Genomic DNA, 55815 nt, shown 5'->3' with positions numbered 1-55815 from the left:
GAATTGCAGCATTATGATCTTTGTCATTCATGGATACGTCGGTAATGCCTTTGCTCTCGGCTTTCCGCAACGCATCCTTGTAGGCCTGTTCTGCAATGCCAACGCCGCCATTTCTGGAGATCGTGTCGGCAAACTGTTCCGCCATCATGCTTTTCCAGATCTCGCCGGCGTTGCCCTTGCCGTAGACCTCCTCGCTGTCTTTCGGCAGCATGTTGGCAACGAAGGTCTGAAGCACGGAAGCCTCATACTTGCGATATGTTTCCGGAACTTCGGTACGGGCAGAGCGGATGTTGGTATTGCCGAGACCTGCCTTCGAAGTGGCGCTGTCAAGCATATCAATGGCAGCGCCAAAGCCCTTGCCCGAATCGGCAAGGCTAGTCGCAGCGAAAGCCGCCTTGTTCGCCTTCAATTTTTCCTGGGCGACCTGCACTTCCTGAGGGTCCGCAGCGCGAACCACATCCATCACCAGATCGCTTATAACCGATATCGCCACGTCCAGAACTCCCGAGCTGACGAACGGGCGGCACTAAAACCGGGGCGTTCGCTCAATCAAGAAACACCGCTGAATACGTCTCTCTGGACGCCCAACGATGCAACAACGGGACAGACTATGGATCGCCAACCTTGCTGGAGGCTGGTGTCCGGGATGCGTTCGTGATTTCTAACAGATCATAGATTGCATTGTCGTCGGCCTCACGATCCTCGAGATCGCGGGCGAGATGCATCCTGTCCTCCAGCCGGTCGGCCTTGGTCTTTTCCTTGAGCACCTTGTTTTCCTGCAATCGCTGCACGCCGGAGAGCTGGCGGTCCTTGACGACAAGGCGGCCGTAACGATCCGAATAGTGCCTGGAGAACGTCTGGTGGACCGGCTCCATGGAACTCATCGCTTCAAGCACGTTCTCCATGGATTGCGCCACTTCGGCACGCACGCGGGTGGTGTCGGCCAGTTCCACCTCGGCCATTTTCTCCATGTGGCGCTGGACCGTTACCAGGCGCTTGAGTTTGGCCGAACGCTTGTCCGAAGCCATGGCGTTTTCTCCAGATCAGAAGCCGATGAAGACCGGGCCGAAACCATCCACGAATTGCCGGATGAGGGCCGCGATCGACAGGTAAAGCATGAAAATACCGCCCGCGAGAACGAAAGGCGTCGATATGAAGTAGACCGGGATTTGCGGCGCCAGCTTGTTGATGAGGCCGACCGCAACGTTGAACATCAGACCGTAAATTACAAAGGGGCTGGCAAGCCGCAGCATGATGGAAAAGGAGGCGCGCAGCGTGTCTGTCAGGGTTATCAGCATCTTCTGGCCGCTGATGAGCGCGCCGACCGGTGTCGTGGCGTAGGAATCGACCAGCGCCCGCAGGACAATATGGTGGAAATCCAGGATGAACAGCACCATGAGCCCACCGAAGGTGATGAAGTTCGAAATCTGGTTTTCCTGCACGTCTTCAACGGCATCCGCTCCGCCGGGAGCGCTAAGCCCGATGGATGCGCCGATGAGCGCGCCCGTGAACTGGAAGCCGAGCGTGTAAAACCGCGCGATCAGCCCGTACATTGCGCCAATGACGATCTCGGTGAAGATGAGGCCGACAACGGCGCCCTGGCTTGCGCCGGAGACTTTCGGATAGATCGTATCCCACAGTACCGGCAGAAGCGCCATGGACACCGCAACGCACAGGAGAATGCGTATCTGCGGCGAGATGCGCGAACTGGAAAAGCCCGGCATGGTCATGAAGCAGGCGCCGATACGGCAAATTGCAAGGAACAATGCGATAATTGTCCCTTGCGGGTCGGTTATCATGAAATGGCGCCCAGAATCTTGATCTCCAGCCCCTTGGCCAGTTCCACATGCGAGAGAACCGGCAGGGTCGCAAAGAGTCGTTCGATGATCATGCGCACATAGGACCGTGTTTCCGGCGACGTGACAAGGACAAAGGGTAGTCCGCGATCCATGAATTCACGGATAACTTTCGATGCCTGCTCGGAAAATTCCTCGAGATGGCGGGGATCGATATCGAATTCGACGATTTCGCCCTTTTGATCGCGCTTGAGCGCCTGATGGAAGACCATGTCCCATTTGTTGCCGAGGCGAAGCACACGCAATACGCCATTGTCGGCAAGATCGCCGCAGAGCTGCTGCGACATGCGCACCCGTACATGTTCGACGATCTGCTCGGTCTTGCGCACATGCGGGGCAAGTTCGGCGACCGCTTCCAGAATGAGATGCAGGTTGCGGATCGACACACGTTCGGCGAGCAGCAGTTTCAGCACGGCCTGCAGGCCGGAATAGGACATGTGCGACGAGCAGATTTCGTCGGCAAGCTTCTTGTATTCCGGGTCCAGCCTGTCGATGAGGATCTTGACGTCCTTGTAGGACAGCAATTGCGGGAGATTGTTGCGAATGACCTCGCTCAGATGCGTCAGCACCACAGAGACATTGTCGATCGGGTGGAAACCTTCGCGCTTCAAATCCTCGGTGAATGTCTCGAGAATGGAAACGGCCGGCATGCCGAAGGCGGGTTCGCGGATTTCGTCGCCCGGAATGCTCGGCTTGCGCCCTGCCCCCGTCACGACAAGAACATCGCCAACGCGCAGATTGCTCGACGCGATCGTCGTGCCATGGACACGGATCTGGTAGGCCTTTTCCGGGATCATGATGTCGTCGGAGACCTTGATCTCCGGCACGACGAAGCCGTATTGGGTCGCGAATTTCTTGCGCATCTTGCCGACACGGAAAGCCAGTTCCTGATGCGCACCGAGGAGGCGGGTCGAAACCTGCTTGCCGAGGGCAAGTTCGATTTCGGACGTCTTGAGGACCTGCTTGACGGAGTCCTTTTCCGCTTCGTTGGTCTGGAGAACCTTGTCCTCCTCTTCCTGACGGCGCTGCGCGCTTTCCGCTTCGACCTGGCGCGGAATATACCAGCTGCCGAAGGCCATGATGCCGCCCAAAAGCGTGAAGGGCAGGAAGGGCAATCCCGGCATGACAGCAAGAAGCCCCATCAGCATGGCTGCGACCATCAAGGCACGCGGATATCCGCTCAGCTGATTGATGACGGCCTGATCCGTCGATCCGGAGGTGCCGCCGCGCGACACCAGAAGGCCAGCCGCCAGCGACACGATAAGGGCCGGGATCTGCGAAACGATACCGTCGCCGACCGAAAGCTTTACGAAAACATCGGCAGCCTCGCCGATCGGCATGCCGTGGCGGAAGTAACCGATGATGATGCCGCCGAAAATATTGATCGCGGTGATGATCAGGCCGGCGATCGCATCGCCGCGTACGAACTTCGAGGCACCGTCCATCGAACCGAAGAACGAGCTTTCCTCTTCCAGTTCGCGGCGACGGCGTTGCGCTTCCTTTTCATCGATGATGCCAGCGGACAAATCCGCATCGATCGACATCTGCTTGCCGGGAATGGCATCCAGCGTAAAGCGCGCGCCGACTTCGGCGATACGGGTGGCACCCTTGGTGATAACGATGAAGTTGACGGTGATCAGGATCAGAAAGACGATCAGACCGATCACGAAGTCGCCCGACATGACGAGGCTGGAGAAGCCCGCAATCACGCCGCCCGCCGCCGTGGGCCCCTCGTTGCCGTGCGAAAGGATGACACGCGTCGTCGCAATGTTCAGCGACAGGCGAATCATGGTCGCGATCAGCAGCACGGTTGGAAAAGACGAGAAATCCAGCGGACGCTGTATCCAGAGCGCCACCATGAGGATGAGGACCGAAAGTGCTATGGAAAAGGCCAGACCGACATCCACCAGAACGACCGGAATGGGCAGGAACAGCACGCAGAGGATCGACACGATGCCCAATGCGAAACCGACATCCCGCATGCTCGGGCTTACCTTGGGCAAGGAAATGACTGGTGGTTGCGCCATAAAATCGTCCTGTCTCTTCATGAGAAGGGCGACGGAAAAGCCGCCGCACGGTTCCGCGGCACCGGTTTTCTAAAATCGCTGACGCAATTCAGCCCGATGCTTCAGCCTATCCCTAGTCGCTGAAGCTTGCGCGAGGATGGCATCCAGACGGGACGGGCGTCAGAAGCCCGACTGAACCCGCGAAAAGACGAGATTGGAAAAAAGGGCGATCTGCGCGCCCACAAACGGGGCGGCAACGCCGAGAACGATCATGATCGTTACGATTTTAGGGACAAAGGTCAGCGTCATTTCCTGAACCTGGGTCAGGGCCTGGATGAAGGCGATGGCGACACCAACGATCATGGCCGCGAGAACGGCGGGACCGGCCGCGACGAGAACCGTCCAGACTGCCGCCTGCATGATATCAAGCGCATCGGCCTCGTTCATCGTCGCATCCTTTATTCCGGAAAGGCGGCATCATGCCGCCTCTTCAATGTCAGGAACCTGCCGGCACGTCCGAATCGGTGCCGCTATCAGGTGTAGTCGCGATCGGACCGTTCGAGAAGGTCACACCGGCCTGCAGCAGCACTTTGTCACCAGCTTCTGTGATGGCGACGACGCCGTCCGAATAGACTTCGACTTCCTTTACCACGCCGGTGACCTTGTCGTCGGCGCTCTTGACCGTTTTGCCAACCAGGTCGGAAGCGCGCGTCAGGGCTTCGGCCTGCAGCATGCTCTTCAGATGGGTGTTGGTCTTGATCGTCTGCTCAACCTGCGAGAAGCTCGCAAGCTGCGACATCTGCTGGCCGGCATCCATCGGGCTGGTCGGATCCTGGTTTTTCATCTGGGCGATGAGAAGCTTCAGGAAGCTGTCGTAGTTAAGCGAGGCCGCGCTTTTGTCGTTGCTGCTCGCCCCGGCATTTGCCCAGGGGTTAGAGGCTGCCGACGTGACTGCATCTACCGCCATGGTGCGATCTCCTTGCGAATCTGCTCGATCGTTGCGGGGGTCATTTCCTGATTGTTGAGGATCTTTTCCTCGGTCGGGTACAGGCCACGAATGGCCTTCAGCGCTTCGAAAGCCTTACCCGAGGCAACCAGACCGTCGATACGCTTGAGTTCGGCCAGAATCTCCTCATGCTGGAAGCAATTCAGCAGCATGCTCACGGATTTGCGGAACAGGTTCGTCGACTGTTCGCGTCCTTCCGGGTTGATGAGGATCATCTGGGCGATGAAATACAGCTGTCTGAGCGGCGTCGTCGCCTGCTCCGGCTGCAGGACGTGGTTTTCAAGCAGGAACGTGACATCGTTCAGGAATTCGAGGGCCACCTTGCGATCCACCCGCAAAACCGCGCCGTTGATGAAAATCTTTTCGCCCGATTTCAGCGAGATTCGAAGTGTACTTTTCATTTCAGTCCATCCCTGATGATGGTTGTCACGTCAATTATACCCTGGAAATTCGTCGACTGACGTTTCCGGATCAGTTCGCACTCTTTCAAAATCCAGATCGCGATAGAAATCAGATTTGCCCTGAGTTCCATGGCCAGCTGGTTTTCGGGCTGCTTGAGGTCCTCAATGAAGCGGATCCAGACCCGTCGAGTGTAAAAAAGCGCTTCGATCGTGTGGCGCTGGGAAGAGGAATCCTTTGCCTCCACCAGTAGATCGATCGATTTTGTCAACGCCTGCCGCTCGCGATCCTTCGCGTCTGCGACACCATCCTCCATGATTTCGGCGTAGGAAAACTGGTACATTCATGTATCCTTTATCTGCCGCCACCCCTGTTCATCAGAGGTAGTTTACCAGACTCATTTTTTGCAGACGCGACGTAAGGCTGTAGGCAATTTCAATCTGCTGCTGGAGCAGATCCAGGCGTGTCTTCACCTCGTAGGTATCGATCCCCTCGATATCCAGCAGATGAGTCTCGATGATCTTTTTCTGGGCGGCGAGCGAGTCGTTCGCTTTCGAAACACGGCTTTCGGAAAGGCCGAGCTGGCTCTGCTGCTGGTTCAAACCACTAATGACCGTGCCTATATTGGTCACCGACCTGGTTGCCACCAATTCGCGAACGTCGCTTGGGACCTTGTCATCAAGGAACGTCATCGCCGTCATTGCTGTCATCGCGAAATAACGCATGCCCTGCGAGTTGCTGTTGGTCGATGTCTCGACCACCTCGTTCTGGCTGATGCGGCTCGTCATGTTCGTGTCGCTCGCCTTCGACCCATAGGTCGTCCAGAAATCGTAATTCTGGCCGGCCGTCAGATCGCTGTGCGGTGGGTTCGTAACCGGCGTAGTGCCGTTGAACACGCCTTCGATACGGGTCATGAACGCCGCGGCCTGATCCTTGGACAGGTCGGCAATGTTACCGACCGCAGGTGTCTGTGCCGCCATGAACGCGTTCAGCTCAACCTCATAGGCTGCCTTCAGCGTCGATCCTTCGGCAAAGTAGTCATCGATAGGCTTCACATCCGTATTGATGCCGGAAAACAGAAATTCGCCACTGACTGCCGTATTGGCAAAACCGGTGAAGGTGTTGAACGCATTCGAAATGGTTTTGGCGACCGTTGCCAGCGTTGGTGCTGCGCTGCTGGTATTCGGAACAAGAACCTTCTGAATTTCCTGGGCAGCCTTTGCCATGCCATCAAGTGCCGCCTGAGAGGACTTGAGGCGCTGCGTGGCGATGGAATTGACGCTGACGAGCGAAGAGAGACGATCGACATCGCGATTAAGGTCAAGACTGCGGGCCGTATTGGCACCCAGCGTCACGCCCAGGTCCGCATGTTTGCCCGTGGTCAGCTCGGTATTGAGGTTCGTCATCTCAAGCTGGGCCTTGAGGATGGTGCTGCGCATGCTGTTCTGCATCGCCAGCGATGAAATGAAGGACGTTTTCATCTATTACCTCACCATATCCATCAGCGACTTGAGCATGTCGTCGATGGTGGTCACCAGCTTCGTGGCGGCCTTGTAGGATTGCTCGATATCCATGAGCAGCGAAAGCTCCTCATCCAGGCTGACGGCAGTATTGTTCGAATAGGAGGTGGCGGAGCGCTCATAGAGCGCGCTTTTCGCTTCGTTTGCCGAAGTTGCGCCGGATCGTTCCTGTTCGAGCCACCCCACCGAGTTGGTGCCGTATTTCAGGATGCTTGTATTCGTATCGATACGTGTCGACGCGGCAAAATTCATGGGCGCGTCAAAAGCAGTGACATAGCTGTCGATCAGTGCGGAAAACCCGGTTCCGCCTGAAGTTGTGCTGTTGATTACATAAGCGGTACCGTTGATACCGCCGTCGCGCAACAATTCCGGGTTTCCACCTTTGGAAATAATTAACGCAGGGTTGACGGTAATGCTCGCAGCGAGCCCGGGAGAGACAACACCGCTTGCCGGAATGGTTGTGGCCGCAGGGGAGCCGTAGGTGAAGAGGCCTGGCATCTTCGGCAGCGTGCTGGTGGGGCTGGCCGGCTTTTCCGCAAACATGGTGATGAGGCCGCGCGCAATTTCGTCGAGCTGGCTCTGCATGGTTGGCGCCAGGTCGTCACGAACCTGCATCAGACCCTGAAGCGAACCTTCCGCTGTCGTGTTGCTGCCGCTGCTCGCCTTGATCGCGACGCCATCAACGTAGATCGCGTTCCCCGTGACCGTCGCGTCGTAGCCCGGCTGCGCCTTGAAAGTAACCTTGCGCGGCACAACTTCGAACAGGGTCGCGCCATCCGCCGTGTAGAGCGCCACGTCGTTGTTTTCACGATTGACGACGTTGATCCCGATGATGGACGAAATGTCCTTCAGCAGCGTCTCGCGCTGGTCGAGAGCATCACTTGGATTGCCGCCGATCGCGGTCTGCGCCTTGACCTCGTTGTTGGCTTCCTCGAATTTCGCGAGCAGGCTGTTCAGCTTGTCGACCTGAAGGGACATTTCCTTGTCGGCACGCAGGCGCATCGCCTGCAACTCGGACGAAGCCTTGTTCAGGGAATTGGCGACGTCCACGGCGGATGTCACCGCCGTCGCAGCAAGCGCGGAATCGCTCGGCTTTGAGGCGTAACCGTCAAGGCTCTTCAGCAGTTCCTTCATATAGGTGGCAGGCGAACTCTCGTAATCGTTGCCGCCGAAAAGGCTTTTCATCTCCTCGAGCCCGGTCAGAACGGTTTTCTGGCCGGAAGCGAGGGATGCACTGGAGATCGTCTGCCTCAGGAGGCTCTCATTCTGGGCACGGCCGTTGGCGACAATACTTGCACCTGACATGGTCGTGCCGAGAATGGCGGTTCGCTTGACGTAGTTCGCATTACCCACATTGGCAATGTTTTTCGAAGTAACGTCCGTCTGCTTACCTGTATTGTTGAAGATCGACTGCGCAGTATTCATTGCTGACGTGAGCGACATTCATTTGTCCTCGTGAGAATTACTATCTCTTCAGATTGATCAGGACATCCATCAAATCCGACCCGGTCTGGAAGACTTTCGAATTCGCTGTATAGATACGCTGGGATTCAATCATGTCGGTGAGTTCGCTGGCGATATCGACGTTCGAGCCCTCAAGCGCACCCTTCTGGATGTAACCGAAGCTGCCAGTTTGCGCGAAGCCGATTGTGACGACACCCGACTCGTTGCTGGGCAGATAAACGTTGCCGTTCTGCGGGCTGAGATTGTCGACGCTCGGCACCGTTGCCAGCGCCAGCTGGTAGATGTTGCGGCGGCCACCATCCTGATAGACTGCAGTCACCACGCCGTCCTTGCCGATTTCGACGTCCTTGATCTGGCTCGGACCATTGCCGTTCAGGATCGCGGTGCCGGGCGTGAACTTCGATGAGAACTGCGACATATCAGACAGGTCGATATCGATCGACTGTGCAACGCCGCTGTTGCTATCGTTGATGGTGATCGATTTGGGAGACGCAGTCGTAAGCTTGTTGGTGGCCGGGTCGAATGTCAGCGACACAGTTCCCTGGACCAGCGTAGCAGGTGCTGTTGCCGTGTATGGGAAACCACCATTCGTGGACTGGTCCTGACGATAAACCGCCACTTCCCAGGTGTTTGCAGCGGTCTTGGTATAGTAGAAATCGTAGAGTACCTTTGCACCGCCGCTATCGAACGCTGTCAGAGAGGTCTTGGCACCGATGGTCGAAGTGGCGACGTTGTTACTCGGACGCGAACCCGCAGCAACCGGATCTTCATCGCGGTTCAGGTTGGCCGGGAAGCTACCCTGTGTGGACGCCGATGCCGTCAGGCCGAAGTTGTTGACATTGATAGCCTCGAGACCGGTAAAACCGTTGACGACGGCAGCTGGCGGGTTGGATCCATAAGGGTAGCCCATCAGCTGGAAGCCAGCAGAGTTTTCCAGATACCCTTCCGCATTCTTCACGAAAGAGCCGGCTCTTGTGAGGTAAGGCGTGCCTGCTCCATCCTGAACCACGAAGAAGCCGTTGCCCTGAATGGCAAGATCGGTGCTCGACGTGGTGTAGGACAGGTTGCCCTGCTCTGAAATGCTGTAGCGAACGTTGGACTGCACGCCGCCGGAGGCATAGCTGCCCGACGAAGAGGGCAGAACGAGCGAGGAGAACGACGTCGATGCGCGCTTGTAGCCGGTGGTGCTTGCGTTAGCGATGTTGTCGCCAACGGTTCCCAGCTTGTTAGCCTGTGCATTCATGCCGGACACACCGGTTCGCATAGTGCCGAAAATACTCATTCAAAAACCCTCGTGGTCATCTTCAGGGAGAAGGTAAAGCGTTTGGCTTGCGTGAAGCTGTCTGAAATACCGCGTTTGAAAAAGACCACGCGGATGAATGAATATTATTGCCAATCAATGCTGTAACCGAGGAAACGCTTCGAATCGACCGGATCGTAGCCGAGCTTCTTGCGAAGCTTCTTGCGCAGCTTGCTGATGTGGCTTTCCACGACGTTCTCTTCGACGTCATCATCGAAGATGCCGTAGATTGCATTGAAAATCTGCGCCTTGGAAACGCGGCGTCCGCGATTGGCAATCAAATATTCAAGGATGCGGCGCTCGCGCCGCGGCAAGGCAAAGACCTCACCACCAACTTCGGGATCACGACCGTCTGAGAAAACCCGGATCGGTCCCGCATCGGTGAAATTCGAGATAACCTGCAGGCGGCGACGGATCGCCGCCGCACGCGCAAGGATTTCACGGGGGTGAACCGGCTTGCGCACGACATCGTCGACGCCGCTGTCGAACAGCGCCAGAGTCGATTCCAGCGAGGGCTGGTCGCTGACCGCGATCACCGGTGCCGTCGTGCGATCCCTGATCGCCTTGGGCAAGGAGAAGCTCCGGTCGCCCTGACCGATCAGGAATGCCTCTACGGCCGCCAGATCGCTGTCCGCTGCCGTCGAGACCCATTCCCCGAATTCGACCGGATCGAAACCGGTCGAGGGGATGCCCTCACGCCCAAATAGAGAAGTATAGCCGTCTTTAACGAGCTCGCGCTCATCAACCACTACGATCATTCGTCCGCCTCCGAATCAGTGTGGTGTTTTCCAATGCGGCATTGGTACGAATCGGGGGATTCAGCGACAACTGTAGGAAATCATCGATAGTTATTAATAATTGATTAACCATTTTGTGCCGATTTGATCTATATATAGTGGTTGTTAACCATATACGGTACAAAATTTTTGTGTAAAAATTTCAAAAATCCGAAAAAATCGCTTGCGACGCCTTTTTTAGGGCTTTCTCTCGCCACATTTCAAATTGCGAGTCCTTGACCGCATCAAAACAATCGATGGTTGTTATCCGTCACAGAAATTTTTCGCGTTGGCGGTCCATTTTCCGTAGCCCGTCGCCACCAGATTGGCGATCACCCGGCAGACATATTTCTTTTGAGCCGGGTCGTTGTTGGGCCCGGCATGATAGCGGGCAACCGCCATGGTCCAGGTTTCGTGCCTGTTGTGGAGATTGCGCAGGAACATGGCGGCATATTCGACATTGCGGCGCGGATCGAACATTTCACGCGCGGATGTGAAGTTTTCGCCATGGAAATAGTGGTTTATCTGCATGCATCCGAGGTCGATCAGCTTGGCGCCGTTGCGCTTTGCCGTCTCGAAAGTGGTCAATGCCTCCTCGGTGGAGGAGGCAAATACCGGTTTTCCCTCAATATTCATGGCGTTGGGGTCAAGCCGACCCTTGCGACCGGTCTCGGTCAGGCCGACAGAATAGAGAATTCCCTCCGGCACGCCGTATTTGCGGGCAGCGGACTGAATTTCCCTTTCACAGACACCTGACGTTGCCGAAGCGGAGGCGTTTTCAGAGGTAAACGCCGTTGTCAGCAGAAGTGCGGGCAGAGCCAAGAGCGCCATCCATGCCTTCATTATGCACCCCCAAATTATCACCATTGCCCTGCCGTCCGCCGCGTGTGCCGGACTCGTCACGGTTGCGCCCTGCGGCGGCCTGTTGGCCATGCTGCTGCGCCTGCTGATTTTGCTGATTGTTGGCTTGTGTGCCCGTTTGGTCACTCTTGTCAGAAGAAGCAATGCTGATCGTGATGTTATCAACCGTCAGACCCTGCGCCTTGAGGCCCTCGAGGATGCTCTTGCTGTCCTGCTGAAGCTTTTTGTAGGCGGCCACGTTCTCCACCGTCATGTGAACGGCAAGCTCATCACCGGCAAGACGCAACGACATCGTCACCGATCCCAGCTCGATCGGCGTCATGTGCAGCTTCAGCGTATGGACGACTTTGCCGGTGCTGCTCTGGGCCGCCTCATTGGACAGCGACGAGCCGGGCTGCATGGCGCTAACCCATTCAGAATCATTGGCGATGAGGCCAGTCAGAGCCAAGGCGTTGGATGAAGGTGCCAGACCAATGAACCGCCGCGAATCGAGAACGGTAATCGTCTCGGTCGCCTTGCCGCTGCTTTCCCGGGCATCGAACTCGACGCGGCCATCCCGCTGAACCGTACTCATATCGAGAGCGCGGGCCGTGCCGGAACGAGGAGATGCGAAGCGGAATGCCGAGGCGTCGCCTTCAGTGCCCGATCCGGATCCGGCTTCGTTTCCGGCAAGCTCGGTCCTTGCGTGCATGTCCTTCGCCAGAGGCTCAGCCTTGCCCCTGACAGTTTCGACCTTTTCGGATTTGACATCGGCATTGCCGGCAATCGCCTGCGCAATTTCCTCAAGGGGTGTCTTGGCTGTCACGATATCGCCGACATTGGCCGTGAGCGTCTGCAGCTCTGCCAGCTTCGGATCGATTGCATCCGCCGCCGTCTGGCTCTCCTTGTCGGCGTCCTTGACCTTCTTGCCAGGTTTGCCGTTTTCAGGCGATGTGTGCGCCGTCTTAATCGCATTCTGAAGCTCCGCCAGCGCCTCGTGACCATGGCCTTCTCCGGAATGGTCCTTGACGAGCACGTTCAGGAAGCTCGGGGGCCGCTTGACCGGCACATCCGTCTTTTCCGCATCGTCATCCGGTTGCGCATGCTGCTCCTCAGCCGATCCCGCTTCCTGCTGATGACGCGAATGCGGTGCCTGCGGCGGGCGCTCTTCCCTGACCGTCGCGAGGGTGTCGCCGAAACTTCCGCCTTTGGCGTCGTCCCTCACACTGGCGCTGCCAGCGCGCGGATCGTTATATGGCGCATTCACTATCGCGTTGATGGTTGCGTCGATCATGGTGCCCCCTCGCCTTTCTTCAAAAGGCTGTCGATTTCATCGAGCTTACTGCGGCCGCTCGTCACGAGTTGCCGGACGTTCTCGCCCTCATCCTCAGCCTTGTGGTTTTCAACTCTCCATATGCCCTTGGTCTCGGCACTGGCCGCCTCATTCGCGGGCGCGCCCGACCCAGCCCCCTGCCCTGCCGTGACACCGGGATCGGCGCCAGGCTGCGGGGAAGGCGGACGAACCACCTGGTCGGCGATTGCCCTTGCCGCGTCCCGCAGGGCCCTGTCGCGATCCGAAAGCTGGGCCTCGGGAATTTGCCCGATTGTTTCAATCGCGCTCACCACATCGGGCGTGCCGATATTGGAAAGGCTTTCATAGAGATTTGCCTGAACTTGCGGCTGGTCCGGCATATCCGGCGACAGCGCTTTCGCCTTTAACGCCGCCATGCGCGCCAGCGAATCCTTGCCGCTGATCGCCGCGAGACGGGACAGGCGCAGATAAGCTTCCTTCTGCCTCTCCGCGTCCATCATGGCGAATGTTTCCTCTATCGTGTCGTGCCCGATGGAATCGACACGTTTGACCACCAGTGAGACCAGAAGGTCCGCGAACTGGCTGGCATAGGGCGAATGCAGGAACCGCCGCGCGTAACGCTGTGCATATTCGACGCCACGCCCGGCATCGCCGTCTTCAACGGCGATAGCAAGCGAGCGGCGGAGCGCAGCCTCCTCCACGATGGTACCGGGCGCTTCGAGCCGGGCTATGTCATAGAAACCGAGGGCAGCCACCGGATCGCGGGGGATCGTCACATTGCCGCCGATCAGTGCAAGATAGGCGCCAATTCTCGTGCCGCGATACTCGGGCACCATGGCAGCGATGCTCTGGGCGACCAGCGTTCCCTTGCCGGACAGATATTTGCGCAGAATATCGGCGACGCGGCTGTCGAAATTGCCGTCCACATCCCGCGCGACGAGCAATTCGAGCGTGGCCGGATTGCCGCCGCTCATCGCGTAGACAAGCGCCGCATCGACATTGCGCGGATCCTTGAAGATCGCCGAAGGTGCGCTCTTAAGCCGCTCGTCGATCGTCTGGAGCAGAAACCGCTGCATTTCGGTTGCCGAATGGTCTCCCATGGTGACGGAATCCTGCACGAACTGCAGGGAGCGCAACATGGCATAGGGCATGAGGTTGTCTTGCGATTGCGCAAAAACCTTCGCCGGTTCGGCACCGAGACCACACAGTGTCGCCGCAAGAAAAACCCAACGTTTCGAGGATTTCGTCACACTCACCCCCGATCGGCCTCAAGCAGGATTTCGATACGGCGGTTCGCATTCGCCAGCGGGTCTGCCGGCACCTGCAATCTGCGATCCGCAAAACCCGAAACCTGTTTCACCCGCTCTTCCGACAGGCCGCCGCGAACCAGCATGTAATAGGCGCTGTGCGCGCGGTCCATGGAAAGCCGCCAATTGTCATTGGCCTCACCTTTGAACTGGCGTCCATCGGTATGGCCGCGGATCACCACGCTGCCGCCACGCTCCTGAAGCAACTTGCCGATCTTCTCCATGGCCAGGACCATTTCGCCGCGGGGCACAGCCGATCCGACATTGAACATCGGCGTTTCCGTCTGGTCGGAAATGGTCAACAACAATCCGCCTTCGGCGGGCGTCACCACCAGACCTTCGGCGAGCTTGCCGCTGATGCCGGATATCTGCTTCTCGATCTCTTGGCGCAGCTCTTTGGCCTCTTCCTTCTGCGCAGCAGTGCCTTGCTGCTGCTGCTCCGGCTGAGGCTGCGTAAGTGCTGCCTGCTCGGCGGCACCCGGCCGCTGCTGCGGCACCACGGCGGCGACTTCCATGGCCTTGCCGTGATCTGCACCATCGGCTGGCTGCTGAGACGATTTAGCCGCAACCGCTTCATTATCCTTGGCAGCGTCCTGCTGCTTGTTCTCGGCAGATTGCTGCTGGTCCGCACGTGTGATCTTCACCTGCTGGGTCCAGAAATCGGGATCGAAGGGATCGCGGTAAGCCTCACCGCCGCTCGCACCCGTCGCCGGGCCGGAATCGGCAGCACCACCTTCGCCCTTGGCGCTGACATTGGCCTGCTGCCCGACCTGCTGGGCAATTTCCGCCAGAACGGAATAGGGATTCTCGAAAAAGTCCGCTTCTGAGAAGTTCGACTGCTCCCCGGTCTGCGAGGTCAGGTCTTCACCTGTTGCGGCGGCTGAACCCTGGGTAACCTTTTCCGCCTTTATGTTGGACTGGTCTTTCTTCTCGACGCCCTCTTCCTTGTCCACGGGTTTTTCCAGCCCCTTGGACGAGGGTTTCTCATCGGACAGCTTTATCGGATTGAAATAGCTGGCAACCGAGGCTTTGGTTTCCTCGTTTGCGGCATTGACCAGCCACATGACGAGGAAGAACGCCATCATGGCCGTCATGAAGTCGGCGTAAGCGATCTTCCACGCGCCGCCATGGGCGCCATCGTGCCCGCCCTTGTGGCGTTTGACGATGATGATCTCGTTCTTGCCGTGGTGGTGATTTTCGCCTTCACTCATTTCATCACCTTGCGAAGACTGGACGCCCAGGCGGACATGCGCGTGACGAACACGCTTTCACCCAACTCAACGGAGAGGTCGATATCTGCCGTCTCGGTAAATTTCATCGTCTCTTCTTCAAAGCCCGGCTGCGTCTTCAGCTGCTCAAACAAATCTTTCGGGCCTTTCACGACAAGGGTCACGGCCTCGCCATCCGGCATGGAGGCACGAACGACATCCGCAAGCGCCGAAACCGCCTTCAGCGACAGCTCTTCGGTCAGAACCGGGGCAAGGATATTGGCGGTCTGTTCGCTGAGATTGGTGGCGATCGCATCGATGCCTTCACGCAGTCTTAGCGACAGGAAAACGGCAATTTCTTCCAGATAGACGGAACGTAAGCCTTCGAGTTCTGCGGCATGAGCAGCAAGAAGCTCCTCGCGCTCGGCCTGCATTTTCTCCGTGATCTCGCGGGTCGCATCCTCGTGACCACGGGCATAGGCGGCCTGTTTTTCGCTTTCGACGTCGAGCGGCTCGAATTCATCGAAACCGGACGCAATATCGCCAAAACCGGAAATGCCGTCGACGTCTGCCAACGGTTCGCCGAACGTCAGTCCCGCGGGCTGCACGTCACCGAAATCCTTGAGATATCTTGCAATGGACGCGCTCATGCCCGCCCCCGGCAAAACAGGCCAAAGGGGCGAGACATGTTTCGTTGCCTGCGATCAAAGCCGTTTGGCGGCACCACCGTCATCCTTGCTACCCTGCCCGTCTCTTCAATTGTTTCCGGCCGGATCACGCCATGCGATCCACCCGATATTGCCCCGACGTTAGGTGTTCAAACTTGTGCGAGGATGAAGGCGGGCCCCGTTTTCAGAAACCTTGCAACCAACTCCCCCGAACCCGCCGGACCGACGCCGGGTTACTTGAAGAGCTGAAGGATGTTTTGCGCGTTGGCATTGGCGATCGAGAGCGCCTGGATGCCGAGCTGCTGCTGTGTCTGCAGAGCCTTCAGCCTGGTCGATTCCTCGTTCATATCCGCATCCACGAGACGGCCGATACCCTTGTCGATCACGTCCATCAGGCTCGAGACGAAGTTCTCCTGCATGTTGATGCGGCTCTGCAAGGAGCCGAGGCTGGAGGCCGTACTGGTCATGGCTTCGAGCTGCTTGTCGACAAAACTCATCATCACATCGATGGCGTCGGAAGCGGTGTAGTTCGTGGTGCCACCGGAAAAACCGCTCATGGCTGCCGCCACGACATCGAGATTGTCGAGATCGAGCGTGGAGACGGAAAGACCGAGGGATCTGGCAACGGAGGTCGGCGCACCGGTCGTGTCATAGAACCAATCGTTGCTGCCTGTGTCCCGATAGGCCGCCGCGACGGTGGTGGTGCCGCTCGAAGGGTTGGTCGCCGTCACCTTGACCCAGGTATTCTCGGACAAACGAAGATAATTCACCGTTCCGTTGCTGTAGACGCTCGGGTCGGCATTCGTATCCGGCGTCGCCGCATTCAGCGTGCCGATTTCGGCGTCCGTCAATTTCTTGACGACGTAACCCGCATTGGTGGTCACGCCGGCTGTCGTCGATGTTTGGGTGATCTGTTGTTCCGTCTTCGCGACAAAAACGGCGCTCTTGTCGAGAATACCGAGTTTTCCGCCGCTGAGGTCGAAAAGCACGGCACTGCCGTCCAGCACATAGTCAACCGTGGTGACGCCGACATTGCCCGAACCGGTGCGCGTGAAGGACGCGACGACCTTTTTGGTGATGGGTTCTACAACCGGCGGCGTGCCACCATTGCTGATGCTGGCCTGCAGCCAGTTCTCGCCGGAGAAGGAGGCAGATTCCGACGTGCTCTTCAGCTGTTCCTGAAGCTGCTTGATTTCGTCCTGGATCTTGCCGCGGTCAGCCCCGACGCCATAGGCGGCGACAAGCTTTTCCTTGATTTTCTTGACGACCTCGATCGAGTTCGCAAGGGCGTCATAGGCCGTATCGACCTTGGCGGCGCCCAGTCCCAATGCATCCTGCACGGCCGAGAGCGCTGCATTGTCGGAGCGCATGGTTGTGGAGATAGACCAGTAGGCGGCATTATCCGCCGCCGTTTCGACACGGTAGCCGGACGACACACGCGCCTGCGTCGTCTCGAGATTCTTGTCGATCATGCGCAAGGTTTGCAGCGCGGCCATCGCCGCCGCATTGGTCAAAATGCTGGTCATTGGGTCCACCCAATTGGTACTGTCGGGAAAAATCCGGCGCTGCGCCGAAAACGAGCAGAGGCATCATGCGCATCAGCGATGGTAAAAAGAGCCACCGCGACCTGCCGTTCGTTAACAAATCGTTAATTCGATAGGTACCAAACAACAACGCTGATTTGCAAGGCGTTCCTTGCCTTCACAGGCCGGTTTTGCATAAACCGACACGCTTCAGGCAAGGTCGGGTGAAAAAGTGCCCGAATGAAGCCATCGCGCCCGCGAATTCGGAAGGCGCAATGGATAATATATGAAAATGTCCGCTGGACTGGTTCAGGCAGCTTCGCCTTGGCGGGCCGACACGAATCGGGCAGCCGTCAGGCTCTGACGGAGAAATTCGGTGTTCTCGTCCGGATTTTCCGAAGGGTTCTGAAACGAAACATGATTGATCTCGACCGCAGCATGCTCGTTGGCCAGAATCAATTGCGCATAAACCGTCGCGCCGTGCGGTTTCAGTTCGAGATCGAGGACGATCTCCGGCGCCCCTTCCCATTCGAGCCTGTATTCGCCACCGGCACCGAAATTGATCGTGCCCGGATGATAATAAAGCTCCGCGGCCGACGAGACGAGGTCGGCAATGCTGCCGTAGCACTCGAATCTGAGCAATGAAATCAGGTCGGCCGGATCGAGCAGGCGCAGTTCGGTGGCGATCGGGTTGATCGCCTCTGCGACGATCATTTCCCGCTTTTCAGAATAGGCGGATTTTTTCATTGGTTTTATTGAACCCGTATTTTCGATGACTTCATGGCGTAAACCCGATGAACGAGCTCAGCTACAGCCTTGTAAAAAGCTGGTGGAATCACACTATCGATCGAGACTTGCGCAAACATGGAGCGTGCGAGTGGCGGATCTTCAAAAACGGGGATATTATTTTTTTCCGCAATCTCGCGGATTTTCAATGCGATAAGGTCCTGACCCTTGGCAACGACGACAGGCGCGTCGCCTTCTTCGCGAACGTAACGCAACGCCACTGCAAAGTGTGTCGGGTTGGCAATCACCAGTGTCGCGCGCGGCACATTGTCGATCATGCGGCGGCGGGCGCGGTCACGGGCGACCGAACGCTGACGGGCTTTGACCACCGGGTCGCCCTGCGATTGCTTGTACTCTTCCTTCACCTCATGCTTCGTCATTTTCAGCTGGCTGAACCAGTGGTGGCGCGTCCACAAAAGGTCGACGGCGGCAAGCAGCGCGGTCGAAAAGAGAATCACGACCATCATCTTTTTGGTGAGCTCGACAACCCTGACGAAAATGACCTGCGGGTCGGAGAACATCAGGTCGATGAGACTGTAGAAATCGCCGCGCAGAGACAGGAACATGATGATCGAAACGATCAAGATCTTGAACAGCGATTTGCCGAATTCCACAAATCCCTGCTTGCTGTAGATGCGGCCGAACCCCTTTGCAGGCGAGATGCGCGACCATTGCGGACGCACCCTCTCAAGCACCGGCGACGGCAGGTTCTGGAAAAACGAGGAGGCAAGGCCGAAGACGATGAACATGATCATGGCCGGCATGAGCAGATAGGCCATGGACGTGCCGAGGAAATAAAGCAGCGACAGGGCATCCGGCCTGGTGCTGAGGTTCCATTGTTCGGGCTGGCCGAACAGGTCCTTCAGCGTTACGCCGAGGCGACCGGCGCCGTCGGGCAAAAAGAAAACCAGATAGCAGTAAAAGGCGAGTGACGAAGCAAAGATCGGCACCTCGCGGGAAAAGGGAAGATTGCCCTTTTCCGCCGCATCACGGAGTTTTTTCTCCGTTGGGTCTTCTGTTTTACTGTCCTTGTCCTGATCGTCTGCCAAGGCACGTTCCCGGGATAAAAAAAGGCCCGCCGATCGCGGCAGGCCGTCATTCCGAAACTAGCGCCCGAGACCGGCCATCGCAATGGCCGGCATTGCCTGTAAGGCGGGTTATCAACCGGCTTCCGCTCAGGCTGCTGCGGATTGTTCCTCCGTGGAGGCTTCCTTCAGCTGAATCTGACCGGAATTGGCCAGCCGGATCGCTTCCTGCGCCACGGCGCGGCGTGCAATCGCCACTTCGCGGGTGTTGATGGAAGCCTGCGGCACGGCGAGGTCCGATTCGATCATGCGGCGCTGGCGCGGGCTGATGCTGGACAGCACACATTCCTTGATTTCCATGGTTGCGCCACGCAGCGCCATGGTGAGAACGTCCGCCGAGACATCGTTGAGCAGCAGGACGCGGCTGCGCTGCGGCATGAACATGAGATCGTCGAAGAGGAAGATCTTCGGCTTGACCTTGTTGGCAGCTTCCTTGCTGAGCGTTTCGAGCGAGCTGAGCAGCGTATCGACCTGCGGCTTTTCCATTTCGTTCATCAGGTCGGCAACCTTCGTGGAGCCGCCCGCATTGCGCTCTGCTTCGATCTCGTTGATGAGGTTGACCACACGCTTCTCGATGATCTGGGCAGCCGTGGGGCTGACTTCCTTCATGTTCACCGTGCGGTTCATGATATCGGCGCGCTGCTCTTCGGGAATGGTCAGAAGGACCTTGGCACCGAAGGACGAGGGCAGCATGGAGAGGATATAGGCGATAGTCTGGGGATGCTCGCGCAGCAGGAACTTGCCGACGAATTCCGGCTCCGCTTCCTGCAGGCGATCCCAGATCGACGCTTCATAGGCCTGGAAGGCTGCACGACGGCCGAGAAGGCTGTCCACCTCCTCCGGTGTCAGGCCCTCTTCGAGAATGCTTTCGATCGCCTTGGCATTGTCCATCAGACCCGTTCCTTCCGTGAACAGGTCTTCGAACTCCGCCACGATCTGGGCGAGTTCGTCAGGGGGAATGACACGCAGCGTCTGGGCCGAGGAAATGATCATCTGCAATTCGTGCTGCGTGAAAAATTTCAGCAGCTTGCCGGCGACGCCCTTGCCCATGGCAAGAAGCACCGCGGCCGCCTTGTCGGCCTGAGACAACGGCTTCCCTGCCAGCGGGTTACCGAAATCCTCGAAGTCCATCATGGTCTTTCCTCTCCGTCCCCACAGGGATCAGGCTTTTCTCGTACTCATTACTTCAATCAATTTTACGCCGAAGCGCGTATCGTCGTCTTCAAGTACCGTTATTTCACCGCGCGCAATACGGCGGCCATTCACCATGATCTCGACCGGTTCACCGATCTTGCGGTCAAGCGCGATCGTTGCACCCTCTTCAAGGCTCATCAGACCCGAGACGAGCATGCGGCTGGTGCCGAGAACGATCTGGACATCGATCGGGATATCCATGATCAGGTCCATATTGTCGGACAGGCCACTGCCGAGCGGCGCCTTGATGCCCGCGACCTGTGGGGTGGCCGCGAAATCGTTCATTGCAAAATCGCCCGCTCCACCACCGAAGGCGGAAAGGTCGCTGCCGGCGGAAGCGTCGTCAACGCTCCCGAAATCCCCGAAGTCGCCAAAGTCGGACAGCGAACCTTCCGCATCCGTCTTGAGGACGCCACGCAGATCGCCGATAGCCTGGTCGAGCTCACCGCCATCTTCAAGCGACGGCAGCGCCATATCATCGGTCACAGGTGTTTTCTTCGTAGCCATGCGCTGATTATTCCCTTTGAAACTTGCGTCAGCCTGCCCAGAACCCAAAAAAGGTGGACAGGTTTTAACCCATCAGATGTCGCAAGATCTCGTCGTCCGTGCTCACATTGTTCTTTACCCGAACCATGTAGCGGTCGCCGGACTTGCCGAATTCACAATTATAGAGCTTGGAGCCGTTGGCGCTGACCTCGACGCCGATGTCGTCCTGCTTCAGATCCTGAAACGGAATGACGTCGCCGGCCACCAGCCTGGAGATCGTCCGCAGGGTCAAGGTTTCGAGCTTGATGCGCGCCTCAAGCGTTACCTGCGATCTCTTCACCTGCTCAGAGATCAAATCCACCCATTCCGCCTGCTTCTTCAGCGCCTGGGCTGAAGCCTTGGGAGCGGCGATGGAGGTCTTGAGCAGGGGCCGCTGCGGCACGATCAGCGCGAATTCCGAAGAAACCTTGCCGATGGCGATCTTCATGCGGACTGTCACGCCGTAGAGGCCGGCGATCATCTCCTCGAAGGCGCTTTTTCCATTGGCCGTAAAGGGCGGGTCGATCGTCGCCTCGAAACCGCCCGGCGCGTTGACGCCCGACCGCAGGACACCCCCGATGCGCCCGAGAACCATGGCCGCCAGGTCGAGTTCGATGTGGGACAGGCTGCGCTCGTCCGGCTCGCCGATGGTGTCGGCGGCGGCGCCAAGCATGCGCTCCATGAGCGCGATGACGAAGCCGTTGCCGACCGCCATCATGAAATTGGGGCACCAGTTGCGCAGAGAACAATCCGCAACCGAGAAATTGCCGCCGATATTGGCGATGAGATCGGTCATCAGCCCCGATTCGGAGCCGATATATTCGACGTCTATCGCAATGCCGGTCTCGCTGTGAAAGATATCAGGCAGGAATTCGCTGTAGAGATGGCCGATATCGGAGCCGACCTTCGCGATTGTCTTGCGGTCGGAAAGCCCGCCCGTAAGTTTCGCGAGCAGCGACGTGTCGATGACGGGTGCTCTTTGCTGTGCAGCTTTAGCCATGGTCATGCCGCCTTGTTTTCGCCGCCGGGGTTCATCATCTCCTGTTCAACGGCGTCGATGGACGGCCGCTCGTAGTTGGAGATGGTCTTGCGCCCGTATTCAAGCGCGACCTGCGGCACCGAGCCGTTCATGTAGGCGATCAGCGTCTGCTTGACGATGATGTAGAGGCGGTGCTGCTTGGTGCGGACGATCTTGACCTGCGAAGCGAGTGGGTTGCAGATCGAATAGGACAGGATGATGCCGAGCATGGTGCCCACCAGTGCGGCGCCGATGAGGCCACCCAGCACTTCGGGTGATTCGTTGATCTTGCCCATGGCCTTGATGACGCCGAGAACCGCCGCGACGATACCGATGGCGGGGAAGGAATCGCCCATGGTGGTGATCGCGTGGTAAGGTTTCAGCTTGTCGTGCAGGATGGTCTCGATTTCCTCGTCCATCAGCGCTTCGATTTCGTGGCTGCGCGCGTTGCCGATGATGATGAGGCGGACGTAGTCACAGATGAACGACGTCAGCTCCTTGTTTTTCAGCACCGAGGGTGCGCTCTGGAAGATCGAGGATTCTTCCGGATTGTCGATATGCGCCTCGATCTCGTTGCGCGATTTCGTGCGCAGGTCGCGCATCAGCGAATAAAGTACGCCGAGTACGTCGAGATAGTTGCGCTCCTTCGGGACCGAGTGCTTGAAGGCCTCGCCGAGCGCCTTGCCCGAATCCTTCACGACCTTCATCGGGTTCGCCATGATGAAGCCGCCTAGGCCGGCACCGCCGATAATCAACAATTCGAACGGCTGAACCAGCACGTTCAGATGGCCGCCCATCGCCATGTAGCCGCCGATGATGCAGCCGAAGGTGATTATAAGTCCAATTACAATATTCATTGATCGACCACGCCCGAACAGTGTTCCATGCCGCCATCTCTAGAAAATGTGGCTTGCGTGAACCTGTCCGCGGAGCCTCTGTCCCTCGTCACTTCAGCCAGTTTCGCACAAGCAACATCCGGCATTATCCCGACAAAGGCGGACGTGCGCCTTGGTATCGGGATCAAACGAGAGCGGCGGTTCAGTGACTTCCACCTACACCAGCTACAGACTGATCAGTCAGGACATCGGCAAATCGCTTGAGCGTGTGTCGAAGCAACCCGACGTGGCGCGCGAAACCGAATATTACCGGTCGAAGATCGGCAGCGTGAAATCCGTCGACGACTTCATGGCCGATACCCGTCTTTACAATTATGCGCTGAAAGCTAACGGCCTCGAGGACATGGCCTATGCGAAAGCCTTCATCCGCAAGGTGCTGACCGAAGGCACGGCCGACAAGAACGCCTTCGCCAACAAGCTTTCCGACAGCCGCTATTCGGACCTTGCGAAATCGCTCGACTTTGCAAGTCTCGGTGCAGCTGCAACTGCGACCGAAGCGGCCCAGTCCGGCATCATCAGCAAATACACCCGCCAGACGCTGGAGCAGGAGGCGGGCGGCGACAATAACGGTGTCCGGCTTGCTCTTTACTTCGAGCGCAAGGCACCAACGATCAAATCGGGTCTCGATTTTCTAGCCGACGACGCGCTCGCACAGGTGTTCCGCACCGCCTACAACCTGCCTGACGAAATTGCGGCAGGAAGCGTCGAAAAACAGGCCGCGCTCATCGAAAAATCCATCAATATCAAGGATCTGCAAAATCCTGAAAAGGTCGGCAAGCTGCTCGAGCGTTTCACCATCATGTGGGAAATGCAAAATCCCTCGACGACCTATGATCCTCTGGCCGTTTTCGGCTCCTCCAGCGGCTACGGCATTTCCCCGGACCTGCTGATCTCCATCAACTCCCTGAAACTCGGAGGCAAATGATATGCAATCCGGACTATACGTCGCCCTTTCCTCGCAGATTGCGCTGGAGCGTCGTCTCACCACCATTTCCGACAATATGGCGAATGCGAACACGGTGGGTTTCCGCGGTTCCGAAGTGAAATTCGACGAAATGGTCGCCAAGAACCACAATGACATGAATGCCAAGGTGGCGTTCGTGTCGCAGGGTAACGACTATCTCTCCACCCGTCAGGGCGCCTTCGAACAGACTGGCAATAGTTTCGATTTTGCCATCAAGGGCGATGCCTGGTTCGCGATGGACACACCCGACGGCCAGATCCTGAGCCGCGACGGGCGTTTCACCATGCGCCCGGACGGCGCGCTCATCTCCTCAAGCGGTTATCCGGTTCTCGACGCCGGCGGCGGTCCCATCCAGCTCAATGCGAATGGTGGCCCGATCACCGTCAGTCTCGATGGTGCGATCAGGCAGAACGACAACATCGTCGCCACGCTCGGTATCTTCCAGGCGGATTTCTCGAAAGGCTTCCTGCGCCATCCCAATAGCGGCGTGAAGCCCGTGGCCCCGCCGACGCCGGTCGTCAACAATCACGAGGTCGGCGTCGTTCAGGGTTATCTTGAGCAGTCGAACGTCAACGGCATTTCCCAGATGACGCAGCTCATCCAGGTCAACCGGGCCTTCGAGAGCATTTCGTCGCTGATGCGCGATACCGAATCCACTTTCGGCGATGCCATCAAGACGCTTGGCGGCGCACGTTAAGGAACTGAGCGATGACAATGCCGGAATCTACGCTCACGGTCGAGGCGATTTCACCGAAGCTCGCCCAGCTCGCCAGCCTTGCCGGACACTATGCCGATCCGGAGTTTTCGGTGGCGCCGGGCGGCCATGTCCGCACCATCGCCGCCGGACACTACACGGTTTCCGGCCTGTCGCGGCATGTGAGGCTGGGCGAGTTCGTCGCCCATCGCAGCGCGACCGGTATCCATCTCGGCGAAGTCGTGCGCGTGGAACCCGATATCTGCTACGTCTGCCCCATCGAACCGGGCGAGCCGATTGGCATTCACGACACCGTCATCCGCAAGGGTGCCTTCCGCGTTGCGCCTGACGACAGCTGGTGCGGCCGCACCATCAATGCGCTTGGCGAACCCATCGATGGCAAGGGTCCGCTTGCATCAGGCACGGAGCGCCGTCCGATTTCCAGCAATGCACCGCCGTCGATGACGCGCAAGCGGGTGGAGACGCCTTTCAAGACGGGTGTCCGGGCAATCGATATTTTCTCGCCTCTCTGCCTTGGCCAGCGTCTCGGCATTTTTGCGGGCTCAGGCGTGGGAAAATCCACGCTCCTATCGATGCTTGCCAAGGCCGACGCCTTCGACAAGGTCGTCATCGGACTTGTCGGCGAGCGCGGTCGCGAAGTGCGCGAGTTCATCGAGGATACGATGGGCGAGAATATGGGCAAGTCCGTCGCCGTTGTCGCGACCAGCGACGAAAGCCCGATGCTGCGCAAGATGGCGCCGCTTTCGGCCGTCACCATTGCCGAATATTTCCGTGACAGGGGCGACAACGTCCTTCTTATCATCGACAGCGTGACCCGTTTTGCCCATGCGATCCGCGAAGTGGCGGTCGCTTCGGGTGAACCGCCGGTGGCACGCGGCTATCCGGCCTCGGTCTTCACCGAATTGCCGCGCCTTCTGGAGCGGGCGGGACCCGGCGCCGAAGGCAGCGGTACCATCACCGCCATCGTCTCCATTCTGGTGGACGGCGACAACCACAACGATCCGATTGCCGATTCGACCCGCGGTATTCTCGACGGCCACATCGTGCTGGATCGCAGCCTTGCAGAAGAAGGCCGCTATCCTCCGATCAATCCTCTGGCCTCGATCTCGCGTCTCGCCAAGAAGGCATGGACACCGGATCAGGAAAAGCTGGTGTCGCGTCTGAAAGCGCTGGTGCACCGCTTTGAGGAAACGCGGGATCTGCGCCTCATCGGCGGTTATCGACCCGGCACCGATCCCGATCTCGACATGGCGGTGAAACAGGTTCCGATCATCTATGAAACGCTGAAACAGCTTCCGAATGAACCGGCGGCGCAGGACGCCTACGCCGATCTGGCGACCGCGTTGCGCGGTGGAGTGCAAAATAATCAGCCACAGGTAAACCCGAGAATGAGAGGCTGACCCGTGAAAAAGAAACAGATCGACAAGATCGACGATAACGACCTCGAGAACGTACAGCCGCAGCCTCCCTTCTTCACGCCCGACCGTATTCTGGCGTGGACGGGAATAGGACTTGCCGCCGCCGCCGCATTTTTCCCCTGGTACGTGTTCTTTAACGAGGACAAGTTTGGAATGAGAGTGGCAGACGGCGACCGCACGCGCGACTTGCCCCATACCGGTCCGCGCGAAGTCTTCAGCGTTTCGCCCCTGGCCATGACCAATCGCAACAAGGAAGACGCGCCAGCGCCCGGCGAATTGCCGGACATGCTGACGACGGCGACGGTCAGCGAAAAGGGTAAGGAAAAACAGAACAATCTCGCCGCAGGGCTTGAAGACCAGCCCTTCCCGGGCCAGACCTCCTTCCGCCTGCTGCATGTCTCCAACGGCCGCGCCCTCATCGAGGACGGATCGGGCATGTATATGGTGCGGGTGGGCTCCACATTGCCCGACAATGCGCGCCTGACCAAAATCGAGCAGCGCGACGGCGAGTGGATGATAGAGACTTCTTCCGGTAAAACCTATCATCCCGAGAAGTAGTCAGACCGGCACTCTGCTGAAGTCTGCTGCCGTCGCCGGATCCAGTCAGGCAGGACGGAGACGTCTTCGCAATTCACTATTCGATCCCAAGGCGTGCCGCATTTGCCGGCGCGCCATTTTTGTTTTCGCAATCGCCTTCGGGATCAGATTCTCCAGTGCTTCCGCACCTGCGCCCCTCACCGCAAGTCTGACGCAAGATTAGCACCGTAGGTTCGGGCCATACGAGATGGAGAAGTCTATGCAACCGATTCAACTGTTCGATCTGGCCTCCCGCCAAGCGGAATGGCTGAGCGTGCGGCAGGAAGTCGTGGCGACCAACATCGCCAACGCCAACACACCCAAGTTTCACGCCAAGGATGTCAGTCCTTTCGAAGCGGTCATGCAGGCCACCAGCCAGCAGGTCGGCATGGCGAAGACCCATCCCGCTCATTTCGGTGCTAGCGAGCTCAGCGAAAATATCGCGGTGCGCGACAACCCGATCAATAACGAGATCGGCATGCAGGAGTCCGGCAATTCGGTCGCGCTTGCCGAGGAAATGACCAAGACCGGCGAGATCAAGCGGCAATACGACCTGAACGCCAGTCTCGTCAAATCCTTCCATCGCATGATGCTGATGACGGTAAAGAGGTAAACCATGGATCCTTTGAGTGCGGCGAGCAAGATCGCGGGCAGCGGCCTGGAAGTGCAGTCCACCCGACTGCGCATCGTTTCGGAAAACATTGCCAACGCAAGATCGACCGGCGACACGCCTGGCGCCGACCCCTATCGCCGCAAGACCGTGACATTCGGCTCCGAGCTTGACCGCGTAAGCGGCGTGCAGCGCGTGACGGTAAAGAAGCTTGGCGTCGACCGCGGCGATTTCGTCCATGAATACGACCCCGGCAATCCGGCCGCCGACACCAGCGGCATGGTCAAGATGCCGAACGTCAACGTTCTGATCGAAATGGCGGATATGCGCGAAGCCAACCGCAGCTACGACGCCAACCTTCAGGTCATCCGTCAGACACGCGACCTCGTCGCCTCCACCATCGACCTTCTGAAAGCATCGCAATGATCGACGGCATCAAGCAACTCGGTTCCCTCTCGCTCACGCGTGGCACGAGCAACGTCTCTTCGCTGACCGACAGCATTTTCGGCAGCCAGCAGACGACGCCCGCCCAGCAGACGGGCGCAAGCTTCGCAAGCGTTCTCGGCAATATGTCAACGGATGCGATGAACAACCTGAAGAAGGCGGAAGTGGCCTCCTTCGAAGGTATTCAGGGCAAGGCAAACACACGCGAAGTGGTCGATGCCGTGCTTTCGGCCGAGCAGTCGCTGCAAACGGCCATCGCGTTCCGCGACAAGATCGTGTCGGCCTATCTCGACATTACCAAGATGCAGATCTAGAGCGCGTCCGGTTTGAAGCCAATCGTTGGCCGCGCTCTAGGCCTTTGTTTTTAAGCACTTTCCGGACGTAGAACCGCTCCGCGCCTTTACTGGAAATGCTCTAGCCCCGCAGGAAAAATGACATGAGAGCTCTTGCCATCGCTGCCACCGGTATGGACGCCCAGCAGACCAATCTGGAAGTCATTGCCAACAACATCGCCAACATCAACACCACCGGCTATAAGCGCGCGCGTGCAGAGTTTACCGATCTTCTGTACCAGACCGAACGCATGCAGGGTGTGCCGAACCGTGCCAACCAGGCGATCGTGCCTGAGGGAGCGAATATCGGCCTCGGCGTGCAGACTTCCGCGGTGCGCAACATCCACACCCAGGGCAACCTGATCGAAACCGGCAACAAGCTCGACGTGGCAATCATCGGCCAGGGCTGGTTTCAGATCGAGGCGGCCGACGGTTCGACGCTCTACAGCCGCGCCGGCGCCTTCAACAAGAATGCTGACGGCAACCTCGTGACGGTTGATGGCTACAATGTCATCCCGAACATCAATATCCCGACCGACGCGCAGGACATCACCATCACCCGCACGGGTCAGGTGACCGCCCGCATCGGCAACGCTGCGGATTTCACTGAACTCGGCCAGTTGACCATCGCCAACTTTGCCAACGAGGCGGGCCTGAAGCCGCTCGGCGACAACCTCTTTTCCCAGACGCCGGCCTCCGGCGCCGCCGTTATCGGCGTGCCTGACGATCCGAGCTACGGCTACATCAAGCAATCCTACCTCGAAGGCTCGAACGTCGATGCCGTCAAGGAAATCACCGACCTCATCACGGCGCAGCGCGCCTACGAGATGAATTCCAAGGTCATCACCACCGCTGACGAAATGGCTTCGATTGTCAGCAAGAACCTGAAGTAAGAACGGAAAGGCAGGCGGACATGAGGTTTGGCCGGAAACATAGCAGCTGCAGAACGGCACTCGTCCGTATGTGCCTTGCGTCTGCCTTTTCACTGGGTGCCATGGCACCCGCTTTTGCACAGGCACCGACGGCGCTGGTTCCTACTCGCACGATCTATCCGGGCGAGACGATCACGCCCGAACAGGTGAAGCCGGTGGAAGTGACCAACCCCAACATTTCCGCTGGTTACGCGAGCGATATCAGCGAAGTGGAAGGCATGATCTCCAAGCAGACATTGCTTCCCGGCCGCACGATCCCCATTGCAGCGCTTCGTGAACCGTCACTTGTGGTGCGCGGCACGAGCGTCAAACTCGTTTTCCACATCGGCAACATGACGCTGATGGCGTCCGGAACGCCCATGAGCGACGGCTCGCTCGGCGAGGTCGTAAGGGTACGCAACATCGATTCCGGCGTGATGGTCAGCGGTACCGTCATGAAGGACGGAACCATTCAGGTTATGGCGAAATGAAAGTGCTTCGTATCCTCTGTGCGGCTCTGGTTATTTCGGCCCTGCCCTTCATCTCGACGCCGCCAGCCCAGGCAGACACGTCCCGTATCAAGGATATCGCATCCCTGCAGGCCGGACGCGACAACCAGCTGATCGGATATGGTCTCGTCGTGGGCCTACAGGGCACCGGCGACAGCCTGCGCTCTTCACCCTTCACCGAACAGTCCATGCGCGCCATGCTGCAGAACCTCGGCATCACCACGCAGGGCGGCCAGTCCAACGCCAAGAACATCGCCGCCGTGATGGTGACGGCCAACCTGCCGCCATTCGCCAGCCCCGGCAGCCGTGTAGACGTGACGGTCAGCTCGCTCGGCGACGCCTCCTCGCTTCGCGGCGGCAACCTCATCATGACATCGCTTTCCGGTGCAGACGGGCAGATCTATGCGGTCGCGCAGGGAGCACTGATCGTCAACGGCTTTTCGGCACAGGGCGATGCAGCGACGTTGACGCAGGGCGTCACGACCTCGGCGCGCGTGCCGAACGGCGCGATCATCGAGCGGGAACTGCCGTCGAAATTCAAGGATTCGGTCAATCTGGTCCTTCAGCTGCGCAATCCCGATTTTTCGACCGCGGTGCGCGTCGCCGATGTCGTTAACGCCTTTGCCCGCGCCCGTTACGGCGACGGCATCGCCGAACCGCGCGATTCGCAGGAAATCTCGGTGCAGAAGCCTCGCACCGCCGACCTGACGCGGTTGATGGCGGAAATCGAAAACCTGACGGTCCAGACGGATACGCCGGCGAAAGTCGTGATCAACGAGCGCACGGGCACGATCGTCATCGGCGCGGATGTACGTATTTCCCGCGTGGCGGTGAGCTATGGAACGCTGACCGTGCAGGTGACGGAATCGCCGCAGGTCATCCAGCCGGCGCCCTTCTCGCGCGGCGAGACGGCGGTGCAACCGCAGACGGATATCATGGCACTGCAGGAAGGCAGCAAGGTCGCCATCGTCGAAGGCCCTGACCTTCGCACGCTGGTTGCCGGTCTCAACAGCATCGGGCTCAAGGCGGACGGCATCATCGCCATTCTGCAAGGCATCAAATCCGCCGGCGCCCTTCAGGCGGAGCTCGTGCTGCAATGATGGAACTTCAGAAGAAAACTGCTTTCAGGAACGGCTTTACCCGGTTCGCGGCCATTGCCTCGCTGCTTTTCCTGCTGCCCGCCGCCGGCGCCGAAAGCCAGCAAAACGTGGTGTCCGAACTCAGCACGCAGGATGAAATCCAGAAATTCTGCACCAATATTGCCGATGCGGCCCGCGACCAGCGCTATCTCATGCAGAAGCAGGAGCTGGAAAAGCTTCAGGCTGACGTCAACGAGCGCATTTCCGCGTTGCAGGACCGCAAGGCGGAATATGAGGACTGGCTGGCACGCCGCAATCATTTCCTCGAGCAGGCGAAAAGCAATCTGGTCGATATCTACAAGACGATGAAGGCGGATGCCGCAGCACCGCAGCTCGAGAAGATGCATGTGGAAATCGCGGCTGCCATCATCATGCAGCTTCCGCCGCGCCAATCGGGCCTCATCCTCAGTGAAATGGATGCTCAGAAAGCCGCAATCGTCGCCGGCATCATGTCGCAGGCAATCGACAAAAACACTTCGAAGGATCCTTCATGACCCCGCGTCTTCCGGCCCTCCTCCTGCCGCTTGCCCTGCTTGCCGGCTGCCAGAACAACCAGACCCTGAAGGAAATCGGCAACGCTCCCGCGATGAGCCCGATCGGCAGCGGCCTGCAATTCAGCCAGACGCCGCAGATGGGCATGTATCCGAAGCAGCCAAAGCACATGGCGAGCGGCTATTCGTTGTGGAGCGACAGCCAGGGTGCGCTGTTCAAGGATCTACGTGCGCTTAACATCGGCGACATCCTGACCGTCAACATCCAGATCAACGACAAGGCCGATTTCGACAACGAAACCGAGCGCAACCGTACTAATTCCAGCGGCCTGAACTGGAAGGCAAAGGCGGAAATCTTAGGTTGGACGCCGGAGGCAGATTCCAACATCAAATACGGCTCCGATACAGACACCCAGGCCAAGGGCAAGACCAAGCGTTCCGAAAAGCTGACGCTGATGGTGGCGGCCGTGGTGACCGGCATTCTCGAAAACGGCAACCTCATCATCAGCGGTTCGCAGGAAGTGCGCGTGAATCACGAAATCCGCATCCTCAACGTCGGCGGTATCGTCAGGCCGCAGGATGTCGATGCGCAGAACATGATCTCCTACGAGCGCATCGCCGAGGCGCGCATCTCCTACGGTGGCCGCGGCCGCCTGACGGAAGTGCAGCAGCCCCCGGTCGGTCAGCAGGTCGTCGACCTGTTCTCGCCGCTCTGACGCCGACATGCGAAAGCGGGACTGACCCATGGAAAACGAACAGACTGAGGGCAAGAAAAAATCCTCGCCGATGATCATGACCATCGCTGGCGTTGCAATCCTCACCCTGCTGGGTGCGGGCGGCGGCTGGTTCGTGGGCGGCATGGTCGCCCCGAAGATCGCCGGCGCCGAGGCGCATGCCCCGGCTGCCGCCGGCGAGCATGGCGAGAAGAAGGGCGAGGGCATCGATAAAATCCCGGCAGAGGCTAACGGTATCGTCCAGCTCGATCCCATCACCACCAACCTTGCATACCCCTCCACGAACTGGGTGCGGCTTGAAGTGGCGCTGATGTTCAAGGGTCCGGTAGAGGTCAATCTCGCGGAGGATATCCATCAGGATATCATGGCCTACGTCCGCACCGTTTCCCTTCAGCAGCTGGAAGGGCCACGCGGCTTTCAATATCTTAAGGATGACATTCAGGAACGAGTTGACCTGCGCTCTCAAGGGCGCGTATCCAAGGTCATGTTCCGGACCTTTGTCATCGAATGATTCGATTTCTTGTTACCATCGCTGTTCTTCTGGCTTTGCCGGGCCTTGCCAACGCCCAGCAATTTCCGACCGATCTGTTCAATACACAGATAGACGGATCCGTCGCCGCATGGATCATCCGCACCTTCGGCCTTTTGACGGTCTTGTCAGTCGCGCCGGGCATCCTGATCATGGTCACGAGCTTTCCGCGCTTCGTGATCGCCTTTTCGATCCTGCGCTCCGGCATGGGGCTTGCCTCGACCCCGTCGAACATGATTCTCTTGTCCATGGCGATGTTCATGACCTTCTACGTCATGTCGCCGACCTTCGATAAAGCCTGGACAGACGGCGTGCAGCCGTTGTTGCAGAACCAGATCAACGAACAGCAGGCGATTGGGCGCATCGCCGAACCCTTCCGTACGTTCATGAACGCCAATACGCGCGACAAGGATCTGAAGCTGTTCGTCGATATCGCCCGCGAGCGCGGACAGGTCGTGATGACCGACAATGTGGTCGACTACCGCGTGCTCGTTCCGGCCTTCATGCTTTCGGAAATCCGGCGCGGTTTCGAGATCGGTTTCCTGATCATCCTGCCGTTTCTGGTCATCGATCTCATCGTCGCCACCATCACCATGGCCATGGGCATGATGATGCTGCCACCCACCTCGATTTCCTTACCGTTCAAGATCCTTTTTTTCGTGCTGATCGACGGCTGGAACCTGCTGGTCGGCAGCCTTGTGAGATCGTTCAACTGACGGCAACTGTGCCGAAATAATCTTCGTTAATCCTGTTTGTTAACCCCGCAGCCCCACGGCTGCGGGGTTTTCGCGTTTTAACCCTTTGGTTACCGTTTTTGCTAGGGGTCGGATAACTATAATTTTAAATTAAAAACTTACCAATTAAATATACTTCGCAGTAACCATAAGTATTTTCTAGTATTTCTTAATGCTCAAATTAACAATTGGGCAATTCTTTGCTGCCAAATTCTCCCTACACACAGCGGGTTTGGTTTCCAAAGGCAAGTAATTCGGAACCGAGTGGCATGAAGCCGAAACGTTGTGACCGGTAATACAAAGTCCGGAATGTCCCCAACTCCAGTATCTCGTAAAAACAAGGGACAAAATACTATGGCAAGCATTCTCACCAACGCCTCCTCTATGGCTGCTCTCCAGACGCTGCGTTCGATCGGCAACAACATGGAGACCACGCAGGGTCGTATCTCGACCGGCCTGAAGGTAGGCTCCGCCTCCGACAACGCCGCTTACTGGTCCATCGCGACCACGATGCGTTCGGACGCTTCGGCGCTCTCCACCGTTTCTGACGCACTCGGCATCGGCGCAGCCAAGGTCGACACCGCGTACTCCGGCATGGAAGCGACGATCAAGGTCGTTCAGGAAATCAAGGACAAGCTGATCCTTGCCCAGGACCCGACTGCCGACAAGAAGAAGATCCAGAAGGAAATCGGCCAGCTCCAGAAGCAGCTGACGTCGATCGCCGACTCCGCGACCTTCAACGGTGAAAACTGGCTGAAGACGAAAGCATCCAACGACGGCGCAGCATTTGCTGCCGGTACTGACGATGCGGCTATTGCCAACCTGAAGAAGCAGGTTGTTGCTTCCTTCACCCGTGACTCCGCTGGCGCCGTCAAGGTTCAGCGCGTCGATCTGCAGCTCAGCGGCTCGAACGTTCTGTTCGATACCGGCGCTGTAACAGACGGCAAGGGTACGGGCATCCTCGACAAGGCAGCTGTCGCAGATGGCGTTAAGCAGTCGGTTTCGAACCTCGATATTTCCGACCTGAGCATCTACAAGGGCGCTGGTGCCACCATGCTCGGCACTGCCGCTGCAACGGACAACGACATCCTCGACAAGCTCATCACCCACGTTGACAAGCAGCTTGAAACCCTCAACAGCGCTGCTGCCGATCTGGGCGCGGTCTCCAACCGCATCTCGATGCAGGGCGACTTCGTTTCCAAGCTGACGGCAACGATGGAAAAGGGTATCGGCCGTCTGGTTGACGCTGACATGAACGAAGAGTCGACCCGCCTCAAGGCTCTGCAGACGCAGCAGCAGCTGGCAATCCAGGCTCTGTCGATCGCCAACAGCGACTCGCAGAACATCCTGTCGCTCTTCCGTTAATCGGACCGAAAATTACAAAAGTCGAGCCGCGCCCGAAAGGGCGCGGTTTTGCATTTGTGGAGTGCTCCGCAAACGGGAAGATTTCGTTTACCATCCTTGCTTTGAAAGCATTTACCACGATTTGAGCGAAGCGCCGGGAGCGCCCTGAAATTAGGGAATTGGAAAGCACCGGCTGTCAGATTTTGGGCATGGACAGGCGGATAGCCGCTGGCCTGAATGACACAACACGCAGGATCGCAAGCGGAGGCTGACTGTCTTGCAATTGCGTGAAACAGGCAAACGTGACGGAGGCTGACCCAAGCGTATTGCCCTTTTACCAAAGCCGCATCCGGAAACGGGTGCGGCTTTATTATTTTTTAAACATTTCAGGCTACGCGCGCATGCGCGCGAAGATTGCATAATAAAATCTCAGCGTGTGCATTTTTTTGCGACCCTTAGCTCTTCATTAACCATATGGAGGTTAGCTAGAGCCATCGAAACGGCGAGCTAACCATTAAAAATCAGCAGGTTAGCAGGCATGATGCTGTGCGCTGTTCCCGGTGAGACCGGAATGTCCCTTCTTTAATCAGCCATTCAAGGGGCAAATTTACTATGACGAGCATTCTCACTAACGTAGCAGCTATGTCTGCACTCCAGACCCTGCGCTCCATCGGCCAGAACATGGAAACGACGCAGGACCGCGTGTCTTCCGGCCAGCGCGTCGGCGAAGCTTCCGATAACGCCGCTTACTGGTCGATCGCGACCACGATGCGTTCCGACAACGGCGCTCTTTCCGCTGTTCAGGACGCCCTCGGCCTCGGCGCCGCAAAGGTCGACACTGCCTATTCGGGTATGGAATCCTCCATCGACGTCGTCAAGGAAATCAAGAACAAGCTGGTTGCCGCCCGCGAACCCGGTGTCGACAAGTCCAAGATCCAGGAAGAAATCACCCAGCTGCAGGATCAGCTGAAGTCGATCTCCAGCTCCTCGTCTTTCTCCGGTGAAAACTGGCTGCAGGCAACCGTCAGCAACGGTGCTGGCGAACTGAAGAACGTCACCAAGCAGATCGTTGGCTCCTTCATCCGCGACGCTGCCGGCAACGTGTCCGTAAAGACCGTCAACGTTGACCTGAGCCGTAACACGGTGCTTTTCGACACGTCTTCGGGCGCTGCAAAGGACAAGCAGGGCGTCCTCGACTCCTACGCCTATTTTTCTTCCACGGGCAGCTACAAGCTGTTCGAAATCACCAATGACTCGGACGGCGTAGGCGCCGCCCAGCCGGTGACCAAGGTTGCAGCAGCCAAGGTTTACACTGAAGCCCAGCTCAAGGGTCTGAAGGAAGCAACTGCCGGCACCGCCGTCACCTTCACCACCGCTGCTGCAACGGGTATCGTCACGATCGCTAACGCCGATGCGACAGCCCCCGACGTCAACGGCACCTACTTCAATCTTGGCAACGACCAGTATGTGAAAATCAACACGACTGCGCCGACCTCGCCGGCAACCAAGACCAACATTGCCGTTGGCCTCGACGGCACCACCAAGATCTACCTGGAAGAAGGCGCAACCGCCCAGCTCGCAACGCAGCTCACCTACTCCCTGACGTCTCTGGACATCACCAAGGACCTGACCGGCACGTTCAAGAACAGCGACGGCTCGGCAGTCTCGGAAAACCAGTACCTCGACGCCATGGTTTCCTTCGTTGACAAGCAGCTCCAGAGCATGACGTCCGCCGCTGCCGACCTCGGCTCGGTCAAGATGCGCATCGAACTGCAGGAAAACTTCGTCAACAAGCTGACCGACTCGCTCGACAAGGGCATCGGCCGTCTCGTCGACGCTGAAATGAACGAAGAATCCACGAAGCTGAAGGCTCTTCAGACCCAGCAGCAGCTGGCTGTTCAGGCCCTGTCGATCGCCAACAACGACTCGCAGAGCATCCTGTCGCTCTTCCGTTAATCGGAAAAGACATCGCCAAAAAATCGAGCCGCATCCGAAAGGGTGCGGCTTTTTCCGTCATGGTTAAGAGAAATTATTATTTCCTAATTTTTATTAACAACAGTTTAGGCTTTGTTAACCATTCGGGCCCTAAAACCTAGCCATCGAAACGATTGGTTAACCAAGACGAAAAAGAGGTTAACAGGCATCAAGCCGCGCGATCGTTACCGGCGGCAATCCGGAATGTCCCTTTTCATTTAAGCCAATCAAGGGGCAAATAATTATGACCAGCATTTTGACGAACGTCGCGGCAATGGCCGCCCTTCAGACCCTCCGCGCAATCGGCAGCGACATGGAAGAAACGCAGTCGCGTGTCTCCTCCGGCCTGCGCGTCAAAACCGCCTCCGACAACGCCGCCTACTGGTCCATCGCGACCACCATGCGTTCGGATAACGGTGCTCTTTCCGCTGTTCAGGACGCCCTCGGCCTCGGCGCCGCAAAGGTCGATACAGCCTATTCCGCCATGGAAACCACTGTCGATGTCGTCAAGGAAATCAGCAAGAAGCTGGTTGCCGCCCGCGAGGCCGGCGTCGACAAGGCAAAGATCCAGGAAGAAATCCGTCAGCTCCAGGACCAGCTGAAAAGCATCGGCGAATCCGCCTCCTTCTCCGGCGAAAACTGGCTTAAGGGCAAGATTAGCGACGCATCCGGCAACCTCACCCCGATAACGAAGCAGATCGTCGGCTCCTTCATCCGTGACGGCGCGGGCAATGTTGCAGTCAAGACGATCAACGTTCAGGTCGACAACAAGACTGCCCTTTTCGATACCTCGACCGGTGCGGCGAAAAACGGTATCCTCGATAGCGCCGCCTATTATTCCGATACAGGCTCCCTGCGCAATTTCGAGATTACCACGACCACACCCGCAGGTGCTGCCACAAACACGCCCTCTACCGCAAAGGTGTTCACGCAATCCCAGCTTCTGGGTTTCCCCTCGGGGACGACGACCACAGTTTCTGCTCCAGACGCAGTAACCGGCCTCGTAACCGTTGCTGCGGCGACAACCGCACGAAACAACGGCACCTACTTCAAGATCGGCGAAAACGCAGCGGGTGAAGCCCTCTACGTAAAAGCCAACAATACCGCGCCGACGCCTGCAGGCACCACTGTAACGGCAATCGGAACCGGCGGTTCGTCCAATAACAATATTTACCTCGAAACCGCCGCCGCAGATTCCCAGATGGCACAGAAGCTCGGCTACTCGCTGATCGATCTCGACATCACCAAGGATCTCAGCGGTTTGCTGGACGCCAAGGGCCAGCCGCTGACGGACAATGACGGCCTCGACAACATGATCCAGTTCGTCAACACCAAGCTGGAATCGCTGATCAGCGCGAGCGCCGATCTCGGCTCCATCAAGATGCGCCTCGATCTTCAGGAAGATTTCGTCAACAAGCTCACAGACTCCATCGACAAGGGCGTCGGACGTCTCGTTGATGCCGACATGAACGAAGAGTCCACCAAGCTGAAGGCTCTGCAGACCCAGCAGCAGCTGGCAATCCAGTCGCTCTCCATCGCCAATACCAGCTCCGAGAATATCCTGTCGCTATTCCGCCAGTAAGCGGCGCCCGTTGGCTACGGGCGGTTTCGTCCCGCTCTGGCAGCAACAGAATATTCGGAAATGGAAACCGCGCTTCGCAAGAGGCGCGGTTTTCACATTTACCGAGACCAGTGCAGAATGCGCGAAAAAGCAAGCCGACATCGTGGACAAGACCCACCGTCACTGGTGCGGCCCCTAAAGTTTGGCCCTGATGAATATGAGAGCCCAGGTTTCCTGGGGTTTCGGAGGAAGATCGTTCATCTGCCCATTGCAGAAAGTGCGATTATCGGTGGCCGGAATAGCCTCATAGGCAAAGAAAAACCCGCTTTCGCGGGCTTTAATAACTGTATCCGGATGCTGCGTTACCCCAATCCAAGCCGTTGAACGTCAGACCTTCGATAAAATCTGGCAATCTTGCCGGTCGGTTCAAAGATCGGTTTGATCCCTTCCTTGTCCAACGTCTGCTTCAAACCGGCAATCTGTTTGCCATTCTCACGGGCCATTGTGCTCAACGAAATGTGCTTCTTCAGAAATTGCTCCACGGCGTCCGGATGGACGAAACGTTGGTGGACGCGAGTGTGAGGATGACGCCGCATCTCTACCGGGAGGAACTCGCGCTTAAGGAGTTCGTCGATGGTGACGGTCGTCGTGCGCAGTGCTTTCTCAAGCGCAGCTACATCAAGATAGTTCTCTGCCTCATCAAGGGCCACGTGCGGAAGGACCTCCTGCGGATCAACGAGCAGGTTCTTAAGGAGCAGTTCATCGCCTGACCACGACACCTTTGTCAGCTTGCCGCCGAAAATGAGATCAACGATCTCGGGAACCTTGCAATGGCAGATAGCTGTGGCGATGTGGATCGAGACGAGGCCATCGTGCGACACACAGTTCCGTTGCGCCTTGAGCCGTGCCAGGAGGCTTACCACGCTTTCACGAGAGATGCGCCGGAATACCCTTGCATAGTCCTCCGAGTTCGCATGATACGGCACGTGTCCCTGCTGCAGAAGGATATCAAGGAATTGCCATGTGCAGCCCAGGAGGCTGGCTGCCTCAGGTGTCGTGAGGAGCTGTGTTTCCACAACCAGCTGTTCATGCAGAGCTGCACGAGGAAACACGCGTGCGGCCTTTACACCACCATTCGGGGTGGTCGTAGTGAATCCGTATTTCTCGATTACGTTCTTCACCCGGTCAGGCGTAAGCTGGTACTCGACTGTCGCAGAGCGAACGGTGTGGACTTGACGTTCCTTGACTTCGGTGAGGAAGACATCGCCTGCCTCCATGGGAATGTGCTGCTCGGCGTGGCGCTGAAACAGCTCAACGACCGGTCGATAGTCAGGGTCATTCACGAACTTCCGCAGCCAACGACGTGCTACGCCATAGATATCCATGAATTCAGTGGCAGTTTCGATAGCCGCATGAACATGGCGGGAGAGAAAAGACAGGACCGCTTCTTTGCCCTGTTTGGCAATCAGGAAGCCCTCCCGGCGGCACGAGCCATTCATGAATCCTTCGGGAATGCGGTTTCGCGCACGCCCGTCCTCAGGAAGGTTTTTAAAATGCCCGATGACGGTGCAGAACTCTGCCGCCACATAGGCCGGGAGTTCGTCCAGAAACTCGGACGCCTTTCCTGCGCCGTTCACGCGGTTAGAAAAGTAGACATCAGCTAGGTCCGGCTCGCGAATTTCAGGAAGGTTCAAACCCAGTGCGTCAGCGCGCCGTACGATCCATGCGGTGATATCGCCTGCAGAAATCACTTCAAGTTCGCACCCGTGGATCGGGCATGTGCCAATCACCGTCCACCGCCATGCAGCACGAAGATAAGGACGTGTTACCGCGCGACCGTGCCCTGCAAGCATGTCATGGCAAAGGCAATGGCGGCAAACTCGGAGCGATGCCATTTCCAATTGGGACCGCCGGACGAATGTCGCTCCGAAACTTGTCACGTTGTTACCTGTCAATGCGAACTTGCTGAGGCGTGCTGCCGGGACGCCAGACCAAGCCGACAACAAGCCTGCGGTTTCATCATTCATGGTCTGCAGGCCGGACAGGGACAGGCTGGTCATCCAGCAAAACTCTTCCAGGTCACGGTAGCCGTTGGCCTTCGCCAACCTGGAAGCGAACATTACCTGGCACTCGTCATCGTGGAGAACGATCTCGCGGGAAAGCTTTGGACCGGACATGATCACTTCTTTCGTTTGGCGACTGGTTTACGCAGGTCGGCGAGCGCGTTTTTGGGTACGATGTCCCGCCACTTGCTTCCACGGAAAGGGTTATCCTCGCGAAGACATGCCTTGCGGACCTGATATACCATTTCAAAATCAGACAGCGTGACCTTGCGGCGGTCGGCGTCAATTGCGGCGAAGCAGGCTTTTTTGATGTCGTCACAAATCGTGCCGAAGCGTCCTTGCCCTGCCAGTATGAGCCGCGCCGGAAGCTCGTCCTTGTCAGTCCAGCCGGGTTGAAGGCCTGCGTGCTTTACGACGATATTGGACAAAATCTGGTCCGCCGCCCTCAGGTCCCTTGGGTCTTTCAAGAGTTCGAGGCGAACGGTGTTAGAGCGATTGCTCAGCTGATCATCACCGCCGCTGATGAAGTTTGCCAAGTCATCGACGCCAGAGAAGATGGCGTGGAGCGGCCAGTTCTTGATCTGGAGAAGGCTCTTCACGTCGCTTTGCACGGACTTGATGGCGTGTTCCGTATTGTGGAGCACCGTGTCCTGCATTTCGTCGATATGAAGGTACTCGACCCTGTGATCACGCAACTGATCTTTCAGGAAGTCGTAAAGTTCCGGATTGCTAATTCGGTTGTTCCGGACGACCGTGCCAAGTTCCTTCAGTATTTTCAGGGCGAGTTCCCTGGAACTGCAGGGCGACGGCGCTTCAATGCTGATCATGGGTCGTACCCACTCGCCCTCCTCATCCTGGTAAGGCTGAAAGCTCGGCTTCTCTCGGAAAAGCTCCTCCAGCATGCGCGACTTTCCTGTATTGGATTCACCGATCAAGAAGAGCGCGCGTTCCTTGAAGCCACCGCCCTCACGGCAGGCTCTCGCGTTGGCGATGAGGTCGTCAATGTGCTTGCTGACCTCATGATATTTTGCGTAGCGCAAGTACAGTTTATGGAGATGCAGCTTGCGGTCCGACGGAGTCATGGTGGGGACGTTCATGGCGATGCTGGCGTCTGTCATTCGATCTCTCCAAAATGCGAAGGTTCATCATCGTTGTTGTCGGAAGAGGCGTCAGTTTCCGAAGTGCTTTCCTGCGTCTCCTCGCTGGTCGGAGGACCGGCGAACTCGCCGCCCTGGGGCCCGACGTAGCCGTCGTGTAGCGGATCGTAGGCGATCTCCTCGTCGTGCAGTTCCACCTCGTTCACCGTGTCCTCCTCAGTGAACGGGCGGCCTTCGAACAACTGGTCGGTAGCGTGCGAAATCTCTTCCGGGCGCAGTGTATGAAGGGAGATTCCCGCGCGCATTGCAGCGCTGGTACCGGCACGACGCATGACGTTGATCGCCTCGTACATGATCGGCAGGTTGGCTTCGGACTTCACCCCGTTGCGGCGATTGAGGTCCTGCTTGGCAAGGTACCATTCGGCCAGTGAGATGTTCGTCGGCATCCCGATGCGATTTTCGACCGTCAGCCAACCTTCGCCGGTATAGACAGACACAGCCGAGAGATCGTTGCGATGCGTGCGCACCGGGTACTCCTTCGAACCATCCTTGCGGCGGAGGGTTTGCAAAACGTCTGAGTTGTAAGGAATCCCGTGAACCGTCACGCCCGCGCTGTCGATGATGCGTTTCTTGGTGACACCGAAGATGTGGCGTTTCTCATGACGTCCGGGCATGGCACGCACACGGTAGGTTTTGGTTCTCTGAACCCAGGCTTCGTGCGGGGTCAGATTGTTGAGGCGTGCAGACGGGCGATTGTGGTGGATGTCGCAGATTGCGCGGATCACCAGATTGATGAACTCATCGACTGCCAGAGCCGCGTTTTTCTCAGCGTCATAGTCGTTCTTCTCCACAACGTTGGAGAAGGTGCGCCCGTCGAAGAACATCATGATGTCGCGCGCAAGCGTTTTGAACAGGCTCTCGATGAAGGGGCGCTTCCAAGCTTGACCAGCGGGCGGACGCGTCAACGCAATCTTGCACATGAGGAATGCATCACGCGTCGCGTCTGCGATGTAGGGCGCACCATTGTCTGTGTAGACCACCTCAGGACGAACACCGAACCACGGGGTCTTCGCACCCACCAGCTTGGCAATATCCGTCTTGTCGGTCATCACCATTTCGAGGGTATCGACAACAAGGGCCGAGGACGGATTACGTCCTCCTTTGAGTGCCAGCACATAGTTGGTGGACGTGTCTACAGCACCGCAGAACCAGATGCGCTGCGGGTTCTCCATCAGGTATTCCTGAATTGCTTTCGGAAGCATTTGCCAAAAGCCGGACCCCTGCATGGCCGTCATGGCATCGGCGTTCCAATCGTCCATCTCGACGTGTTCGCCGGGACGCTCGGTATCATAGGAATCCATTTTGGGCTTGAACTGCGCGCGAGCGTAGGGAAGCCCTTCGCGGCCCGCAACGACCTCGAACTCGTCCATGGCATCAATCAGAGCTTCGAAACGTTTGCGCCCGGGAGTAATGAGCGGTGCCTTTCCAACACGGCTTTTGTTTTCCTCTGCGATGCGGGCATGGACATCACGGAGCAGCTTTGCCTTCGACGGCTTGCGGCGGCTGGCATAGTTGCGTGCTTCCTCCAGCCAGATCGCATAGCTTTCGGCGCACTCGACCTTCGGATTGCGGAACCCGGGTCCATTGCGACGGTAAATGAGAGCGCGAACATCACGACCGCAGCTTGTTGATTTCCACTGAGAACTGACCCGGTATTTCCACCGAGATTTGACCCGCCTTTTAGATATGTTTCGGGTCTGGTGTAGAGGTCAAGTTCCTGTTTTTCTCCTTCGTGTTTTTCGGTTCATGAGCTGAGCTATTCTTGAAGCGGAAGCTGTCGTTTCCGGTTTCGAGGATGTGGCAGTGGTGGGTCAGGCGGTCGAGCAGCGCCGTGGTCATCTTGGCATCGCCAAAGACGCTGGCCCATTCGCTGAAGCTCAGGTTGGTGGTGATGACGACACTGGTACGTTCGTAGAGCCTGCTCAGGAGATGGAACAGCAAAGCTCCTCCCGACGCGCTGAACGGCAGGTAGCCCAATTCGTCGAGGATGACGAGATCGGAATGGACAAGCCGATTGGCGATCTGCCCTGAGCGACCTTGCGTCTTCTCCTGTTCAAGCGCGTTGACCAGTTCGACTGTTGAGAAGAACCGGACGCGTTTGTGATGATGCTCGATTGCCTGGATACCGAGAGCGGTGGCAATATGGGTTTTGCCTGTCCCAGGTCCGCCGACCAGCACGATGTTGTTGGCATCATCGAGGAAGTCGCAGCGATGGAGTTGGCGCACGAGCGCCTCGTTGATCTCGCTGCTGGAGAAGTCGAAGCCGTTGAGATCGCGATAGGCCGGGAAGCGGGCAATTTTGAGCTGATAGGCGGTTGATCTAACCTCCCGCTCTGCCGTTTCCGCTTTGAGCAGTTGCGACAGAATAGGAATGGCAGCCTCAAAAGCTGGCGATCCTTGTTCGGTGAGCTCACCGATTGCCTGAGCCATGCCGTGCATCTTCAGTTGGCGCAGCATGATAACGATCGCTCCGCTGGCTGGGTTATGACGCATGGCGGACCTCCGCAGTCTTCCTCAGGGTATCGTAGCGTTCGACATTGGCCTTGGGCTCGTTGGCAAGTGTAAGAGCTTGCGGCGCGTCGATCGTAGGTGGTGTCGAGGATTTGCCATCGACGAGGCGATGCAACAGGTTTAGCACATGGGTTTTGGTCGGAACTCCGGACGTCAAAGCCATATCGACTGCCGATAGCACTGCCTGTTCGTCGTGCTGGAGAACAAGCGCCAGAATATCGACCATCTCTCGATCGCCACCCGGCTTTTTGAGCAGGTGCTGCTGCAGCGTTCTGAAGGCTTCGGGAAGATCGACGAACGGCGCACCATTGCGAAGAGCGCCAGGTTTGCGTTGCACGACCGCGAGATAGTGCCGCCAATCGTAAATCGTCTGCCCAGGTCCGTCATGCGACCGGCTGATGACGCGAAGATGCTCGCATATGATCAGACCCTCCGCTGCAACAACGATACGGTCTGGATAAACTCGAATGCTGACGGGTCGGTTGGCAAAGGATGCCGGAACGCTGTAGCGATTGCGATCGAAGTGAACCAGGCAGGTTGGGGACACCCGTTTGCTATGCTCGACAAAACCATCGAAGACACGCGCCGTTGGCATCAGAGTTTTTGTTTCCTCGGCCAGGAGGTCAGCGATAGTGCCACGCATCTTTCCATGCGGGGTCTGCTGCCAAACCTCCTTGCATCGAAGCTCCAGCCAGTCGTTCAGGGCTTCCAACGATGGAAAGCGTGGTGTCGGTTGAAAGAACCGATGGCGCGAATCCTGAACATTCTTCTCGACCTGGCCTTTCTCCCAACCAGACGCCGGATTGCAGAACTCCGGCTCATAGAGGTAGTGGCTGGCCATTGCCATAAAGCGGATGTTGACGTCGCGCTCCTTGCCGCGTCCAATCTTATCGATTGCCGTGCGCATGTTGTCGTAGATGCCGCGCCGCGGCACCCCGCCGAAGACACGGAACGCGTGGTTATGGGCATCGAACAGCATCTCGTGCGTCTGCAGAAGATACGCCCGGACGATGAACGCCCTGGAATAGCTAAGCTTTGTATGGGCCACCTGCAGTTTGGTGCGCTCATTGCCGATGATTGCCCAGTCTTCCGACCAGTCGAACTGGAAGGCCTCACCCGGATCAAAGGCCAGCGGAACGAACGTCCCACGTCCCGATGTCTGCAGCTCCCTTTGCAGATCAGCTTTCCATTCCCGAGCAAAAGCAGCAACCCGACCATACGATCCCTCGTAGCCAAGGCTCACCAGATCGGCATGTAATTGCTTCAGGTTGCGCCGCTGCTTCCGGTTCTTTTTGGCTTCCGTCCGCAGCCACGCTGACAGCCGGTCGGCAAAAGGATCAAGCTTGCTCGGCCGCTCCGGCACCTTGAACGATGGTTCCACGCCATCAAGCCGGAGATATTTGCGGATGGTATTCCGGGATAGGCCGGTCCTGCGGCAAATGTCCCGGATCGATATGTGGTCTCGAAAATGCCAGCGTCGGATCACGCTCAGTAACGCCATGTCGATCACTCCGTAGCCCCCGCTGAAAACACGCAGGGCAAGGTTCAAACATGGGTCAATTCTCGATGGAAATATCCTGGGCTACCGGGTCAGTTCTCAGTGGAAATCAACAAACGTGCGGCTCGAATGGCAGCGACGTATAGCCATGGCGATGACATCAGGCCGGTCTCTGGATGCAGGCAAGATGAACGCCGCACTACTGCTGGCGCTCGCCACACAAGAGAAGTCAGTTTTGATGAAGATTGCCATGGCGACCATCCAATCTGATCCAGAACAGATAAAAAATCTCAGCCCTATTTTCTTTGCTCTGCAGGCAATGGGGGCCGATCAACCGATTTTCTCATCAGACCGCTACCTCAATGTCGTTCTCCGATTGGCGCAGTACCTGCTTCTTCTTCATGAGGTGTCCCTCGATGAAAAGAAACTACAGGCCACTTGGGAAACGTTGCTCTCTGAGACCAGAGCGCTTGATCTTCCGGGCCACGACGTACTGGAACTGATGGTGCTCTCCAAGGCTGTAACGTCTGCACCTGGTCGCATCCCTGATGTGGTTGAACACCTGCATCGCATCTATGAAATCACCAAATCTACGCCTCATGCTGAATTAAGAGATTCGTACACGGTGGCTAAGGGAGACGAAGAGACCAGCGCGTTGGGAATAATGTTCCTTATGAACGCCCAGAATTTTTCTACTATCGATGAAACGCTTAAAGCCTTTCGGGCACTCGACGCCTTTTCCTCAGACTTCAGAAGCGAAATATTCGCTGCTTTGAATATCCGGGAAATGGACTCAGACATGTATTTGAGTGGGCCATGGTTGAAAGAGCACGGTGCAAATTCGATAGCGTCCAACCACCATGCCAAGGTCTACGAGGAAATTGCTTCCTTGGCCCGCAAGTGGAATCTGAGTTCCGTAGCGTTGTCAGCCACGAAATACCAGGCGGTTATCCTTGACGAGTACGGAAACTCGGCGTCAGACGCACTGGCCGTGTTGAAGAAGGCAGAGGCCTGGGCAGGAATCGACAACTGGGAAATTCTCCGCGCCCAAGGGAAGATACTTTATCGGTCGAAGCGATATGTCGATGCGATACCCTACTATGCTCGTGCGATTGCGATTAACGCTCCTACCTCAGCTATCGAGCGCACGTTTATGTTGCGAGAAGCTGCTATATGCGCAGCCGAGGTCGGGGAATGGTCGAAGGCAGCGAAGCTTTTTAGCGATGCAAGGGATGCCGCCTTAAGCTCCGATATGCGCTCGATGACGATTATGGCCACTGGGCTGCTGGGCGATGCTGGCGTAGCTTATTGGAACGCGGGGCAGAGATTACAATTCATAGATTTATTTGCGACAGGCCTGCACGAATTAGCCCTATTGGAAGTCGATGAAGCTTTAACGGCCCGCAACTGCCACGCGCTTTATCGACATACTTTGCTTTGGGCACAAGATCAGATTACTGGTGACGTTATCATCAAAGATGGATCACCCAAAATGGTAAGCGGGGCCATCAGCGATCCTGAGCCAAACCCTTCAATTGTCTCACAGCCTATCGCTGCACTTGATCTAGCGTGGTACATGCTCGCTACTATTGAGCTGCAATGCACTAAACAGCCGCAGCTTCTCCCGAAGTTACCAGAAATTCTGGGTGGCAACAGATCGCGCGCGGGAGAAGTGTGGCTTTCTGGATTTGCACTTTCTCATTTCCAGCGACATGCCGAACCGGTCGGAATACTAAATTCAGCTCGCAAAATCACGATAGATGGGATTATCGCTCGTAGCGATATTCCCTCTGATGATCGCCCCGATCTTACGAAGCCTGACGCTATCGAGCATCGTGAACTTACGAATGAAGAACGCGCAGCGGCCAATAGTGCGTTCGAGTCACTGATCGCAGTTTCTGCCGTCATTCTGCTAATTCATGACAGGCCGAAGGAAATCGTTGAACTCTGTAGGCTCATCTCCCTCCACTACAGAGCCGACGTTGGTGAGAAGTTCCTGCAAGCCGTCGAAGCAAAGAACGTAGCATCTGACGATTTCTCCGCTGTCATCATGGCATGCATCCTTGAACGTGCAGGCCTCGAAGGATCAGATCGGCTACACCCTAACGAACTCGCTCGTCTTCAGCTGTATATGTTGCAACTCGCTCAACTGGGCTCCATACCGGATTTCGCTCGTGAGCGTCTCATGCTCTGGATGAAGGACCAGTGGTTGGACACTCTCAACAATCAGTCGTTTCTGTTGAAGATGCCGGGCGCGTTGGGTCGACAATTGCACAATCTTGTCCTCGACAGGGACCATCCTTTATCGGCATCCGCGAAAATCGTCGGCTTGGCTATAGATCATATCTCTGTATCAGTGAGCAAAGAATTCCGCGCACTGATCGCTAATGTTGCGGCAGGACAGAGTTGAGGATGGCGCGGAATTTTTCGACCGATCTAAAGACCAAAGGCTCTGTCGCGATTTACGGTAGGAGATGAACGATGGCGCGAGGCACGGCGACATGGGCCGAATTTCGAAATCCGCGCAAGGCAACGCGAGTTCGCCGTCGAGGAGAAACAGTCACCAGCGTTGCGGAATTCATCGAGAGCATCACGGAGAATAGAGGGTTGCCATGGCATCAAGTAGTCTATCGAGGACAGAAGGATATCAGGTGGTTTACCCAGGCGTCGATTTTTCGAAACGAGGATAAGTTACTTCGCTATGAACACGAAATGGGCCGTGATCTCATGTCCCTTCACCCAACGGAGTTCGCGACCGACAACACCATGTTTGATCGTCTTGTGCGGATGCAGCACTATGGCATTCCGACCCGTCTTGTTGATGTTTCGCAAAATCCGCTGGTTGCGCTATACTTCGCTTGCGAGGAACACTTTGAACCTATCGATGCCGATGACCTGATCGAACCTGGCGGCAGACGAGAAATCGATGGCGCTGTCATAGCTTATAATGTTCCGCCCGAACGTTCGAGATTTTTCGATTCCGACACGGTCGCTATCCTAGCAAACCTGGCAAATCTTCGTTGGCATGAAAAAAGGGAAATTGCGGACAACGCAACGGTGGACAAGCTTACGTTCAACGAGCTGCCATCAGTTCAGCGGTTGGGAAGCTTCATACAGGCCGAAAAGCCGTACTTCAAAACCACGATTGACCCGCTGACACCCTTTGTACCAATGTATGTCAAACCTCGCCTGTCCAACAAGCGGGTGATCGCGCAATCTGGTGCTTTTCTCATTTATGGTATCGATCTCTCCGACACCAAAAACAGCTTCGAACACAATATTCGTCAGCGGTACATCCACGTGCCTGCTGGCAAAAAACAGGAGATAAGGGAAGGCTTGGATAGACTCGGAATTAACGAATCGACGTTGTTTCCAGAGCTGAACAAAGCGGCAGATCAAATCGTGCGCCGATATTCGCGGCAGCTGAACGACCACGCCGACTTCGACGTCGTTTAGCCGGTCTCGAAGGGGATCGCCTCGCAACGAGCGATGTTTGGTTATTTATCAGCCGCTACTCTGCAAGGTTGCTATGCCCAGGAACGAATGGTGTCATCACCAAATGCTTCGCCCGGTCAAGTAATGGGCCTTCGGCGAGGCAGCATAAATTGAAAGTCGGTCATAATTGCGTTCAGGGCCAGCGATAACGGCACTTTTGGCCACAGATGTCTGCCGTAGGGACAAACCTTGGGGACGACACCAGTCACGTTGCGTAAATTTCTGATTTTATTGGGGAAAATGGTGCTGCTAGAGAGATTTGAACTCTCGGCCTCTCCCTTACCAAGGGAGTGCTCTACCCCTGAGCTATAGCAGCATCCGGCGCCGAAGCGTTTGCTTCAGCATCAAGCGTGGCGGCCTATTGCCATAGGTTTTTGACGAGCGCAAGTCGCAAAACGATATTCTTCAACAAGCGGGGCAAAAAAGCGTTCCCCCTGTTGAAAAACGTATTTTTCGGATATTGCTGAATTTATGAACGAACATCATGACAAACAGGCAAAGGCGGCGTTTTCCGTGAACGCTTCAGAAGACCCCGTTGCCGTTGCGGCAAGCGGCAACGCGCAGGCAGGACCCGGCGAGAAGGCGCGGCAACGCGAGGCGGAGCGCAAGGCGCGGGCAGCGAAGAAGCTGCGTGAAAACCTGCAGAAGCGCAAACAGCAGGTTCGCGCGCGCCGGGCCGGCGATGCGGATGAGACGATTGGCCTGCCTGCCGCAAAAACGGACGAATCATCCTCATAGAGAATTCACCAGCATCATTTGAAACGCCGCGGAAACTCGTCTAAGGACGCGCATTTCCGCAAGGCATGATTAAGAAAGGCGGGCAAAGGCCCGTAGGGACGCATGGATCGCATCAGAATTACGGGTGGTAACAAGCTCAACGGCATCATTCCCATCTCCGGCGCGAAAAACGCCGCCTTGCCGTTGATGATCGCTTCGCTTCTGACCAGCGATACGCTGACGCTCGAAAACGTGCCGCATCTGGCGGACGTCGAGCAGCTCATCCGTATTCTCGGCAATCATGGCGTCGATATTTCGGTCAATGGCCGTCGTGAAAGCCAGGGCGAAGCCTATTCCCGCACGGTCCACTTCACCTGCCGTACCATTGTCGATACCACCGCACCTTACGAGCTGGTTTCCAAGATGCGCGCCAGCTTCTGGGTCATCGGCCCGCTTCTGGCCCGTGAAGGCCGTGCGCGCGTTTCACTGCCCGGCGGCTGTGCCATTGGCACCCGTCCGGTGGACCTGTTCATCGAGGGCCTGCAGGCGCTTGGCGCAACGATGGAGATCGATGGCGGCTATATCAACGCCAGCGCTCCAAAGGGCGGCCTGATCGGCGCTGTTTATACCTTCCCGAAAGTCTCCGTCGGCGCGACGCATGTGATGCTGATGGCCGCGAGCCTTGCAAGAGGCACCACCGTCATTCACAACGCCGCCCGCGAACCGGAAGTCGTCGATCTAGCGCACTGCCTGATTGCGATGGGCGCGAAGATCGAGGGCGCTGGCACCTCCACCATCACCATCGAGGGCGTCACATCGCTTTCCGGCGCACGCCACCGGGTGCTGCCTGACCGTATCGAGACCGGCACCTATGCCATGGCCGTTGCCATGGCTGGCGGTGATGTGGTGCTGGAAGGCACGCGTGCATCGCTGCTCGACAATGCGCTGGACACGCTGCGGCTTGCCGGAGTGTCGATCAGCGACACGGAGACCGGTCTGCGCGTCGTGCGCAACGGCAACGGCATTCAGCCGGTCGATATCGTCACCGAACCCTTCCCCGGCTTCCCTACCGACCTTCAGGCGCAGTTCATGGCGCTGATGACCCGGTCGCAGGGTGTATCCCACATTACCGAAACCATCTTCGAAAACCGCTTCATGCATGTGCAGGAACTGGCCCGTCTCGGCGCGAAGATTTCGCTCTCCGGGCAGATGGCCCGTATCGAAGGCGTTACCCGCCTGAAGGGTGCGCCTGTCATGGCAACCGATCTGCGCGCCTCGGTGTCGTTGGTCATTGCGGGACTGGTGGCGGAAGGCGAGACCATGGTTTCGCGCGTCTACCACCTCGATCGCGGTTTCGAACGGCTTGAAGAAAAGCTCACCCGCTGCGGTGCGCTGGTCGAACGCGTCAGCGATTGATCCTTTCATCGCCGCTCATTCGTTTTCTCCCCGTTGCAGAGCGGGCCGCGACTGCCTATTTCCTGTACAAGGAATAGACATTGCGGGCGCGGCCCCGCGGAAAAGGAAGAAAACGATGAGCGGCCTGAAATTGCTCGCGCTGGATACTGAAGATCTCTCCGTCATTTCGACGCACATGCAGGACAGCGTCTTCAAACTGAAGGACGTTGCATTCGAGGCAAAGCAGGGCCAATTCACACTTTCCGCCAATCGTTTCGTCTGGGAAAGCGCGAATAAGAAGAACCTGCCGCCGGAGCGATGCCGCAGCGTGGTTTTCCTGAAGCGGGTCTCCGCCGTCCGCTCGCACGGCATCAATCGCAGTGATAAGGAACAGGTGCTTTCGCTCCTTGCAATCCGCTTCGTGCAGAACGGCGAAGGTCCTGATGGCGCCGTCGAACTGACGCTTTCGGGCGGTGGCGCTATCGCACTCGATGTCGAATGCATCGAGGCGCAGCTGACGGATGTGAGCGGCGCCTGGGAAACTGCCGCCAAACCGCATCATCCCGATAGCGAATAAGCTCTCCACGCCATTGCAACGGTTGCCTTTCGTCACTGTTTCGATTTATGCCACATACCAGAGCCGCATTTTTCTGCGGTGAGTTCGTGCACCTCGCGGGATCGCCGCGAGGAAAATGAGAGGGTAATGGCGTGGCAATCTGGCTGGAGCGGGCATCGGCTGATTTCGAACAGAAATTCGCTGCCTTCCTGACAACCAAGAGGGAAGTTTCGGAAGACGTCAACGCGACCGTTCGCGACATCATCGATGACGTCCGCAATCGCGGCGATGCGGCCCTTGCCCACTACTCCATTAAATTCGACGGCATCGATTTCTCGAAGGTCTCGATGCGGGTGACAGCGGAAGAGATCGATGCGGCCGTCGCAGCCGTTGACAGAAGTGTCATCGAAGCTCTCGAACTCGCAGCCCGGCGCATTGAAAAACACCATGCGCGGCAGATGCCGAAGGACGATATCTACGAAGACGAGATCGGTGTGGGCCTCGGTTCACGCTGGACGGCGATCGAAGCTGTCGGCCTTTATGTGCCCGGCGGCACCGCGAGCTATCCAAGCTCCGTCCTTATGAATGCCGTCCCGGCCAAGGTTGCCGGTGTAGAGCGTATCGTCATGGTCGTGCCGGCGAATGGTGGCGTGATAAACCCCGCCGTTCTTGCCGCCGCGCGCATCGCAGGTGTTGAGGAAATCTACCGCATTGGCGGCGCACAGGCCGTGGCTGCACTCGCCTATGGCACGGAAACAATCACGCCTGTCGCCAAGATTGTCGGCCCCGGCAATGCCTATGTGGCGGCCGCGAAACGGCATGTCTTCGGAACTGTCGGCATCGACATGATCGCCGGGCCCTCCGAAGTGCTTGTCATTGCCGACAGGGACAACGATCCGGACTGGCTGGCCGCCGATCTTCTCGCGCAGGCGGAGCATGACCGTGGCGCGCAGTCCATCCTCATCACCGACAATGCCGAACTCGGCAAGGCGGTGGAGGCGGCGGTGGAACGGCAGCTGAAACGGCTGTCGCGCGCCGAGACGGCAGCGGCGAGCTGGGCAGATTTCGGTGCGATCATTCTCGTCGAAAAGCTCACCGATGCCATTCCCTTGGCCAACCGCATTGCGGCCGAGCATCTGGAGCTTGCCGTTGACGATCCGGACGCGCTGATGGCGCACATCCGCAATGCCGGCGCGATCTTCGTCGGGCGCCATACGCCTGAGGTGATCGGCGATTATGTCGGCGGCTCCAACCACGTTCTGCCGACGGCGCGCTCAGCGCGCTTCTCTTCCGGCCTTTCGGTGCTGGATTTCGTCAAGCGTACCTCGATCCTGCGTCTCGGGCCTGAGCAGCTGCGGCAGCTTGCGCCGGCGGCGATCACCCTTGCCCGTTCGGAGGGGCTGGACGCGCATGCGCGCTCCGTCTCCATTCGCCTCAACCCGGAAAGTTAAGAGATGGCTTCAGGCGATTTCCGGCTCTGCGATGTGGTTCTGGACGATAGCATCGGCCGGTCCACGCCGGACGTGGAGCATGAACGCGCCGTCGCCATTTTCGATCTGATTGAGGAAAACACGTTCGAACCATTCGGCCATGAGGGCGGCCCATACCGGCTGCACATATCGCTGGTCGATGCCAAGCTGGTTTTCTCGATCAAGACCGAAGACGAGAAGGATGTCTCGACCCATATCCTGTCGCTGACGCCGTTTCGCCGCATCATCAAGGATTATTTCCTGATCTGCGAAAGCTATTACGAGGCGATACGCTCCTCCACTCCAAGTCAGATCGAGGCGATCGACATGGGCAGGCGGGGCATTCACAATGACGGCTCGCAGACTTTGATGGACCGGCTTTCCGGCAAGATCAAAATCGATTTCGATACTGCGCGCCGTCTGTTCACCCTTGTCTGTGTGCTTTATTGGCGGGGTTAGAGATGAGAGATCCCGCCACGGCTCCAAATGGGGGACAGGCTCCCAAATCGGTCCTCTTCATGTGCGGTATGAACTCCATCCGTTCTCCCATGGCCGAGGTCATCGCCAAACGACTGGTGGCACCCGGCATCTACATCCAGTCGGCCGGCGTGCGGGCGGGCGAGCGTGACCCCTTTGTGGATGCGGTTCTGGAAGAACAGGGATTTTCGCTCGGCAAACACAAACCGCGCACATTGGACGAGATCGAGGATGATTTTTTCGATCTGATCATTACATTGACACCCGAAGCTCATCACGCAGCACTTGAACTGACACGCTCCAACTCGCTCGACGTTGTCTATTGGCCAACCATGGACCCAACCGTCATCACCGGCACGCGGGACCAGATTCTGGATGCCTATCGCGAGGTGCGGGACCATCTTGCCAGGCTGATTGCCGAACGCCTGCCAGGTAGGCCGCAGCCGGCGGCGGATACGCTTTCAAAAGACTGAGGTTGAGTGTCCGTTTCGATCGGACCAGACACTTCAAACGCCGCACAGGACAGGCATTTATTCGATCTGCACCTCTCACCTGGCGAAAATCGGTTCCGATTTTCGCCGTGATGCTTTAGAGGTTCACAAATGTGCCGGGATTGTGTAGTTTCCGCGCAATTTTCCCGGACACGACAGGTCCGGCACTATCAACAGGAAGAAAACCCTTACATGACAAAAGAAGAAGTCCTCGAATTCCCGGGCATCGTAACCGAATTGCTGCCGAACGCAACATTCCGCGTGAAGCTTGAGAACGAACACGAAATCATCGCCCACACGGCGGGCCGCATGCGCAAGAACCGTATCCGCGTTCTGGCGGGCGACAAGGTGCTGGTCGAAATGACGCCTTACGACCTGAGCAAGGGCCGCATCACCTATCGCTTCAAGTAATCCGTTTTCGGCATTCGGAAGCCCGGGCAGCGCAATGACCAACTCAAAACAAAAGCTCGTTCTGGCATCCGGTTCGCCGCGGCGTCTGGAACTGTTGCATCAGATCGGCATCGAGCCGGCACGTCTGATGCCGATGGATATAGACGAAACGCCCGTAAAGCTTGAGCATCCGCGCACGCTGTGCCGTCGCCTGTCGCTACAGAAGGCCGAGGCTGCGCATGCGGCGCTGAAGAGCGAGCAGACGTGGAAAGACGCCTATGTTCTCGGCTCCGACACCGTGGTGGCCGTGGGTCGCCGCATTGTCGGCAAGGCGGAATATACCGAGGAGGCTTCCGCAGCGCTGCATCTTCTCTCGGGGCGCAGCCATTGGGTCTATACCGGCATCTGCCTTGTGACGCCCGGCGGCAAGATCCGTCAGAAGGTTGTGGAAACCAAGGTGCGTTTCAAACGCCTTACCACGCGCGAGATCGACGCCTATATCGCCTCCGGGCAATGGCGCGGCAAAGCCGGGGCCTATGGTATCCAGGGCATTGCCGGCTCATTCGTGCAGAAACTGACCGGCTCCTACACCAATGTCGTCGGCCTGCCGCTGTATGAGACCATGTCGCTTCTTTCCGGTGAAGGATTCGAGGTGACGTCGGGCTGGCTCGAAGGATAGACCATGACAAAATCATCTCCTGAAGGTTCGGGAAATGTCACGCCGCTTCGGAAAACGAAGCCATGTCCGGAGTGCGGGCGGCCCTCGACACGGGAAGACTATCCGTTCTGTTCGGATCGCTGCCGCTCGCTCGATCTCGCCCGCTGGCTGAACGGTTCCTACGCCATTCCTGTCGCCGACGACGAAAGCAGCGCGGACGAGCAGGACTCGTTCAAAAATTCCTCCGAATAACGTTGCGCCGCCGGAAAATCCGGCGGTGGAATACAGAATATTTTTAATGACCTTCAGCTCGCAGTATATTCACCGGGTTACCGACAGCCCGAAAGCCATATCAAAAACCGGTTGACGCCCCTCCCCCGGCAGCCATTAGGGTTCCCCGATGGACGCAAGCCTGCAAAAAAGAGTAAGGCCTGGCGCGCTGCTGTTTGCGGTGCTGGCAGTTTGTCTTGCCATATTGGCAACGGTGCTGCTTGCCAATGACAAGAAACATCTCAAAAGCCTGCTGAGCTATCTCAACCTTGCGCCTGCCACACGCTCCGCCGAGCAGCCAGCCCGGATGAAGCCCGTCAAGCGGCAAAAGGTCACCGCCCAAAAGCTCAATCTACCGCCGCATCTGCTGAAATTCGAGCAAGGCGGCGACAGGGCATCCTTTGCCCGCGACTTCGTTCTGTCCGGCAAGGACCTCTGCGACCGCTTTACCGCGGCGGGCTTTTCCAACCCGCAAGGCTGGCACGCAAGCCCGGTGAAGATCCGCAATTTCGAATGCATGGCCGATCTTGTGGTCGGGGACACAGCGAACGCGTCGGAACGGGCATCGCTTTTTCTCGACATCAGAGGCGAGGCGTCCGACGAGGTTCGCTCTATCAGGATGAAAGTGGTTGCGCCGCAGACACCTGATGGTGCCGTTATTCTGACGAAGCTTGAGGACGCGTTGGCGATGATCATCGAGCAGACCCGCTGGGCCGACCTTGCCAGCATGCTTGAGCCGGCACGCAGGCTGCAACCCTATCAGGCAGAGCATTTCGGTATTTCGGTCTCCCTAAAGCCGGAGCCGTCTGCGCCGCATCGGCTGAACCTGATTTTGCTGGCAACGGAACAATTGCCGGGACTGAAGCTCACGCGCAGCTTTTTCGACAGCGAGAAATGGCTTCCCGCTGCCACTCTTTCGGATCGACCGGTCCTCTATTTTTCCGTCAGGTAGAACCGCATCCCGAAAACCAACGGCTGCTCAGCCTATCGCTAC

General features: G+C 57.5%; 59 protein-coding genes and 1 tRNA gene (2 of these 60 cut by a window edge). 29 read left to right on the top strand and 31 right to left on the bottom strand.

Features of this window, described 5'->3' with window-relative positions:
* The 24 genes from ACZ5A6_RS01445 to motA form a co-directional block, all read right to left on the bottom strand.
* Positions 1-493, bottom strand: the 5' portion of a protein-coding gene (locus ACZ5A6_RS01445) for a rod-binding protein (protein ID WP_003515121.1). 65 nt of this gene lie to the left of the window's left edge; only the first 493 of its 558 coding nucleotides appear in the window; it begins with the start codon at positions 491-493; the stop codon falls past the left edge of the window.
* Between the two features lie 115 nt (positions 494-608).
* A complete protein-coding gene (locus ACZ5A6_RS01440) occupies positions 609-1028 on the bottom strand; it encodes a hypothetical protein (protein ID WP_174061617.1) in 420 nt (139 codons plus the stop codon).
* A gap of 15 nt (positions 1029-1043) precedes the next feature.
* Positions 1044-1799, bottom strand: coding sequence for a flagellar biosynthetic protein FliR (gene fliR, locus ACZ5A6_RS01435; RefSeq protein ID WP_003515118.1), 756 nt, complete (start codon positions 1797-1799; stop codon positions 1044-1046).
* Complete coding sequence (flhA, locus tag ACZ5A6_RS01430; protein ID WP_003515116.1) at positions 1796-3883, bottom strand: flagellar biosynthesis protein FlhA; 2088 nt, start codon at positions 3881-3883, stop codon at positions 1796-1798. The genes fliR and flhA overlap by 4 nt, the downstream gene beginning before the upstream one ends.
* A gap of 159 nt (positions 3884-4042) precedes the next feature.
* A complete protein-coding gene (locus tag ACZ5A6_RS01425) occupies positions 4043-4309 on the bottom strand; it encodes a flagellar biosynthetic protein FliQ (protein WP_003515115.1) in 267 nt (88 codons plus the stop codon).
* 49 nt (positions 4310-4358) lie between these two features.
* Positions 4359-4829 carry a flagellar hook assembly protein FlgD gene (flgD, locus tag ACZ5A6_RS01420; protein ID WP_003515114.1) on the bottom strand — a complete coding sequence of 157 codons (471 nt, stop codon included), beginning with the start codon at positions 4827-4829 and terminating at the stop codon, positions 4359-4361.
* Entirely contained in the window at positions 4820-5269 is a 450-nt protein-coding gene (flbT, locus tag ACZ5A6_RS01415) for a flagellar biosynthesis repressor FlbT (RefSeq protein ID WP_003515113.1), read from the bottom strand. Before flbT ends, flgD begins: the two co-directional genes overlap by 10 nt.
* A complete protein-coding gene (gene flaF / locus ACZ5A6_RS01410) occupies positions 5266-5610 on the bottom strand; it encodes a flagellar biosynthesis regulator FlaF (RefSeq protein ID WP_003515112.1) in 345 nt (114 codons plus the stop codon). The genes flbT and flaF overlap by 4 nt, the downstream gene beginning before the upstream one ends.
* A gap of 34 nt (positions 5611-5644) precedes the next feature.
* A complete protein-coding gene (locus ACZ5A6_RS01405) occupies positions 5645-6748 on the bottom strand; it encodes a flagellar hook-associated family protein (protein ID WP_003515111.1) in 1104 nt (367 codons plus the stop codon).
* A gap of 3 nt (positions 6749-6751) precedes the next feature.
* Entirely contained in the window at positions 6752-8230 is a 1479-nt protein-coding gene (gene flgK / locus ACZ5A6_RS01400; protein ID WP_112752200.1) for a flagellar hook-associated protein FlgK, read from the bottom strand.
* Between the two features lie 22 nt (positions 8231-8252).
* A complete protein-coding gene (locus ACZ5A6_RS01395; RefSeq protein WP_112674063.1) occupies positions 8253-9533 on the bottom strand; it encodes a flagellar hook protein FlgE in 1281 nt (426 codons plus the stop codon).
* Positions 9534-9637: 104 nt separating this feature from the next.
* A complete protein-coding gene (rem, locus tag ACZ5A6_RS01390; RefSeq protein WP_003515107.1) occupies positions 9638-10309 on the bottom strand; it encodes a transcriptional activator Rem in 672 nt (223 codons plus the stop codon).
* Between the two features lie 282 nt (positions 10310-10591).
* A complete protein-coding gene (locus ACZ5A6_RS01385; RefSeq protein WP_019564301.1) occupies positions 10592-11158 on the bottom strand; it encodes a lytic transglycosylase domain-containing protein in 567 nt (188 codons plus the stop codon).
* Positions 11106-12461 (bottom strand): flagellar hook-length control protein FliK, encoded by a 1356-nt coding sequence (gene fliK, locus ACZ5A6_RS01380; protein WP_174061618.1) that lies wholly within the window; start codon positions 12459-12461, stop codon positions 11106-11108. The genes ACZ5A6_RS01385 and fliK overlap by 53 nt, the downstream gene beginning before the upstream one ends.
* On the bottom strand, positions 12458-13735 hold the full coding sequence (gene motC / locus ACZ5A6_RS01375; protein ID WP_003515101.1) for a chemotaxis protein MotC: 1278 nt from the start codon (positions 13733-13735) through the stop codon (positions 12458-12460). Before motC ends, fliK begins: the two co-directional genes overlap by 4 nt.
* The gene (locus ACZ5A6_RS01370) at positions 13732-14997 is read right to left on the bottom strand and encodes a MotB family protein (RefSeq protein ID WP_174061619.1); all 1266 of its coding nucleotides are present in this window, start codon (positions 14995-14997) and stop codon (positions 13732-13734) included. The genes motC and ACZ5A6_RS01370 overlap by 4 nt, the downstream gene beginning before the upstream one ends.
* Positions 14994-15644 (bottom strand): hypothetical protein, encoded by a 651-nt coding sequence (locus ACZ5A6_RS01365; protein WP_019564304.1) that lies wholly within the window; start codon positions 15642-15644, stop codon positions 14994-14996. The genes ACZ5A6_RS01370 and ACZ5A6_RS01365 overlap by 4 nt, the downstream gene beginning before the upstream one ends.
* 251 nt (positions 15645-15895) lie before the next feature.
* Positions 15896-17188 (bottom strand): flagellin N-terminal helical domain-containing protein, encoded by a 1293-nt coding sequence (locus ACZ5A6_RS01360; RefSeq protein ID WP_019564305.1) that lies wholly within the window; start codon positions 17186-17188, stop codon positions 15896-15898.
* 306 nt (positions 17189-17494) lie between these two features.
* Positions 17495-17932 (bottom strand): hypothetical protein, encoded by a 438-nt coding sequence (locus tag ACZ5A6_RS01355; RefSeq protein ID WP_003515097.1) that lies wholly within the window; start codon positions 17930-17932, stop codon positions 17495-17497.
* Positions 17933-17937: 5 nt separating this feature from the next.
* Entirely contained in the window at positions 17938-19020 is a 1083-nt protein-coding gene (flhB, locus tag ACZ5A6_RS01350; RefSeq protein ID WP_003515096.1) for a flagellar biosynthesis protein FlhB, read from the bottom strand.
* Between the two features lie 126 nt (positions 19021-19146).
* Positions 19147-20190, bottom strand: coding sequence for a flagellar motor switch protein FliG (gene fliG, locus ACZ5A6_RS01345; protein WP_003515095.1), 1044 nt, complete (start codon positions 20188-20190; stop codon positions 19147-19149).
* 27 nt (positions 20191-20217) lie between these two features.
* The gene (gene fliN / locus ACZ5A6_RS01340; RefSeq protein ID WP_174061620.1) at positions 20218-20757 is read right to left on the bottom strand and encodes a flagellar motor switch protein FliN; all 540 of its coding nucleotides are present in this window, start codon (positions 20755-20757) and stop codon (positions 20218-20220) included.
* A 64-nt stretch (positions 20758-20821) separates the two neighbouring features.
* Positions 20822-21781 carry a FliM/FliN family flagellar motor switch protein gene (locus ACZ5A6_RS01335; protein WP_003515092.1) on the bottom strand — a complete coding sequence of 320 codons (960 nt, stop codon included), beginning with the start codon at positions 21779-21781 and terminating at the stop codon, positions 20822-20824.
* A complete protein-coding gene (motA, locus tag ACZ5A6_RS01330) occupies positions 21778-22650 on the bottom strand; it encodes a flagellar motor stator protein MotA (RefSeq protein ID WP_019564306.1) in 873 nt (290 codons plus the stop codon). Before motA ends, ACZ5A6_RS01335 begins: the two co-directional genes overlap by 4 nt.
* Positions 22651-22834: 184 nt before the next feature.
* Between motA and ACZ5A6_RS01325 the strand changes: the two genes are divergently transcribed.
* The 17 genes from ACZ5A6_RS01325 to ACZ5A6_RS01245 all read left to right on the top strand — a co-directional run bounded on the left by ACZ5A6_RS01325 (position 22835) and on the right by ACZ5A6_RS01245 (position 37695).
* A complete protein-coding gene (locus ACZ5A6_RS01325; protein WP_003515087.1) occupies positions 22835-23614 on the top strand; it encodes a DUF1217 domain-containing protein in 780 nt (259 codons plus the stop codon).
* 1 nt (position 23615) lies between these two features.
* Positions 23616-24350: a flagellar basal-body rod protein FlgF gene (flgF, locus tag ACZ5A6_RS01320; protein ID WP_003515085.1), complete on the top strand. Its 735-nt coding sequence runs from the start codon at positions 23616-23618 to the stop codon at positions 24348-24350.
* Between the two features lie 11 nt (positions 24351-24361).
* On the top strand, positions 24362-25768 hold the full coding sequence (gene fliI, locus ACZ5A6_RS01315) for a flagellar protein export ATPase FliI (protein ID WP_003515084.1): 1407 nt from the start codon (positions 24362-24364) through the stop codon (positions 25766-25768).
* A 3-nt stretch (positions 25769-25771) separates the two neighbouring features.
* Positions 25772-26344 (top strand): hypothetical protein, encoded by a 573-nt coding sequence (locus ACZ5A6_RS01310; RefSeq protein WP_003515083.1) that lies wholly within the window; start codon positions 25772-25774, stop codon positions 26342-26344.
* Positions 26345-26582: 238 nt separating this feature from the next.
* Complete coding sequence (gene flgB, locus ACZ5A6_RS01305) at positions 26583-26975, top strand: flagellar basal body rod protein FlgB (RefSeq protein WP_003515082.1); 393 nt, start codon at positions 26583-26585, stop codon at positions 26973-26975.
* Positions 26976-26978: 3 nt separating this feature from the next.
* Positions 26979-27398 carry a flagellar basal body rod protein FlgC gene (gene flgC, locus ACZ5A6_RS01300; RefSeq protein ID WP_003515081.1) on the top strand — a complete coding sequence of 140 codons (420 nt, stop codon included), beginning with the start codon at positions 26979-26981 and terminating at the stop codon, positions 27396-27398.
* The gene (locus tag ACZ5A6_RS01295) at positions 27395-27730 is read left to right on the top strand and encodes a flagellar hook-basal body complex protein FliE (protein ID WP_003515080.1); all 336 of its coding nucleotides are present in this window, start codon (positions 27395-27397) and stop codon (positions 27728-27730) included. The genes flgC and ACZ5A6_RS01295 overlap by 4 nt, the downstream gene beginning before the upstream one ends.
* A 122-nt stretch (positions 27731-27852) precedes the next feature.
* Entirely contained in the window at positions 27853-28641 is a 789-nt protein-coding gene (gene flgG, locus ACZ5A6_RS01290) for a flagellar basal-body rod protein FlgG (RefSeq protein WP_003515079.1), read from the top strand.
* 20 nt (positions 28642-28661) lie between these two features.
* Entirely contained in the window at positions 28662-29150 is a 489-nt protein-coding gene (flgA, locus tag ACZ5A6_RS01285; protein WP_013635474.1) for a flagellar basal body P-ring formation chaperone FlgA, read from the top strand.
* A complete protein-coding gene (locus ACZ5A6_RS01280) occupies positions 29147-30268 on the top strand; it encodes a flagellar basal body P-ring protein FlgI (RefSeq protein ID WP_003515077.1) in 1122 nt (373 codons plus the stop codon). Before flgA ends, ACZ5A6_RS01280 begins: the two co-directional genes overlap by 4 nt.
* A complete protein-coding gene (locus ACZ5A6_RS01275; RefSeq protein ID WP_003515063.1) occupies positions 30265-30801 on the top strand; it encodes a MotE family protein in 537 nt (178 codons plus the stop codon). The genes ACZ5A6_RS01280 and ACZ5A6_RS01275 overlap by 4 nt, the downstream gene beginning before the upstream one ends.
* A complete protein-coding gene (gene flgH, locus ACZ5A6_RS01270; RefSeq protein ID WP_003515062.1) occupies positions 30798-31514 on the top strand; it encodes a flagellar basal body L-ring protein FlgH in 717 nt (238 codons plus the stop codon). Before ACZ5A6_RS01275 ends, flgH begins: the two co-directional genes overlap by 4 nt.
* Positions 31515-31542: 28 nt before the next feature.
* Positions 31543-32043, top strand: coding sequence for a flagellar basal body-associated FliL family protein (locus tag ACZ5A6_RS01265; protein ID WP_111799329.1), 501 nt, complete (start codon positions 31543-31545; stop codon positions 32041-32043).
* Positions 32040-32777: a flagellar type III secretion system pore protein FliP gene (gene fliP, locus ACZ5A6_RS01260; protein ID WP_003515060.1), complete on the top strand. Its 738-nt coding sequence runs from the start codon at positions 32040-32042 to the stop codon at positions 32775-32777. The genes ACZ5A6_RS01265 and fliP overlap by 4 nt, the downstream gene beginning before the upstream one ends.
* Before the next feature lie 372 nt (positions 32778-33149).
* The gene (locus tag ACZ5A6_RS01255; RefSeq protein WP_003515059.1) at positions 33150-34160 is read left to right on the top strand and encodes a flagellin N-terminal helical domain-containing protein; all 1011 of its coding nucleotides are present in this window, start codon (positions 33150-33152) and stop codon (positions 34158-34160) included.
* Between the two features lie 591 nt (positions 34161-34751).
* Positions 34752-36095 carry a flagellin N-terminal helical domain-containing protein gene (locus ACZ5A6_RS01250; protein ID WP_035252026.1) on the top strand — a complete coding sequence of 448 codons (1344 nt, stop codon included), beginning with the start codon at positions 34752-34754 and terminating at the stop codon, positions 36093-36095.
* 262 nt (positions 36096-36357) lie between these two features.
* Positions 36358-37695, top strand: coding sequence for a flagellin N-terminal helical domain-containing protein (locus ACZ5A6_RS01245; protein ID WP_003515057.1), 1338 nt, complete (start codon positions 36358-36360; stop codon positions 37693-37695).
* A 341-nt stretch (positions 37696-38036) separates the two neighbouring features.
* Here the strand turns inward: ACZ5A6_RS01245 and ACZ5A6_RS01240 are convergent, their stop codons facing one another.
* The 5 genes from ACZ5A6_RS01240 to istA all read right to left on the bottom strand — a co-directional run bounded on the left by ACZ5A6_RS01240 (position 38037) and on the right by istA (position 44906).
* Positions 38037-39851 (bottom strand): TniQ family protein, encoded by a 1815-nt coding sequence (locus tag ACZ5A6_RS01240; RefSeq protein WP_464111028.1) that lies wholly within the window; start codon positions 39849-39851, stop codon positions 38037-38039.
* Between the two features lie 2 nt (positions 39852-39853).
* Positions 39854-40855 (bottom strand): TniB family NTP-binding protein, encoded by a 1002-nt coding sequence (locus ACZ5A6_RS01235; protein WP_464111027.1) that lies wholly within the window; start codon positions 40853-40855, stop codon positions 39854-39856.
* Positions 40852-42264, bottom strand: a complete 1413-nt coding sequence (locus ACZ5A6_RS01230; RefSeq protein ID WP_464111026.1) for a hypothetical protein — start codon at positions 42262-42264, stop codon at positions 40852-40854. Before ACZ5A6_RS01230 ends, ACZ5A6_RS01235 begins: the two co-directional genes overlap by 4 nt.
* A gap of 310 nt (positions 42265-42574) precedes the next feature.
* The gene (gene istB / locus ACZ5A6_RS01225) at positions 42575-43387 is read right to left on the bottom strand and encodes an IS21-like element helper ATPase IstB (RefSeq protein ID WP_111796911.1); all 813 of its coding nucleotides are present in this window, start codon (positions 43385-43387) and stop codon (positions 42575-42577) included.
* Entirely contained in the window at positions 43377-44906 is a 1530-nt protein-coding gene (gene istA / locus ACZ5A6_RS01220) for an IS21 family transposase (RefSeq protein ID WP_111796982.1), read from the bottom strand. Before istA ends, istB begins: the two co-directional genes overlap by 11 nt.
* A gap of 145 nt (positions 44907-45051) precedes the next feature.
* Here istA and ACZ5A6_RS01215 point away from each other — a divergent pair, with 145 nt between their 5' ends.
* Positions 45052-47313, top strand: coding sequence for a hypothetical protein (locus tag ACZ5A6_RS01215; RefSeq protein ID WP_464111025.1), 2262 nt, complete (start codon positions 45052-45054; stop codon positions 47311-47313).
* 71 nt (positions 47314-47384) lie between these two features.
* Positions 47385-48359, top strand: a complete 975-nt coding sequence (locus ACZ5A6_RS01210; RefSeq protein ID WP_174060706.1) for an FRG domain-containing protein — start codon at positions 47385-47387, stop codon at positions 48357-48359.
* A gap of 280 nt (positions 48360-48639) precedes the next feature.
* On the opposite strand, the gene ACZ5A6_RS01205 is transcribed toward ACZ5A6_RS01210, so the two are convergent.
* Positions 48640-48714, bottom strand: a tRNA-Thr gene (locus tag ACZ5A6_RS01205).
* 155 nt (positions 48715-48869) lie between these two features.
* On the opposite strand from ACZ5A6_RS01205, the gene ACZ5A6_RS01200 reads away from it, so the two are divergent.
* The 10 genes from ACZ5A6_RS01200 (at position 48870) to ACZ5A6_RS01155 (ending at position 55773) form a co-directional block, all read left to right on the top strand.
* A complete protein-coding gene (locus tag ACZ5A6_RS01200) occupies positions 48870-49136 on the top strand; it encodes a hypothetical protein (protein WP_003515056.1) in 267 nt (88 codons plus the stop codon).
* A 102-nt stretch (positions 49137-49238) separates the two neighbouring features.
* Positions 49239-50531 (top strand): UDP-N-acetylglucosamine 1-carboxyvinyltransferase, encoded by a 1293-nt coding sequence (murA, locus tag ACZ5A6_RS01195; RefSeq protein ID WP_013635466.1) that lies wholly within the window; start codon positions 49239-49241, stop codon positions 50529-50531.
* 115 nt (positions 50532-50646) lie between these two features.
* Positions 50647-51087, top strand: coding sequence for a DUF2948 family protein (locus tag ACZ5A6_RS01190; protein ID WP_003515054.1), 441 nt, complete (start codon positions 50647-50649; stop codon positions 51085-51087).
* Between the two features lie 131 nt (positions 51088-51218).
* Complete coding sequence (hisD, locus tag ACZ5A6_RS01185; RefSeq protein WP_065658353.1) at positions 51219-52517, top strand: histidinol dehydrogenase; 1299 nt, start codon at positions 51219-51221, stop codon at positions 52515-52517.
* Positions 52518-52520: 3 nt separating this feature from the next.
* Positions 52521-52994, top strand: coding sequence for a UPF0262 family protein (locus ACZ5A6_RS01180; protein ID WP_003515052.1), 474 nt, complete (start codon positions 52521-52523; stop codon positions 52992-52994).
* Positions 52995-52996: 2 nt separating this feature from the next.
* Entirely contained in the window at positions 52997-53485 is a 489-nt protein-coding gene (locus ACZ5A6_RS01175) for an arsenate-mycothiol transferase ArsC (protein ID WP_013635463.1), read from the top strand.
* A gap of 210 nt (positions 53486-53695) precedes the next feature.
* Complete coding sequence (gene infA / locus ACZ5A6_RS01170; RefSeq protein ID WP_003493814.1) at positions 53696-53914, top strand: translation initiation factor IF-1; 219 nt, start codon at positions 53696-53698, stop codon at positions 53912-53914.
* A gap of 34 nt (positions 53915-53948) precedes the next feature.
* Positions 53949-54572: a Maf-like protein gene (locus ACZ5A6_RS01165; protein WP_003515050.1), complete on the top strand. Its 624-nt coding sequence runs from the start codon at positions 53949-53951 to the stop codon at positions 54570-54572.
* Between the two features lie 3 nt (positions 54573-54575).
* Entirely contained in the window at positions 54576-54803 is a 228-nt protein-coding gene (gene yacG, locus ACZ5A6_RS01160) for a DNA gyrase inhibitor YacG (protein WP_003515047.1), read from the top strand.
* A 148-nt stretch (positions 54804-54951) separates the two neighbouring features.
* Positions 54952-55773 carry a DUF6030 family protein gene (locus tag ACZ5A6_RS01155; protein ID WP_019564315.1) on the top strand — a complete coding sequence of 274 codons (822 nt, stop codon included), beginning with the start codon at positions 54952-54954 and terminating at the stop codon, positions 55771-55773.
* Positions 55774-55800: 27 nt separating this feature from the next.
* Here the strand turns inward: ACZ5A6_RS01155 and galE are convergent, their stop codons facing one another.
* A protein-coding gene (gene galE / locus ACZ5A6_RS01150) for a UDP-glucose 4-epimerase GalE (RefSeq protein WP_174060705.1) crosses the window boundary here: on the bottom strand, positions 55801-55815 show its 3' end. 1017 nt of this gene lie beyond the right edge of the window; 15 of the gene's 1032 nt are visible here — the last part of the coding sequence; the start codon falls outside the window, past its right edge; its stop codon occupies positions 55801-55803.

Source organism: Agrobacterium sp. 6Ca8 (genome assembly GCF_055382765.1).
The sequence above is the reverse complement of the archived record's forward strand: the minus strand, read 5'-3'. Positions and strand labels throughout refer to the sequence as shown.

Excerpts from the sequence above, each read along its gene's own strand:
- ACZ5A6_RS01440 (WP_174061617.1), bottom strand. The coding sequence starts at position 1,028 with ATGGCTTCGGACAAGCGTTCGGCCAAACTCAAGCGCCTGGTAACGGTC.
- fliR (WP_003515118.1), bottom strand. The coding sequence starts at position 1,799 with ATGATAACCGACCCGCAAGGGACAATTATCGCATTGTTCCTTGCAATT.
- flhA (WP_003515116.1), bottom strand. The coding sequence starts at position 3,883 with ATGGCGCAACCACCAGTCATTTCCTTGCCCAAGGTAAGCCCGAGCATG.
- ACZ5A6_RS01425 (WP_003515115.1), bottom strand. The coding sequence starts at position 4,309 with ATGAACGAGGCCGATGCGCTTGATATCATGCAGGCGGCAGTCTGGACG.
- flgD (WP_003515114.1), bottom strand. The coding sequence starts at position 4,829 with ATGGCGGTAGATGCAGTCACGTCGGCAGCCTCTAACCCCTGGGCAAAT.
- flbT (WP_003515113.1), bottom strand. The coding sequence starts at position 5,269 with ATGAAAAGTACACTTCGAATCTCGCTGAAATCGGGCGAAAAGATTTTC.
- flaF (WP_003515112.1), bottom strand. The coding sequence starts at position 5,610 with ATGTACCAGTTTTCCTACGCCGAAATCATGGAGGATGGTGTCGCAGAC.
- ACZ5A6_RS01405 (WP_003515111.1), bottom strand. The coding sequence starts at position 6,748 with ATGAAAACGTCCTTCATTTCATCGCTGGCGATGCAGAACAGCATGCGC.
- flgK (WP_112752200.1), bottom strand. The coding sequence starts at position 8,230 with ATGTCGCTCACGTCAGCAATGAATACTGCGCAGTCGATCTTCAACAAT.
- ACZ5A6_RS01395 (WP_112674063.1), bottom strand. The coding sequence starts at position 9,533 with ATGAGTATTTTCGGCACTATGCGAACCGGTGTGTCCGGCATGAATGCA.
- rem (WP_003515107.1), bottom strand. The coding sequence starts at position 10,309 with ATGATCGTAGTGGTTGATGAGCGCGAGCTCGTTAAAGACGGCTATACT.
- ACZ5A6_RS01385 (WP_019564301.1), bottom strand. The coding sequence starts at position 11,158 with ATGGCGCTCTTGGCTCTGCCCGCACTTCTGCTGACAACGGCGTTTACC.
- fliK (WP_174061618.1), bottom strand. The coding sequence starts at position 12,461 with ATGATCGACGCAACCATCAACGCGATAGTGAATGCGCCATATAACGAT.
- ACZ5A6_RS01370 (WP_174061619.1), bottom strand. The coding sequence starts at position 14,997 with ATGAGTGAAGGCGAAAATCACCACCACGGCAAGAACGAGATCATCATC.
- ACZ5A6_RS01365 (WP_019564304.1), bottom strand. The coding sequence starts at position 15,644 with ATGAGCGCGTCCATTGCAAGATATCTCAAGGATTTCGGTGACGTGCAG.
- ACZ5A6_RS01360 (WP_019564305.1), bottom strand. The coding sequence starts at position 17,188 with ATGACCAGCATTTTGACCAATGCGGCGGCGATGGCCGCGCTGCAAACC.
- ACZ5A6_RS01355 (WP_003515097.1), bottom strand. The coding sequence starts at position 17,932 with ATGAAAAAATCCGCCTATTCTGAAAAGCGGGAAATGATCGTCGCAGAG.
- fliG (WP_003515095.1), bottom strand. The coding sequence starts at position 20,190 with ATGATGGACTTCGAGGATTTCGGTAACCCGCTGGCAGGGAAGCCGTTG.
- fliN (WP_174061620.1), bottom strand. The coding sequence starts at position 20,757 with ATGGCTACGAAGAAAACACCTGTGACCGATGATATGGCGCTGCCGTCG.
- ACZ5A6_RS01335 (WP_003515092.1), bottom strand. The coding sequence starts at position 21,781 with ATGACCATGGCTAAAGCTGCACAGCAAAGAGCACCCGTCATCGACACG.
- motA (WP_019564306.1), bottom strand. The coding sequence starts at position 22,650 with ATGAATATTGTAATTGGACTTATAATCACCTTCGGCTGCATCATCGGC.
- flgF (WP_003515085.1), top strand. The coding sequence starts at position 23,616 with ATGCAATCCGGACTATACGTCGCCCTTTCCTCGCAGATTGCGCTGGAG.
- fliI (WP_003515084.1), top strand. The coding sequence starts at position 24,362 with ATGACAATGCCGGAATCTACGCTCACGGTCGAGGCGATTTCACCGAAG.
- flgB (WP_003515082.1), top strand. The coding sequence starts at position 26,583 with ATGCAACCGATTCAACTGTTCGATCTGGCCTCCCGCCAAGCGGAATGG.
- flgC (WP_003515081.1), top strand. The coding sequence starts at position 26,979 with ATGGATCCTTTGAGTGCGGCGAGCAAGATCGCGGGCAGCGGCCTGGAA.
- ACZ5A6_RS01295 (WP_003515080.1), top strand. The coding sequence starts at position 27,395 with ATGATCGACGGCATCAAGCAACTCGGTTCCCTCTCGCTCACGCGTGGC.
- flgG (WP_003515079.1), top strand. The coding sequence starts at position 27,853 with ATGAGAGCTCTTGCCATCGCTGCCACCGGTATGGACGCCCAGCAGACC.
- flgA (WP_013635474.1), top strand. The coding sequence starts at position 28,662 with ATGAGGTTTGGCCGGAAACATAGCAGCTGCAGAACGGCACTCGTCCGT.
- ACZ5A6_RS01280 (WP_003515077.1), top strand. The coding sequence starts at position 29,147 with ATGAAAGTGCTTCGTATCCTCTGTGCGGCTCTGGTTATTTCGGCCCTG.
- ACZ5A6_RS01275 (WP_003515063.1), top strand. The coding sequence starts at position 30,265 with ATGATGGAACTTCAGAAGAAAACTGCTTTCAGGAACGGCTTTACCCGG.
- flgH (WP_003515062.1), top strand. The coding sequence starts at position 30,798 with ATGACCCCGCGTCTTCCGGCCCTCCTCCTGCCGCTTGCCCTGCTTGCC.
- ACZ5A6_RS01265 (WP_111799329.1), top strand. The coding sequence starts at position 31,543 with ATGGAAAACGAACAGACTGAGGGCAAGAAAAAATCCTCGCCGATGATC.
- fliP (WP_003515060.1), top strand. The coding sequence starts at position 32,040 with ATGATTCGATTTCTTGTTACCATCGCTGTTCTTCTGGCTTTGCCGGGC.
- ACZ5A6_RS01255 (WP_003515059.1), top strand. The coding sequence starts at position 33,150 with ATGGCAAGCATTCTCACCAACGCCTCCTCTATGGCTGCTCTCCAGACG.
- ACZ5A6_RS01250 (WP_035252026.1), top strand. The coding sequence starts at position 34,752 with ATGACGAGCATTCTCACTAACGTAGCAGCTATGTCTGCACTCCAGACC.
- ACZ5A6_RS01245 (WP_003515057.1), top strand. The coding sequence starts at position 36,358 with ATGACCAGCATTTTGACGAACGTCGCGGCAATGGCCGCCCTTCAGACC.
- ACZ5A6_RS01240 (WP_464111028.1), bottom strand. The coding sequence starts at position 39,851 with ATGTCCGGTCCAAAGCTTTCCCGCGAGATCGTTCTCCACGATGACGAG.
- ACZ5A6_RS01235 (WP_464111027.1), bottom strand. The coding sequence starts at position 40,855 with ATGACAGACGCCAGCATCGCCATGAACGTCCCCACCATGACTCCGTCG.
- ACZ5A6_RS01230 (WP_464111026.1), bottom strand. The coding sequence starts at position 42,264 with ATGGACGAGTTCGAGGTCGTTGCGGGCCGCGAAGGGCTTCCCTACGCT.
- istB (WP_111796911.1), bottom strand. The coding sequence starts at position 43,387 with ATGCGTCATAACCCAGCCAGCGGAGCGATCGTTATCATGCTGCGCCAA.
- istA (WP_111796982.1), bottom strand. The coding sequence starts at position 44,906 with ATGGCGTTACTGAGCGTGATCCGACGCTGGCATTTTCGAGACCACATA.
- ACZ5A6_RS01215 (WP_464111025.1), top strand. The coding sequence starts at position 45,052 with ATGGCGATGACATCAGGCCGGTCTCTGGATGCAGGCAAGATGAACGCC.
- ACZ5A6_RS01210 (WP_174060706.1), top strand. The coding sequence starts at position 47,385 with ATGGCGCGAGGCACGGCGACATGGGCCGAATTTCGAAATCCGCGCAAG.
- ACZ5A6_RS01200 (WP_003515056.1), top strand. The coding sequence starts at position 48,870 with ATGAACGAACATCATGACAAACAGGCAAAGGCGGCGTTTTCCGTGAAC.
- murA (WP_013635466.1), top strand. The coding sequence starts at position 49,239 with ATGGATCGCATCAGAATTACGGGTGGTAACAAGCTCAACGGCATCATT.
- ACZ5A6_RS01190 (WP_003515054.1), top strand. The coding sequence starts at position 50,647 with ATGAGCGGCCTGAAATTGCTCGCGCTGGATACTGAAGATCTCTCCGTC.
- ACZ5A6_RS01180 (WP_003515052.1), top strand. The coding sequence starts at position 52,521 with ATGGCTTCAGGCGATTTCCGGCTCTGCGATGTGGTTCTGGACGATAGC.
- ACZ5A6_RS01175 (WP_013635463.1), top strand. The coding sequence starts at position 52,997 with ATGAGAGATCCCGCCACGGCTCCAAATGGGGGACAGGCTCCCAAATCG.
- infA (WP_003493814.1), top strand. The coding sequence starts at position 53,696 with ATGACAAAAGAAGAAGTCCTCGAATTCCCGGGCATCGTAACCGAATTG.
- ACZ5A6_RS01165 (WP_003515050.1), top strand. The coding sequence starts at position 53,949 with ATGACCAACTCAAAACAAAAGCTCGTTCTGGCATCCGGTTCGCCGCGG.
- yacG (WP_003515047.1), top strand. The coding sequence starts at position 54,576 with ATGACAAAATCATCTCCTGAAGGTTCGGGAAATGTCACGCCGCTTCGG.
- ACZ5A6_RS01155 (WP_019564315.1), top strand. The coding sequence starts at position 54,952 with ATGGACGCAAGCCTGCAAAAAAGAGTAAGGCCTGGCGCGCTGCTGTTT.